This window comes from Larkinella knui (assembly GCF_003858645.1).
In the GTDB taxonomy this organism is placed as follows: domain Bacteria; phylum Bacteroidota; class Bacteroidia; order Cytophagales; family Spirosomataceae; genus Larkinella; species Larkinella knui.
This window is the reverse complement of sequence record NZ_RQJP01000005.1, coordinates 807,403-865,073: the sequence shown is the minus strand read 5'-3', so window position 1 is coordinate 865,073 and position 57,671 is coordinate 807,403. Positions and strand designations below refer to the sequence as shown.

At 52.2% G+C, this 57,671-nt stretch carries 44 protein-coding genes (2 of these 44 only partly in view); 15 read left to right on the top strand and 29 right to left on the bottom strand.

The annotated features are described in order from the left end of the window. The 12 genes from EHT87_RS25875 to EHT87_RS25820 form a co-directional block, all read right to left on the bottom strand. Positions 1 to 1,697 carry the 5' portion of a histidine kinase dimerization/phosphoacceptor domain -containing protein gene (locus tag EHT87_RS25875; protein ID WP_124909659.1) on the bottom strand. The gene continues 1,486 nt to the left of window position 1, outside the view, so 1,697 of the gene's 3,183 nt are visible here — the first part of the coding sequence; it begins with the start codon at positions 1,695 to 1,697; the stop codon falls past the left edge of the window. An 85-nt stretch (positions 1,698 to 1,782) separates the two neighbouring features. After that, a complete protein-coding gene (locus EHT87_RS25870; protein WP_124909658.1) occupies positions 1,783 to 2,265 on the bottom strand; it encodes a YybH family protein in 483 nt (160 codons plus the stop codon). A 125-nt stretch (positions 2,266 to 2,390) separates the two neighbouring features. After that, positions 2,391 to 2,903, bottom strand: a complete 513-nt coding sequence (locus tag EHT87_RS25865; RefSeq protein ID WP_124909657.1) for a YybH family protein — start codon at positions 2,901 to 2,903, stop codon at positions 2,391 to 2,393. 22 nt (positions 2,904 to 2,925) lie between these two features. After that, on the bottom strand, positions 2,926 to 3,330 hold the full coding sequence (locus EHT87_RS25860) for a hypothetical protein (RefSeq protein ID WP_124909656.1): 405 nt from the start codon (positions 3,328 to 3,330) through the stop codon (positions 2,926 to 2,928). A gap of 21 nt (positions 3,331 to 3,351) precedes the next feature. Beyond that, positions 3,352 to 3,888 carry a GNAT family N-acetyltransferase gene (locus EHT87_RS25855; RefSeq protein WP_124909654.1) on the bottom strand — a complete coding sequence of 179 codons (537 nt, stop codon included), beginning with the start codon at positions 3,886 to 3,888 and terminating at the stop codon, positions 3,352 to 3,354. Between the two features lie 44 nt (positions 3,889 to 3,932). Continuing rightward, a complete protein-coding gene (locus EHT87_RS25850; RefSeq protein WP_124909652.1) occupies positions 3,933 to 5,177 on the bottom strand; it encodes an acetyltransferase domain-containing protein in 1,245 nt (414 codons plus the stop codon). A 109-nt stretch (positions 5,178 to 5,286) separates the two neighbouring features. Continuing rightward, positions 5,287 to 5,781 carry a RidA family protein gene (locus EHT87_RS25845; protein ID WP_124909651.1) on the bottom strand — a complete coding sequence of 165 codons (495 nt, stop codon included), beginning with the start codon at positions 5,779 to 5,781 and terminating at the stop codon, positions 5,287 to 5,289. Positions 5,782 to 5,841: 60 nt separating this feature from the next. Further along, entirely contained in the window at positions 5,842 to 6,381 is a 540-nt protein-coding gene (locus EHT87_RS25840; RefSeq protein WP_229321352.1) for a nuclear transport factor 2 family protein, read from the bottom strand. Between the two features lie 38 nt (positions 6,382 to 6,419). Continuing rightward, on the bottom strand, positions 6,420 to 6,914 hold the full coding sequence (locus tag EHT87_RS25835; RefSeq protein WP_124909649.1) for a YybH family protein: 495 nt from the start codon (positions 6,912 to 6,914) through the stop codon (positions 6,420 to 6,422). Positions 6,915 to 6,985: 71 nt separating this feature from the next. Continuing rightward, a complete protein-coding gene (locus EHT87_RS25830; RefSeq protein WP_124909647.1) occupies positions 6,986 to 8,095 on the bottom strand; it encodes a nuclear transport factor 2 family protein in 1,110 nt (369 codons plus the stop codon). A gap of 427 nt (positions 8,096 to 8,522) precedes the next feature. After that, positions 8,523 to 9,260: a LytR/AlgR family response regulator transcription factor gene (locus tag EHT87_RS25825; protein ID WP_124909645.1), complete on the bottom strand. Its 738-nt coding sequence runs from the start codon at positions 9,258 to 9,260 to the stop codon at positions 8,523 to 8,525. Positions 9,261 to 9,766: 506 nt separating this feature from the next. Then, positions 9,767 to 11,101: a GAF domain-containing sensor histidine kinase gene (locus EHT87_RS25820; protein WP_124909643.1), complete on the bottom strand. Its 1,335-nt coding sequence runs from the start codon at positions 11,099 to 11,101 to the stop codon at positions 9,767 to 9,769. Between the two features lie 642 nt (positions 11,102 to 11,743). Between EHT87_RS25820 and EHT87_RS25815 the strand changes: the two genes are divergently transcribed. Continuing rightward, entirely contained in the window at positions 11,744 to 13,498 is a 1,755-nt protein-coding gene (locus tag EHT87_RS25815; protein ID WP_124909641.1) for an FAD/NAD(P)-binding protein, read from the top strand. Positions 13,499 to 13,699: 201 nt separating this feature from the next. On the opposite strand, the gene EHT87_RS25810 is transcribed toward EHT87_RS25815, so the two are convergent. Both EHT87_RS25810 and EHT87_RS25805 read right to left on the bottom strand, forming a co-directional pair. Beyond that, a complete protein-coding gene (locus tag EHT87_RS25810; protein WP_124909639.1) occupies positions 13,700 to 14,470 on the bottom strand; it encodes an ABC transporter permease in 771 nt (256 codons plus the stop codon). After that, positions 14,467 to 15,294, bottom strand: a complete 828-nt coding sequence (locus tag EHT87_RS25805; protein ID WP_221622076.1) for an ABC transporter ATP-binding protein — start codon at positions 15,292 to 15,294, stop codon at positions 14,467 to 14,469. The genes EHT87_RS25810 and EHT87_RS25805 overlap by 4 nt, the downstream gene beginning before the upstream one ends. Positions 15,295 to 15,404: 110 nt before the next feature. Between EHT87_RS25805 and EHT87_RS25800 the strand changes: the two genes are divergently transcribed. Together EHT87_RS25800 and EHT87_RS25795 are read left to right on the top strand one after the other, a co-directional pair. Further along, positions 15,405 to 16,436: a sensor histidine kinase gene (locus tag EHT87_RS25800; protein ID WP_124909637.1), complete on the top strand. Its 1,032-nt coding sequence runs from the start codon at positions 15,405 to 15,407 to the stop codon at positions 16,434 to 16,436. 2 nt (positions 16,437 to 16,438) lie between these two features. Continuing rightward, positions 16,439 to 17,152, top strand: a complete 714-nt coding sequence (locus tag EHT87_RS25795; RefSeq protein ID WP_124909635.1) for a LytR/AlgR family response regulator transcription factor — start codon at positions 16,439 to 16,441, stop codon at positions 17,150 to 17,152. Between the two features lie 334 nt (positions 17,153 to 17,486). Here EHT87_RS25795 and EHT87_RS31440 read toward each other — a convergent pair whose 3' ends face one another. Beyond that, positions 17,487 to 17,630: a hypothetical protein gene (locus EHT87_RS31440; protein ID WP_185716347.1), complete on the bottom strand. Its 144-nt coding sequence runs from the start codon at positions 17,628 to 17,630 to the stop codon at positions 17,487 to 17,489. Positions 17,631 to 17,683: 53 nt separating this feature from the next. Between EHT87_RS31440 and EHT87_RS25790 the strand changes: the two genes are divergently transcribed. Further along, entirely contained in the window at positions 17,684 to 20,125 is a 2,442-nt protein-coding gene (locus tag EHT87_RS25790; protein ID WP_124909633.1) for an ABC transporter permease, read from the top strand. Between the two features lie 119 nt (positions 20,126 to 20,244). Here the strand turns inward: EHT87_RS25790 and EHT87_RS25785 are convergent, their stop codons facing one another. Beyond that, positions 20,245 to 22,668, bottom strand: a complete 2,424-nt coding sequence (locus EHT87_RS25785) for an endonuclease MutS2 (protein WP_124909631.1) — start codon at positions 22,666 to 22,668, stop codon at positions 20,245 to 20,247. A 215-nt stretch (positions 22,669 to 22,883) separates the two neighbouring features. On the opposite strand from EHT87_RS25785, the gene EHT87_RS25780 reads away from it, so the two are divergent. Together EHT87_RS25780 and EHT87_RS25775 are read left to right on the top strand one after the other, a co-directional pair. Beyond that, a complete protein-coding gene (locus EHT87_RS25780) occupies positions 22,884 to 23,972 on the top strand; it encodes a patatin-like phospholipase family protein (RefSeq protein WP_124909629.1) in 1,089 nt (362 codons plus the stop codon). Between the two features lie 57 nt (positions 23,973 to 24,029). After that, complete coding sequence (locus tag EHT87_RS25775; RefSeq protein WP_229321350.1) at positions 24,030 to 24,902, top strand: hydroxymethylglutaryl-CoA lyase; 873 nt, start codon at positions 24,030 to 24,032, stop codon at positions 24,900 to 24,902. Between the two features lie 72 nt (positions 24,903 to 24,974). On the opposite strand, the gene EHT87_RS25770 is transcribed toward EHT87_RS25775, so the two are convergent. Then, a complete protein-coding gene (locus tag EHT87_RS25770; RefSeq protein ID WP_124909627.1) occupies positions 24,975 to 25,499 on the bottom strand; it encodes a DUF7935 family protein in 525 nt (174 codons plus the stop codon). A 176-nt stretch (positions 25,500 to 25,675) separates the two neighbouring features. Here EHT87_RS25770 and EHT87_RS25765 point away from each other — a divergent pair, with 176 nt between their 5' ends. Beyond that, the gene (locus EHT87_RS25765; protein WP_124909625.1) at positions 25,676 to 26,002 is read left to right on the top strand and encodes a HesB/IscA family protein; all 327 of its coding nucleotides are present in this window, start codon (positions 25,676 to 25,678) and stop codon (positions 26,000 to 26,002) included. Positions 26,003 to 26,086: 84 nt separating this feature from the next. Next, complete coding sequence (locus tag EHT87_RS25760; protein ID WP_124909623.1) at positions 26,087 to 29,836, top strand: sensor histidine kinase; 3,750 nt, start codon at positions 26,087 to 26,089, stop codon at positions 29,834 to 29,836. 31 nt (positions 29,837 to 29,867) lie between these two features. On the opposite strand, the gene EHT87_RS25755 is transcribed toward EHT87_RS25760, so the two are convergent. Beyond that, positions 29,868 to 30,452, bottom strand: coding sequence for an HNH endonuclease (locus tag EHT87_RS25755; RefSeq protein WP_124909621.1), 585 nt, complete (start codon positions 30,450 to 30,452; stop codon positions 29,868 to 29,870). Between the two features lie 357 nt (positions 30,453 to 30,809). Here EHT87_RS25755 and EHT87_RS25750 point away from each other — a divergent pair, with 357 nt between their 5' ends. Then, entirely contained in the window at positions 30,810 to 31,172 is a 363-nt protein-coding gene (locus EHT87_RS25750) for a CoA-binding protein (protein WP_124909619.1), read from the top strand. Positions 31,173 to 31,217: 45 nt separating this feature from the next. Here EHT87_RS25750 and EHT87_RS25745 read toward each other — a convergent pair whose 3' ends face one another. The 4 genes from EHT87_RS25745 to EHT87_RS25730 form a co-directional block, all read right to left on the bottom strand. Further along, positions 31,218 to 32,219: a 3-oxoacyl-ACP synthase III family protein gene (locus tag EHT87_RS25745; protein WP_124909618.1), complete on the bottom strand. Its 1,002-nt coding sequence runs from the start codon at positions 32,217 to 32,219 to the stop codon at positions 31,218 to 31,220. After that, on the bottom strand, positions 32,216 to 32,473 hold the full coding sequence (purS, locus tag EHT87_RS25740) for a phosphoribosylformylglycinamidine synthase subunit PurS (protein ID WP_124909616.1): 258 nt from the start codon (positions 32,471 to 32,473) through the stop codon (positions 32,216 to 32,218). The genes EHT87_RS25745 and purS overlap by 4 nt, the downstream gene beginning before the upstream one ends. 72 nt (positions 32,474 to 32,545) lie before the next feature. Then, the gene (pssA, locus tag EHT87_RS25735; protein WP_310587577.1) at positions 32,546 to 33,229 is read right to left on the bottom strand and encodes a CDP-diacylglycerol--serine O-phosphatidyltransferase; all 684 of its coding nucleotides are present in this window, start codon (positions 33,227 to 33,229) and stop codon (positions 32,546 to 32,548) included. A 161-nt stretch (positions 33,230 to 33,390) separates the two neighbouring features. Further along, a complete protein-coding gene (locus tag EHT87_RS25730; RefSeq protein WP_124909613.1) occupies positions 33,391 to 34,380 on the bottom strand; it encodes a 2-hydroxyacid dehydrogenase in 990 nt (329 codons plus the stop codon). A 231-nt stretch (positions 34,381 to 34,611) separates the two neighbouring features. On the opposite strand from EHT87_RS25730, the gene dinB reads away from it, so the two are divergent. Together dinB and EHT87_RS25720 are read left to right on the top strand one after the other, a co-directional pair. Further along, the gene (gene dinB / locus EHT87_RS25725; protein ID WP_124909612.1) at positions 34,612 to 35,691 is read left to right on the top strand and encodes a DNA polymerase IV; all 1,080 of its coding nucleotides are present in this window, start codon (positions 34,612 to 34,614) and stop codon (positions 35,689 to 35,691) included. A gap of 859 nt (positions 35,692 to 36,550) precedes the next feature. After that, the gene (locus EHT87_RS25720) at positions 36,551 to 40,678 is read left to right on the top strand and encodes a caspase family protein (protein WP_124909611.1); all 4,128 of its coding nucleotides are present in this window, start codon (positions 36,551 to 36,553) and stop codon (positions 40,676 to 40,678) included. 12 nt (positions 40,679 to 40,690) lie between these two features. Here the strand turns inward: EHT87_RS25720 and EHT87_RS25715 are convergent, their stop codons facing one another. Then, positions 40,691 to 42,535: an outer membrane protein assembly factor BamB family protein gene (locus EHT87_RS25715; RefSeq protein ID WP_124909610.1), complete on the bottom strand. Its 1,845-nt coding sequence runs from the start codon at positions 42,533 to 42,535 to the stop codon at positions 40,691 to 40,693. A 121-nt stretch (positions 42,536 to 42,656) separates the two neighbouring features. Between EHT87_RS25715 and EHT87_RS25710 the strand changes: the two genes are divergently transcribed. Genes EHT87_RS25710 through EHT87_RS25700 form a run of 3 tightly spaced genes read left to right on the top strand, consistent with a single transcriptional unit; the run spans position 42,657 to position 46,121 of the window. Then, entirely contained in the window at positions 42,657 to 44,099 is a 1,443-nt protein-coding gene (locus EHT87_RS25710; RefSeq protein WP_124909608.1) for a sensor histidine kinase, read from the top strand. 52 nt (positions 44,100 to 44,151) lie between these two features. After that, positions 44,152 to 45,813, top strand: a complete 1,662-nt coding sequence (locus EHT87_RS25705) for an NAD(P)/FAD-dependent oxidoreductase (protein WP_124909606.1) — start codon at positions 44,152 to 44,154, stop codon at positions 45,811 to 45,813. Positions 45,814 to 45,848: 35 nt separating this feature from the next. Then, positions 45,849 to 46,121: a UBP-type zinc finger domain-containing protein gene (locus tag EHT87_RS25700; RefSeq protein WP_124909604.1), complete on the top strand. Its 273-nt coding sequence runs from the start codon at positions 45,849 to 45,851 to the stop codon at positions 46,119 to 46,121. A 125-nt stretch (positions 46,122 to 46,246) separates the two neighbouring features. Here EHT87_RS25700 and EHT87_RS25695 read toward each other — a convergent pair whose 3' ends face one another. The 6 genes from EHT87_RS25695 to EHT87_RS25670 form a co-directional block, all read right to left on the bottom strand. Beyond that, the gene (locus tag EHT87_RS25695; RefSeq protein WP_124909602.1) at positions 46,247 to 48,124 is read right to left on the bottom strand and encodes a cytochrome c oxidase subunit I; all 1,878 of its coding nucleotides are present in this window, start codon (positions 48,122 to 48,124) and stop codon (positions 46,247 to 46,249) included. A gap of 199 nt (positions 48,125 to 48,323) precedes the next feature. Beyond that, the gene (locus tag EHT87_RS25690; protein WP_124909600.1) at positions 48,324 to 49,418 is read right to left on the bottom strand and encodes a GHMP family kinase ATP-binding protein; all 1,095 of its coding nucleotides are present in this window, start codon (positions 49,416 to 49,418) and stop codon (positions 48,324 to 48,326) included. Positions 49,419 to 49,436: 18 nt separating this feature from the next. Beyond that, a complete protein-coding gene (locus tag EHT87_RS25685) occupies positions 49,437 to 50,726 on the bottom strand; it encodes a DUF3472 domain-containing protein (RefSeq protein ID WP_124909598.1) in 1,290 nt (429 codons plus the stop codon). 11 nt (positions 50,727 to 50,737) lie between these two features. Then, positions 50,738 to 52,192 (bottom strand): RagB/SusD family nutrient uptake outer membrane protein, encoded by a 1,455-nt coding sequence (locus tag EHT87_RS25680; protein WP_124909596.1) that lies wholly within the window; start codon positions 52,190 to 52,192, stop codon positions 50,738 to 50,740. 12 nt (positions 52,193 to 52,204) lie between these two features. Then, the gene (locus EHT87_RS25675) at positions 52,205 to 55,135 is read right to left on the bottom strand and encodes a SusC/RagA family TonB-linked outer membrane protein (RefSeq protein ID WP_124909594.1); all 2,931 of its coding nucleotides are present in this window, start codon (positions 55,133 to 55,135) and stop codon (positions 52,205 to 52,207) included. A 122-nt stretch (positions 55,136 to 55,257) separates the two neighbouring features. Next, on the bottom strand, positions 55,258 to 56,634 hold the full coding sequence (locus EHT87_RS25670) for a Gfo/Idh/MocA family protein (protein ID WP_124909592.1): 1,377 nt from the start codon (positions 56,632 to 56,634) through the stop codon (positions 55,258 to 55,260). A 241-nt stretch (positions 56,635 to 56,875) separates the two neighbouring features. Here EHT87_RS25670 and EHT87_RS25665 point away from each other — a divergent pair, with 241 nt between their 5' ends. Continuing rightward, positions 56,876 to 57,671, top strand: the 5' portion of a protein-coding gene (locus EHT87_RS25665; protein ID WP_124909590.1) for a LacI family DNA-binding transcriptional regulator. Its footprint extends 233 nt past the window's final position; only the first 796 of its 1,029 coding nucleotides appear in the window; it begins with the start codon at positions 56,876 to 56,878; its stop codon lies off the right edge, out of view.

The following is a 57,671-nucleotide window of genomic DNA, read 5'->3' as shown; positions in this document are numbered from 1 at the left end:
TAGGTGTAGTTGCTGGCCAGCCCATGCGGGTCGCCTTGCCGGAGCATAAACCGTTGTACGCGACGGGTGTGTTTGTTTACCCGGCAAAGCCCGTTGGCGGCTCCGCACACCCAAACGGTATTCTGAGCATCGACGGCAATTTTTTGCAGCAGATTCGACGGCAGGCTGTTTGGGTTGGCAGGGTCATTTTTCCATTGCTCATAGACGCTCACAAGGCCCGTTTTCACGGACAAACTACCCTTCGGAATACGGAAAAGCCCATAGCCCCAGGTCGAGATCCACAAGTCGCCGTCCTGGTCCAGAACCGTAAAGATGGGGGCCTGGATCGATTTAATCCCCGCTTTATGGAACCGGACAGGGATGGCCCGACCCGTTTTTTTGTCGAAAATAAACAAACCTTCATCTTCCGAAATCAGCAGCAGGTGGTGATCGGACAGGGGGATACTGGAATAAACGTTGGGTAGCTTCAGCACAAACCTTGTGTCGCCCCCGCCTGGATCGTGGCGAATCAGCCCCAGATCGGTACTGATCCAGATCAGGCCGTTCGCGTCAGGAAACAGATCGTTGGCCAGCGGCTTGATCTTGCCCAATTGCGGCATTTTCAGGTTGGGGTAACGTTCCTGGCGGGCATCGAAAAAGAGCGGGTTCTTGTCGCTTATACGCTCCAGCCAGATCAACCCCTGCCGATCTTCGTAAAGCGTCACCAACCCCGCTAGCGGTTCCTGGTTTTCGACGGCCATCGGGATACAGTGCTCTACCACGGTCCGATCGACCGAAATTCGAAAAATGTCGTTCTCGCAACAGAGCCAGAGCCGCCCCGATCGATCTTCCAGAATTACTTTCGGAAACGGAATTGGTTTCCCGTCGGCCGTGTGCCTGTCGAACGAGGTGATTTGCCCGGTTTTTGGATTGAATACCTGAAGCCCGGTTTGGTTGGGAGCCCCCATCCAGAGCAAGCCCCGATGATCTTTACAGAGGCTGTTGGGAGCATTCAGACCAACGATGAAGTTGGGAACAGACACACCCTGTTTGTCTACCGCCGGAAAGCAATGCCATTGTTTACTAATCCGGTTATAGTATTCGAAGCCGACGGTGGTGCTGACATAAATCCGGTCTGATTCGATCACAATGGGCGACAGCGGGTTGCCCTGTAACTGCCCTACTTCGCCGGGTTTGGGCAAAAACCGAACGGTACGGCCTGTTTTTGGGTCGAACTGGTTCATACCCAAATCGCTCCCGATCCAGATCTGACCCGACTCATCGCGTTGCAGAAACCGGAGTTTATCGGACGATAGACTAGCTTTGTTGGTAGGCACATGATGAAAATGGGCGATCTTTCCCGTTTGCGGATTATAGGCATTCAGGCCACCGTCGCGGGTGGTAATCCAGAAGTTGCCCTGCTCATCCTGGATCATATCAATCGCACGTGACGAGGATAAGGAATTCAGATCAACCGGATTGGAGCGGATCGAAACGATCTCGTGGCCGTCGTACCGGTTTAGGCCATTGCCGCTGATGAACCAGAGAAAATCCTCACGGTCGTTAAAGAATTTATTGATAACCAGTTGGTTGCGGTTTCGACCCAGCGTCTCTTTGGGCGGTTCGTTGAAATAAAGCACCGTCGATTGTGCCTGTCCAGCGATTGAGAGCAGGTACAACAGGACGATGAGCCACCTTTGAACGATGTATTTACCCATGTTGGGACAACCCGTATTCAGTAGCGAACAAGATACAAAAAATAGAGCGTTACAGACGATTCGGCTTAATCAGGATGTCGTTCCGTTAAGGAGCAGGTGGTGCATCGGCATTCCACATACCCATTGTAGATACCCACTTCCCGTCTGTATTGCGTTTGAGCAATTCGGTGTACCGGCCTTTATCGACAACGACTTTCCCGTCGGGCGTTTTTATATCCATCTGGAACTGACCCGTTTCCCACCCCAGGTTACCCTCACTGCCCGTAGCAATCGTTTTAACGGAGACATTGGTAGCACCCGCTTCAATGGCTCCTTTCCAGTAGTTGAGGATGTCTGCCCGGCCCGTAACGGCGGACTCATTGGGCGGATACAACGTAGCATCATCTGCATAGCAATTCGCAGCCGCCACGGCGTCTTTAGCATTGAGCGCAGCGGCAAAGTCCCGGTTCATCTGAGACAATTCTTCGGCAGTGGCGGGTTTTTCCGTCGCAGGTACGTTGCAACCGGCTGCAAACAGGAGCATAGCCACAAAAGCGGCCAGGATTCGTAGAGAAGATTTGGTTGTCATGAGTAAAGTCGGTTTAAACGGATTGGGAAACGAGTAGCCGTTGTAGGCTCATTCAGCGTCATAGGCTGGGTGTCGATCGTATAGCACACCGGGCTACCCAATACCTTTAAAAAGCCAGCCTCACCTCACTTGTCCTTCTGATCCTCATTGTTGATATCGCGGATGCAGATGAATTTTCCGTCGCGTTTTTCAAAAATGCCCATGTATTTTCCGGTGCTCACTACGTTGCCAGCCGCGTCTTTAACCGTTGTCTTCCCGACTTCGGTCACTACGTTGCCATCGCCGTACACGTCCATCGTCTCGTAGTAAACCGTAGTCCCGGCCTTGCGCGCTTTCATACTTTTGAGCAACACCTGCCGGATAGCATCCTTTCCCACGGACATGGGTTCGTCGTCGGCCATTTCTATGGCATCGTCTGCGTAGAGTGCCATTATTTTGTCGATGTCCTTAGCGGTTGTGGCGCTGGCCCATTCGGTTTCGATGGCTTGTATTTCCGTTTTGATGGCGGCCATATCGGGTTTAGCCGCTGCCTGTTCAGTCGCAGCTTCCTCTTTTTGGGCGGGCGCATTACAACCGGTAACGCAGACAGACGTCAAGGCAACAACGGCCAGGAGTAGGGTAAATGGATTGGTTTTCATTAGGTTTTTGATGGTTAGACGATTAAGGTACTCTTACTAAGCGACGGTAGAGTTCAACGGCTTTTATTTTCTCGTACACCGCACCCAGTTTTTTATCGGCTTCCTGAAACGATTTGTCGTCGTGGATTTTCTGGTACACGCTGGCATTGGGCCAATTGCCCTCGAAGAAGTAGCGGTATTTGTCGGCTCCTTTCCCGTCTACCTTGTAGAGTGTGTATCCGGCGTTACTGTAGCCCAGGCGTTTAATGACCGTGTTCAGCTCGCCAATTACCGCCGATAGTTTAGCCTCCGTTACACCGGCTGGCATATCAAAAAGGTGGATACTTTTGAGTTGAGTCGTTGACGTTTGCTGAGCCTGTGCAGGTGCCGACAGGCCGAGGCTAACCAGCAGCCAAAGAGCAGATAATGAAATCAGGAGATGTTTCATGAGTTTGATTGGTTTTCGGATTTAGTTAGTGTCTTCAGTTAAAGTCAATTCCATAAACAATAAATAGTCTTTAAATTCTGCGGGGATTTCCATTTCCGGATACGCGTCAATGTCACGAAATCCAAAACTTCTATATAAGGAGTGAGCCGCTTCCATAAACTTCGGACTGTCGAGCCGAACTCTTTTATAACCGACTTTTTTCGCTTCAACTAAAAGTCGGTTAAGAATAGCTCGTCCAGCTCCAATTCGTCTACTCGCTGGATCAACAAACATTCGTTTTATTTCACCGGTATCGGAGTTGATACGTTTCAGGCTTCCAAGTCCACATACTTCATCTTCATAAATAGCCAGAATTAGCTGTCCGTAAGGGGGTTGAAACTTGCCAATCTGTTGAATGTCCTGTTCAACAGCATCTTCGGGATTATGCGGATGGACACCATAGAGTTCCTGCATTTTGTCGTTACCCCAAACTAAATAGTCAAACCATAATTTTTTAACGGCGTCCAGGTCGTCAGGAATGACAACAGTTCTTGTTATTACTTTTTCACTTTCGTTCATTTCCTGAATAGGTTTTGGTTGTTTACTTTCTGTGATAGTCTTGATCACAGATAGCTCAGCCACCACTGCTCTTTGTGCGTTGTCTTGTAGGTATCAAACCAGCGACACAGGGGATACAACGACGCGACAACGGCTATCCAGATGAGGTAAACTACCCCAAGGTTGTAGCCTCCATCGCCGGGCAGCACAAACCGCATCGGTAGGGTTTGCAGCGCTTTATCGGCCTCCGTCATGGTGTGGCCAGCGGCAAAAAAGACGATCATGCGCAGGGTATGCAAGACGTACCAATGGATCGTGTAATAAAAAAAGGCCGTTCGTCCATAGGTGCGCAGCACGGCCGTAACACGATTGTGTACGTTCTCCAGCAACGCCAGTCCCAGCAGTCCCGGCCCCACCGTAATGCACATATACAGCAGCGATGGTGGGTATTTATGTACTTTCAGGAACGAGAACAACGTGGTGAGACCGTCTTTCTGGACGCTCCAGGGGAAAGGGTCGCCGTAGCCATTCAGCAAACGCAGCCCCACAAATAACCCAATGGCTCCGGCTCCGAGATAAACCAGCCACTGTTGACGCTTTGTAGCCGAAACCGCTGGCTCAAACAAACGGCCCAGGCAGTAGCCCAGCATCATTAGCCCCAGCCAGGGAAGAAACGGGTATAGTACCTCAATAACCCGACCAGGAGCGTATTCAAACACACGGTCACGCCCGCCATGAAACAGCGCCCACCAAAAACCCGATGGAAATCCCGGTGCCTGTTCCACCGCATCCAGCAGATTATGACCTAAAACGATTACTAAACCCATGCTCAGTATGGCCCGGAACGGAAGCCACGTCAGCCCGGCCATGAACACCATACTAATGCCCAGCGACCAGAAAACGACCAGCGTAATGGGATTAAACAGGGTAAACGTATCCGCCGGCACAATCAGAAGCACTTCGGCTACCATGAGCCATAGACCCCGTTTCAGCAGGAACAGACTCAGCTCGCTGCGCGATTTTCGTAAGCCCTGCAGGTAGATGGACGTACCGGATAGCAAGGCAAACGTAGGGGCGCAGAAATGGGTAATCCAGCGGGTGACGAACAGGACCGGCGTGGTGGTATCGAGATTGAGCGGGTCGTCGGTCCAGGCCTGGGCGTGAAAGAAATCGCGCGTATGGTCCAGCGCCATAATGATCATAATCAGTCCCCGCAATACGTCGATGGACTCGATGCGGCTTTTGATTAAGGAAGGCGCTGGATTGAGGGAGCCTGCGGTTGCCGATTTATAGGGGAGCGGAAAGGTCATTTCGGTATAGCGGCTAACACTCGTCTAGGTGTTCTGAAAGGTTTTGGATAGCTTCAGGCAGGAATCTGTAAAAAACGATGAGGCTCATCATCGAATCCGCTTAACTGAATTAGCGCACTTTATAGGCTTCTAACTCAATCTCAATCAACTGGCCGGGCAAGGCTAGTTCCTTCACGCCAAACCACGACCCGGTCGGAAACTGCTTCTTGTAGATCGTATTTCGGTAAGCCGACTGGTTCACAAATTCGGGCATGTTCGTGGTCAGAATATTCTCCACCACAACGTCGTCCCAGGTGTAGCCATAGTGCTTCAGAATTTTGTCCAGATCGGCGTAGCAGTTTTTCATTTGTTGGCCCAAATCACCTTTAGCCGTCAGGTTTCCTTTCTCGTCCATACTGACCGCACCCGATATTTTCAGTTCATTGCCAATCCGAACGGCATGGGAATAGCCATACGCTTTTTCGACTTCGGGCCGCAACAGGAAGTACTCCGGCGCATCGGATTGAGTCGCTGGTTTCTCATCTGCTTTTTGGGGAGCGGTATTGCAACCGACGGTAAACAGGATCAGGACGGCAAAAACAGGAATAAATTGGTTGATTTTCATGGGTCTATCTACTAGAGAAAAAGCTGCGAGGTTATTGGTTTTATATGCGCTCAGTCTTTACTACTTGACGGCTACCGGTGCCGCTGCAGACTCGTGGTAAAACGTCGCTTTCCACGCGCCATTGATTTTGGAGAAGAGCATCGTTCCCGCTACGTGTTCGTACTTTATTTTCTGGCCGGTTTTGAGCGTTGCATCCTGTTCCATCGAGAACGTATAAAGCACCAGCGAGTCCGTCAAAACCCGAATCACTTCCTTCGTTGGCACGACGCTCAACGTCTTCATCTGGCTAAACCCGTCTGCGTTCAATTTTTTTAGCGCGTCGTAGTCGCCCAGGGTGCCATCGGGATTGACGGCCTGAAAATCAGGCGTATTTTCAAAGTACGTCATGCACGTTTCAATGTCCAGTTTTTCGACCTGTTGGAAGAATTCTTTGATAAGGCCAGAAATTTCCTGTTCAATCACCTGCTTTTGTTCGGTTGTCACGGCCGACACGTCGGTTGTTTTTGTGTCCGTTTCCTTGGCGGGTGTATTGCAACTGGCGGCAAACAGGAACAGGGCGATAACAACGGCCAGCATCTGGGGTACTTGATTAGTTTTCAATGGAATATTGTTAAAAAGGATTGATTGAATGTATTGACCTACTTAGCAGCAGGCAGGGGTAGATCGGAGTTAGTTATGTCGCGGAAGGGCCTCCATTTACCAGCTTCCTTTTTCCAGAGGACGATGTATTTGTCCTTGATCACCTGCGTACCGGCTTTATCGAACAGGCTTGCCTGGCCTTCCTCCGACACGAAATCGCCGGTTCCCCATACGTCGATAGTAGTAAACTCAGCTTTGGCTATTCCAAAACTGAGGACGTTGTGTATGGCCGTCTGAATATTTTTGCGGCCCACGATGGCTGGTGCGTTCGAGAACATCAGTTTCGCGTCTTCGGCATAAAAATTGGCCATACCCACCGAGTCGCCTTTGGCGATGAATCCCGCGAACTCAATATTGGAGGCTTCGATTTCTTTTTTGAGTGTGGCGTTATCGACCGTCACGGCACTTTCCTTGGCGGGTGAACTACAACCGGCGGCAAAAAGAAGCAAGGAAGCAAAAAGGGGCAGAACGGGGGAAGCGGGTTTGGTTTTCATTGACTTGGTTTGTTTGTTTCGCCCGGTATGCGACACTGCATACCGGGCGAATGTGGTGGGGATAGAGTCGGTTATTTCTTACTCATAATCAGCATGGTAGGCTTACCAATGACACCGTCTTTCCGCATCGTTTCCGCCAAATCCGGGCGGGCAAAAAAAGCCTTCGGTGCGTCGGGCGAGGCCCACTCGCTGATGATACAAACCGTGTTGGGGTCGTCGGCCAGCGTACTGACTTCGGCACTTAGTTCGCCCGCCAGCATTCGTTCGTTATAAAACCGGTCGAAGCCTTTTTTCCAGGCGGCATAGTCGGCCACTTTGTGATAGACCATCGCTTTGGTAATCGGCGAAACCACGATCCGGCTGATTTTCCAGGCTCCGTTTTCTTTAACCGCTGTGTTGGTATAGGCCCCATCGACCGTGACCCGCTTTCCGTTCACCGCCCGTCCGTTCTGGTGAAAGGTGCCGGTAAAGATGGCACTGCCATCAAACTGCGGCCTTACGTCCGTCATCAGAATGGCACTGTTCACGTCAGCGTCGGCGAAATTTTTGGCAAGCAACTCCGCCACCTGACCTATACCGGTTTGCTTCGTACCGTCGCTATGTGTTCGGACTACATCGTTGGTGTGCAGCGTTTTCAGGGTGGCTATGTCCTCGCGGTTGTAGGCATCCTGAAATTGCTTCGTCAAGTTGCGGAGTTCAAGCGCAACCTGGTTCATGGCCCATTTCACCTGCGAAATCTTCCACTGCCCACCGACCTTGCCGATCAGCATTTCGTAGGTGCCCGCCGTGGGGTTGAGTTTCGCGCCGGTTTTTCGCACAAAATCATAACCGCTGACGGTCGTGCCGATTTTCACCTTGCCATCGGGTTGGGCCTCGGTGCTGACCACCGTGAAGTCCATATACGACCCGGCCGTTTCGCCGAAATCGCGTACATAGTCGGCTTCAACATCGGCTTTAGAACCGGGCGTTACACTGCCATCGGGGTTTACCCAGCCCACATTGTCGGCAAAAAGGGTCATCAGCGTGGGCCGGTCGCCTTTGTTGTAGGCGGTCTGGTAGGTTTTAACAAAAGCAACCGCTTCGGGATCGAGGCCCTGAGCGAGGGTGGTGGCTGCGAAGGCCGGCAGGAGCAGCAGAGTCAACAGCCGGGCTATGACGAAAAATGGGTTACTGGTTTTCATGGGTGAGTATGGTTATGTGAGTTGATTGGGTGAATTTCTAAGCCAGCCTTCTACACGGCCTGATGCAGCGTTTCCGTTTTGAACCGCGCGTATAACTTACCCTGATGTTGTGGTTCGTATAAGCGGTAATCGTAGCCACGGTAGATGGCGGCTGGCAGGATACGCAGGAAGCAAAAAAACACCTGAGAAGGGACGGCAGTAAAATGGAGACACATGGTTGAGAACGCTTTGGGGCGGATTAGAAATGGTTGGCCCAATCGACTCGACAACGCGATGGGGCCGACAACGGATCTAAACTACCGCCAACATATTCTCAAGCCAAGTGCTCAAGGACGAACACACCGGTTTACTGTCCGAAAGACGGGAATTACTTACCAGAGGCACAAACAAACTGAAAAAGGATTAATCAAGCTGTTGATAATGAGGATCAAATGGTCTGGATTCGTTTCAGAAATGCCTCGCGCAGGTTGTGGCTGAGGGGAATCGTTTTACCCTTGATCCCGATATGCCCTTCGCCTACTTCATCGACCTGTGCCAGATTCACCAGATAGGATCGATGCACCCGCACAAAATAGTTGACCGGAAGTTTGTATTCCATCTGCTTCAAGGTCGTTGTCAGCAGGTATTCTTTGTCCGCCGTACAGAGGTTGCAGTAGTTGCGGTCGGCTTCCACGTAGAGAATATCAGCGATGAAAATCTTGATGATCTTTTCGCGGTGGCGCACAAAAATCCGGTCACTGAGGACAAAAGGTGCGTCGGGGACAGGGTCGGCAGCGAAGGGAGGCTCGTCAGCCAGGCGGCTGATGGTCAGTTCGATCACCCGTTGTAATTCAATGGCCCGGATTGGCTTGGAAATGTAGGCGTAGGGTCGGGTTTTTTTGGCCCGGGCAAAGGTGGCTTCATCGGTATTGGCGGTGATGTAAATAATCGGGACGGTCCACCTCTGGAGGATCGCATGGGCCGTGTCGATACCGTCGATCGAGCCTTTAAGGCTAATGTCGAGCAGAATCAGGTCAGGTCGGTTGGTTTCCACGTGCCGGATGGCTTCTTCGCCCCGGGGGACAATCCCGCTCACCTCATAACCGAGTTTGCTGAGTTGCAGGGCGATGTCGGCGGCAATAATCATTTCGTCTTCCACAATGAGCAACTTCACGGCGATGTCCATGCTATTTGATTGTCATTTGTCAAAAAACGATTACGTGTTAACAGAAAGGTTCAGCCAGTTTGGCAGAGCCCGGTGAAGCGTATCTTCGGCCAGATGGGCAAAGGGTATTTACCCATTTGGCTCTGCCGGTCGATGCGGTAAATCCGTTACGAAGGTAAGTCCAATTTTTAATATTTGGAAAGACCAAAAGCCAGCCTGGTTTATCCTCACGTTCACAAAAAACTCATAGATGAGACGTAAATGCAGTCGGCAGAAGTGTTGATTGACCGCCATTTTCTAAACTGACATGTTGACCCCAAAAAGCCCTCTTTTCTCGGTATGAAATGATTGGTTCAGAAAGGTATCAATTGCTGATCAAGTCCGCTTCCTATTCCCTGGCATCTGCAGGGTACGCCATCGCGGTCGCAGTGGTGCACCACTGCGATTCCAATTATATGAAAAACGTCAGTATTTCTCACTCATTGGCAACTGTTTCATTCCTTGCGTAGTAAACAACCTAAATCATGTTACACCGGTAGGTAAATACTAAACCGCGCTCCCTGACCCACTTGACTGGTAGCCTCAATAGCACCGCCGTGGTTGATCGCTACTTTTTCACAGATGGCCAGGCCAATCCCCGTCCCGGCAAACTCACTGCGCCCATGGAGCCGCTGGAAGACCTGGAAAATGCGTTCCGCATATTTCTGGTCGAAGCCAATACCATTATCCACTACGTCAATCCGGTGATACGCAATCGCTCCACTTTCTACCCTGACCGGGGTCGGCAGGTTATCGGCAGCTATCCAATGGGCTCTTACCTGAATCACCGGCGGCACGTCTGGCCGGTGAAATTTAAGGGCATTGCTAAGCAGATTCTGAAAAAGCTGGCCGAGTTGGAGTGCATCTCCCAAGACCGCCGGCAAGGGATCGAGATGAATCTGAGCCTTAAGCTCCGCGATGCTAACTTCCAAATCATTAATGACGGTGTTGACCACGGTCGTTAGTGAAACAGCCTGAGGGGCGTCAGCCCGCGTCGATAAGCGCGAGTAACTGAGCAGGTCCCGAATCAGCGTAGACATGCGGGTACCAGCCGCCACCATTCGCTGGAGTATATCCTGGCCCGGCTCATCCAGGACTGATGCATAGTGAGCGTGGAGCAGGGAACTAAAGGATTGTATCTTTCGCAGGGGCTCCTGCAGATCATGGGAAGCTACGTAAGCAAACTGCTGAAGGTTTTCGTTCGATCGCAGAAGCCGTTGATTGGCTTTGGTCAACTCGGTATTCGAAGCAACCAGTTCCCGGGTCCGTTCCTCGACTTGCTGCTCTAACTCGTTAACCAGCGCCCGGTACCTTTCCCGGCTTTGTTGGGCCATTTTGTGGGCTTTTCTCAACGCCAGCAGGTTGACGACCTGTCGGGCCAAGGTTTGTAAAGCGGTCAGCTGGGTCGGACTTAACTGCCTGGGCACTTGATCGATAACACACAAGGAACCGAGAGCAAACCCATCGGCATCCACCAGAGGTATCCCCGCGTAAAAAATGACGTAGGGATCGCCCACCACAAGGGGGTTCCCCGCAAAACGCGGATCTTCCCGCGAATCGGTGACAATCAGGGTCTGATCGGGTTCAAGGATGGCATGCGTGCAAAAGGCAAATTCGCGGGGTGTTTCCCGCACATTTAAGCCATGACAAGACTTGAACCATTGCCGTTTGTCATCGATGAAACTTATAAGCGAAATCGAGGTCTGACAGATTTGGGCGGCCAGACTGGTGATATCATCGTAGTCCGGTTCCGGTAGCGAATCGAGAATATCATACTCGTTCAAGGTCTTCAGACGATCACTTTCGGGGGATGGCGTACGCATGGTAAAGGGAAAAAGGCAATCGGCTGCTGGATAGTAACTGGAAAAGGTCGATTAAAACAGGCGCAGCCATAAGCAGTATCCACTTCCGCATTAAACCCGGGTTGCGGGGGTAATTGTTTGGATATTTTTGGTTTCTTTTCACAAAATGTGCGTTTACTCCGCGCGCCAGCCCGTCCACAAGAAGCATTCACCACCTTTTACTTCGAAGCTCTGATCGTTTCGGCCAGGAATACCGCTCCGCGTGGGGTAGCTGAAATCACGCCTTTTTATTGATCGGTAAAGCAATGAGTATCACCCATTTTTTGAATGGAGATTCTGCCCCCCAATGCGCCCTATCTTTATGAATTGGAAAGGATCGTCTCAGAAAGGATCAATTCCTGATCGAATCGGCGTTCCCTCTCCGGATTAAGCGCAGGTTCAAAAAAGGGATACTTTTTTGGGATCTCCCGTTCAAATTGATCCCGTCAAAAATACCGTTGGCCGGTTTGGCAGTCGTACCAATTTTTAATAGTCTATTCATACGCCAATCCAAAACACTTCAATTCCACCCACAGTTTAGATGCATATCATTTGGTTAGAAACCTTTCAAAAGAAGATAATACCATCCGTTGCCGGGCGGTTTTTTATACTTTTAGGCATTCAATGGACATAGAGAAAGCGATCAAGCGCATTGCCATTCTGGGAGCAGGACCCAGTGGTTTATTCATGTTTAAGCGATTGGTCGAAGCCAATCAGAGCGATTGGGAAATCGATATTTTCGATAAAAATAGTCAACTGGGAGCGGGAATGCCCTATAGCCAGGAGGGCGCAAATGACGAGCATGTTACCAACGTATCCGGGAAGGAAGTTCCTGCCTTAGTCAGCTCGCTGGAAGACTGGGTCCAGACACTTCCCGAAGCCACACTCGACCGATTCAACATTGATCCCCGGGTATTCAATGAATACAAGGTCGTTCCCCGCCTGCTGTTTGGCCAGTATCTGGCGGCCCAGTTCGATTTGTTATTGGAGCAGGCTAACCGGTTGGGGATCACCACCCGGGTGCATTTTTCCAGCGCCATCAAGGACATAACGGATCAGCCGGAACGCCGGAAGGTGCTGGTGACGGTAGACAAAATAGGAGTTGTTGCGTTTGATCAGGTTATCCTGTGCACCGGCCACCACTGGCCTAAAAAGCACGAAGGAACCGTCCGGAATTACTTTGATTCGCCGTATCCGCCTGCCAAACTCGTTCTGCCGTTGAATCATGCCGTGGCCATACGGGGTTCTTCCCTGACGGCCATCGACGCCATTCGGACGCTCTCCCGCAGCAATGGCGCCTTTACGGCTCAGCCCGATGGCACGCTTTCGTTTCAGACCGACCCCGGTTCTCCCCATTTTAAGTTGGTGATCCATTCGCGTGGCGGGTTTCTGCCAGCAATCCGGTTTCACCTGGAAGAATCACTTCTGTCGCAAGATGCGCTGCTTACCAGCGAAGAGATTGCCGCCGAGCGGGCCCGAAATGAAGGGTTTCTGCCGCTGGATTATGTGTTTGAAAAAAACTTCAAGGACGCGTTACGACAAAAGGACCCCGGTTTTTATGAGCAGATTAAAGCCATGAATCTGGAAGACTTTGTGGACAGGATGATGGACCCGCGCGAACGTCTGGAGGCTTTCGAACTGTTTAAAGTTGAATACCGGGAGGCCGAGCAATCCATCAGGCGGCAGGAATCCATTTACTGGAAGGAGATACTGGCCGAGTTGAGCTATACCATGAATTACCCGGCCAAATACTTTTCAGCGGAAGACATGCTGCGACTCCAGAAGGTCCTGATGCCGTTGATTTCGATTGTTATTGCGTTTGTTCCCCAGCGCTCTGCCCAGGAATTGCTGGCGTTGCATCAGGCGGGCCTGCTCCACATCATTTCTGTCGGATCGGACAGTGAAGTGAAGCCCGAAAAAAACGGGGGGGCTACCATTCAGTATACAGACGATGCCAACCAGCCGCAAGCGACGTACTACCAAACCTTTGTCGATTGCATTGGGCAGCCCCATTTATCCTTTGAAGAATTTCCCTTTAAGGGTTTGATCGCCACCGGATCCATAAGCCCCGCCCGCTTACGATTCAGGTCCGCCCAACAGGGGAAAATCGAAAGCACTGAAAGCCGTAATCGGATTGAGCAAGGGCCACGGGGAGACTATTACCTGAACGTACCGGGAATCGCTATTACGGATACTTTCCAGGTTGTCGGCGCGGATCAGGTTGCCAATCCCCGCATTTACATGATGGCAGTTCCCTATATGGGCGGGTACAACCCTGATTATTCGGGACTGGATTTTTGCGAAACAGCCTCCGAGCGTATCGTAAATCATTTGCTTGATCTGCAGGGCGCTCCGGTGTTGGTGGATCGTAAATCGTAAATGCCAATACCTTGCCACCATACGTCAAAAGCGGATTCCGTAACTTCCTACCTAATGCCGCCGTCCATGAGTGGGCAACGACTGCGTCATACAAGTCTTTCGAAAAGGTAAAGTATAGGATTAACGGTGTGGAAGGTTTTTGTTACCAGCTTCTCTTATTTAGCCCATCCGGCCTGACACGAAGTTTTCGTTAGAAATTCGTTACCTGTTGCTTCTTCGGCCAACTATAAAGAGACTGATCGCTGCTCCCAATAAATACACCGTAAAGCTCCACATCAAAATAGAGTAGTTCCAGTCATGCACTTGCAGCGTGTTGTTGAGAAAAACAAAAGGCCACAGATAGGGGGAAAAATGACTCACTGGAAAGCTTCGGGCAATGGCGCTAGCCAGGGTGGCAAAAAGTCCCAAACCGGCGGGGATGATAAAGCCTGGATACCACAAGCTAATGAATAACTGAATTACGATTAGGCCCAGTCCACAAACAAATAGATTGATACAAGCGACAGGCATGAAAGCAGGCATGGTAAAATCCTGAAAACCGTAGGCTGGCTTCAACATGCCCATAAGTGAGCCTGCGCACAGGGCAAAAACAACTAAAGCAACGTGACTTAGCGCGACCAACACACTCAATACCAATAGCTTACTTAGATAAATGCTACTTTTCGGCACTGGCAGGCTATACACATAGCCCCAGGCTCGGTTTTGATGCTCAATGCCCGCATAGAGTGCCGACAGCAAGGAAACATAAAGCGGAAAAATAAAGAGCGACCAGCCTGCCAGAATGTGTTCGCAGAAATTGATCCAGGGATTGACCCCACTTCTATAAAACTTCTCTCCATCGGCATATCCGGCAACAAAGGCCACTATAACGACAAAAACGGGAGCAAATACGGCCAGCCAGACTACTAACGTTCCTTTGATCTTCAGCCGCTCCATGGCCAGGCTTGGGATCAGATAGGTTGCGGCATTCATAATTTTGAATTGGTTAGGGTTAAAAAGATATCTTCCAGGGTCTGTTCTGTGCTTTGGGCGGAAAAGTCACGATGCAGCCGGTTAACGGGTCCCTGAAACAGCATCTGCCCGTGATTGAGGATCCCCACATGCGTGACAAATTTTTCCATTTCGCTCAGTAAATGACTGGAAATGAAGACCGTTTTTCTGTGTACTTGGCTTAACTCAACCAGCAAACGACGTATTTCCCGGATTCCGGCCGGGTCAAGTCCGTTGGTTGGTTCATCCAGAATAAGCAGGTCAGGGTTTCCCAGCAACGCCAAGGCAATCCCCAGCCGCTGCCGCATCCCCAGCGAATAGTGCTCTACCCGCTTTTTAGCCTCCCTCGTAAGTCCCACCAGGTCAAGTACATTTTCGACCTGTTTTCGGTCCACCTGGCGGGCAAGCCGACTGATCTCCAGATTTTCATAGCCTGACAAATGCGGATACAGCATCGGTGCTTCAATTAAAGCACCGATTTTTGCAAGGATTGACAATCGGTTTTCACGGATATCTTCGCCAAAGATTTGAACGCATGGATTTGCCGTTCGAATCAGGCCCAGAAGCAGACGTATCGTGGTTGTTTTGCCCGAACCGTTCGGGCCAAGAAAACCAAAAATACTTCCGACAGGCACTTGTAGATTGAGGTTATCAACAATCAATTGCTGGCCACGGCAGTAGCTTAGCTGATGGGTTTCGATCGCGTAGGTCATCTGTTTCGATTTTGAACCAAACCAAACCCTTTCGACCCGCTGGAAAAAATGAAAACACTGGAATCTGCCCGGCATGCGGTCAGCCGGTGACATTGGCCAGCCAACCGGTTTGATGGCGTAAAACAGGGCTTCTGGCCTTGCCGAAAGCCAATTGAGGGCAGAACCGGAAATCAGATTGCTTCCTTCCGTACCTTTACCCAGGTATGCATAACCGATTCCAGCGACTGTTCACGAAGCCCATCCCCTACTACCTGCCGGCTCTTTTTCATGGCATGGTATGGTCGGCCTATATTCTGTCAGTTGTCTATATAAATAATTATCAAGGCGTTAACTTTCTGGTTGGCCACCCCAGCATTCATATCGTAGCCGAAATAATCGTCTTTTATACGAACTATCAATACTTCATTCCAGTGTTACTGGCACGAATGAGGGTAGCCCGTTTCCTGACCTTTAATGGGCTCCTAATTATGGGATTGGTGGCGCTATCCATTCCGGCTTATCACGGTTTAAGAAACTGGTACCTTGGCGCAGAGCCTGGCGATTTCCCCTTATCCTATGGGGAACAGTTTACCCTACGGTCATTCGAATTGTTGTTGTTTACCGCCCTAGCATGTATGGTGCGGTTCGCCGTCGATTGGTTTACGTTTCAGCAAAAGACGAGGGAACTCGAAAATACGCAGCTCAAAAACGAGCTATCCTTTTTACGATCTCAATTAAATCCCCATTTCCTTTTCAACACGTTAAACGCGCTTTACGGACTGGCCATTAAACAATCGACCGAGACGTCGGCGGGGATCATGCAGCTTTCCCAACTCATGCGCTATGTCCTCTACGAGACGAATGAAGAGCAGGTCAGTTTAGCGAAAGAAGTGGAGATGATCGAACATTTCCTGGCCTTGCAACGGCTGCGATTACCGCTGGACTTCCCCCTTTATTTTGACGTACAGGGCGATGTGGAAACCGTATTGCTCGAACCGTTGCTACTGATGCCTATTGTCGAAAATGTCTTTAAGCATGGGGCGGGGTTTGCGTCTATTTCACTCGCGCTCAACGAGACTACCCTGACGTTAAATACAATTAATGGACTAGGAACCAAGAGCATGCTGCCAACGGGCGGAATTGGGCTGACCAATCTAAAACGAAGGCTTACCCATTTCTATGCAAATCGACACCAATTACATCTTAATCAAACGAATGAGCGTTTTCAAACCACACTTTCACTGACCCTCAAGTGACAATGTCAAAAATCCAATGTCTGGTTGTGGACGATGAAAGGCTAGCCCTCGAAGTGATGGAGGCTTATATCGAGCGTGTACCTTTCCTGCATCTGGCCAAATTATGCTCGACCCCCGTGCAAGCGCTCGAATTTATAGCCAGAAATCCGATTGATGTGCTGTTTCTGGATATTGAAATGCCCGGCTTGAACGGCTTGCAGTTCCTACAGACGTTGAAGGCCCCTCCGCTGGTCGTGCTGACAACAGCTTACTCCCAGTTTGCCGTCGAGGCCTTTGACTTGAATGTAACCGATTATCTTCTCAAACCCATTCCTTTTAACCGATTTCTGGCAGCGGTTCAAAAAGTACAAACCCAGTTGGGCGAAAATCGATTGCGCTCTGGCTTATCGGTGCCTGATCCGAAACCATTGGATAGTCACCTATTTATTAAATCCGGCGTAAAAACAATCCGTGTCGATTTAGGGGAGATCCTTTTTATTGAGGGCAAAAAAGACTACGTGCTGGTGCATACCCGCCAGAACAAGATCGCCACCCAGCTTTCGCTCACTCACTTCATGGAGAAACTGCCCGCCGACCTATTTGCCCGGATACACCGATCGTTTATCGTTGCGCTGACGAAAATTGAAAGTATCGAGCGGAATCGCATTCTGATCGACCAGACTGAAGTCCCCATTGGAGAATTGTACCGGGAAGATTTTTTTAAACGGATTGGCTAACCTTTACGAATTATTTCAAATGCGTAGAAAGTACCCCTATCGTCCCTTCCTTTTCCTGAGACGCTATTTGCCTTTCTAACAGGGCGCAGTTTGTCGGCCTACAAACGGGATTTCAAAAACCATCGTTGATGAAAAGCCCCAGCGGTGGCTGGAGAACGAAGCCCGTTTCCTATGGAAGAAAAGGGACAAAACCCACCGAGATTGACCAGGAGCCAGGCTTCGAAGCGTTATCGCATTTTTCCTTTGCATTTAAAAAAGAGGTTGCCATAACCGCTCTCTCCGACTGAGGCCCCTGGTATATAAGAGCAAACAAACGGGTGTCTTCGTCCCATTTTTAACCCACTTCACCCCATTTTTTCATTTTGTTTGCCTCGGCCCGGTATTCTTGCAGCAGAGTGATCACATTGGAAGCGAATTTCGGGAGCAGCATGTACGCTCCACCGGGGCCGTCGCGCAAAGCCGATCGATGCCTGCCCATTCTTCCGAAATTAGTATAAAGACCAGAAATTGTTAACCTTTATCAACTGGATCATGATCAGTAGTTACCTCAAAACATCGGGACGCAATCTATTGCGCAACAAGCTGTTCTCGGCTATCAACGTGGTTGGCCTTGCCATCAGTATGTCCGTTGGATTGCTGCTGATCGCGTTCGTGCTCGACCTGCATTCATACGACAGGTTTCACCAGAATGGGAAGAGGATTTATCGCATCACGAGCGTACTGACGGAAAACCGTGAAGAAAACGGATCGCGGTCGGGCGGCAGGTTTGCTACCACATCCCTGAAAACCGGAAAGCTGATCCGGCAGAAAATGGCCGGTATCGACGAAGTGGCCATTCTACGCAACGACTTTTCGCAGGACGCGAAGGTTGGCTCCACAATTGTTCCCATCAAGGGCTTCTGGGCAGACCCTTCCCTGTTCAGGGTTTTTACCTTTCCGATGGTGGAAGGCAATCCCGACACGGCGCTGAAAGATCCTTACTCGGTTGTTCTGACGGAATCGGCCGCCGAAAAACTATTTGGCCACCAACCGGCGCTGGGCAAGGCCGTCCGATTCGATACGCTCGATTACCAGGTGACCGGTGTCATGAAAGACGTTCCCTTCTTTTCGCACCTCAATTTTGAAGCCCTGGTATCACTCTCAACGGCCGAACAACTCAACAGGAACAACAAAGACTTCGACAACTGGACCAGCTTGTCGTCGAACTTCGTGTACCTCCTGCTGCCTCCAACCATCGACCCGGCCTCCATCCAGTCGCAGCTCGACGCCATTGCAACAGAAGAAAACCGCGCCGAAGAGACGACAACGATCCAGCTCGAACTTCTTCCTTTGTATAAAATTGTAGTCGGTGAGAGTTTTCGGGCCTCCGAGGGAGGCCCCGGCTCGGTTGGCCCGCACATGCCCCCGGTTGTACTTTGGATACTGGGTGGACTGGCTCTCGTTGTGATCGTGTCGGCGTGTTTCAACTACACCAATCTTTCGATGGCACGGGCCACGCGTCGCTTCAAGGAAATAGGGCTTCGCAAAGCGATCGGTGCCGGAAAGAGCCAGGTGTGGCAACAGTTTCTGGTGGAAGCGATCATGATTTCCCTGGCCGCCCTCGTTCTTTCGTACTTCCTGTTTCTGATCTTGCGGCCGCAGCTGATCTCCCTGGCACCGGAAATGCAGCGCCTGGTGAAGCTTGAGCTCACGCCGTCGATGGTCGTAGCCTTCATCGTCTTTTCGGTTACCGTCGGTACGATGGCCGGTTTCATGCCTGCCCTCTTCTTTTCCAACGTCAGCGCAATTCAGGCGCTCGGGAATATGGCGTCGGTGAAAGTGTTCAAGCACGTAACCCTCCGGCGTGTTTTGGTGGTGGTTCAATATACCCTCACCCTGATCTTTATAACCGCAACCGCCATCGGCTATGTGCAGTATAAAAACATACTGACATTCGATCTGGGATTCAACACGGAAAATGTCCTGAACATCGATATGCAGGGCAATAAACCCGATGCATTTCTTCATGAACTGAGCGAGATGCCCGAGGTAACCGCCCTCTCCCGATCGTTGATAATCACCAGCATTGGAAATGCCTGGGGCGGTTTTATAAAATACAAAGATTCGCGCGACTCGGCCCTGGTCCTGACCAACCACGTCGACGAAAACTACCTGGCTCTGCATCAATACAAACTCATTGCCGGCGGAAATTTTAGGACCCGACCCAACTCCGCCGAAGCGGTTAACGAAGTGATTGTCAACCAGCAGTTTTTAAAACGATTTGCCATTGCGAACAGCGACCCCGGGAAAGCCATTGGGGAGGAGATTACCTTCAGTAATTTCAAAATTCGGGACCGCAGGATGACCATTGTTGGCGTCATGAAAGACTTTCACTATGGCAAGGTCGATAACCTCGTGGGCCCGGTGGCCTTCATGCCCTGGACACCCGGCGACCGGGCCGTCATCAATGCCAAAATACAAAGCACGGACCTGCTGGCAACCAGGGCCAGGATCGAGTCGGTCTGGAAGAAGATCGACCGTGTACATCCTTTTCAGGCTAAATTCTATGACGAAGCCATCGAAGAGGCCTACAGCGAACTGTCCGTCCTGATCAAGATCATTGGCTTTCTTTCGTTCCTGGCCATTTCCATCGCATCGATGGGATTGTTCGGAATGGTGGTTTTCACCATCGAGACCCGGTTGAAAGAGATCGGCATCCGGAAGGTGATGGGCGCCAGCTCCGGCAATCTGGTCTACTTACTGAGCCGCGGTTTTCTCGTACTGCTGTCGATCTCGACACTCATCGCGCTGCCGGTGACTTACCTTTTCTTCGAAAACTTTGTGCTCACCCATTTTCCGTATCATAAGCCCGTGCAGTTCACCGAGTTGTTCGCCGGTTTGCTGGCCGTTTTGCTGATCGCGTTCATGATGATCGGTTCGCAGACGATGAAGGCCGCGAAGCGTAATCCGGTGGAAGTTCTGAAGAGCGACTAGAAAGTACGGGCGTAACGGGGGAACCTGTCACGGTCATTTCCGCTGCTTTTTTTGTTCCTTAGTTAGCCACCCCGCCAGATTGGGAACAAAAGATACTAACCCGAAACGCTCCGTTACCTTTACTTCATCCTCACCACCGTCACACCCGCCCCACCCCGGTCGGCGTGTTCGTCCTGCATGGAAGCCACCTGCGGAAACGTGCGGAGGTGATTCCGGACCAGCGTCCGCAAAATACCGTCGCCTTTGCCGTGCACAATCCGGAGTTCGGGATAACCCAGCATCAGGCCATTGTTGATAAAATTATCCAGTTCCACCATCGCTTCTTCGCCCCGCTGCCCGCGAATGTCAAGGTTGAAACTGAAGTTCATCATCTTCTCATTCAGGTCGATGCCCTGCATTTTCGGGCGGGCGGTTTCGCCAACGGCTTCCCGGTAGACCTTGCGGCTGACTTTCTCCAGGCGATTGAGCTTGACGTTGGATTTCAGATCGCCAATGCGGATTTCGGCATCTTTCCCACGCAACGCCAACACTTCGCCAATCGTCGATTGCCCTTTGATCCGGACAAAACTGCCGGCTGTTATGACGCCATCTTCCGGCAAAAACTCCTCGCTTTCCACCCTGGCCGGATTTTTGGTCACTTCTTCAACCAGGACTTCCGGTTTTAACTCTTTCCTGTCAAACTGCTCGAGTTCCTGGCGCGCCAGGCGGGTCATATCACGCTCGGCCTTGTTTTCCTTGATTTCCCGAATCGTGTTTTCAATCCGCTGATTGGCCTCGGCCACCAGGGCTTTGGCTTTTTGCTTGGCTTCGTTCAGCAATCGTTTCTGCTCATTGTCGAGCCGGGTTTTCAGGGCGTTGGTTTCGGCCAGTTGCTGGGCCAGTTTGCGCTGATTAATACCGACTTCCATGTTTTTTTCGGCAAAAACCCGCTTTTCGATGTCCAGTTCCTTGAGCAGTTTTTCGAGATTTACCTGCTGCGATCCCAGCTTTTCCTTGGCCCGATCGATTACCGCTTTGGGCAACCCGATTTTCGACGCAATTTCGAACGCAAAGGAACTGCCCGGCCGCCCGATTTCGAGTTCATACAGCGGTTCGAGGTGTTCGCCATCAAACCGCATTGCGCCGTTGACCAGCCCCGGCGTTTTGTCGGCGAAGAGTTTCAGGTTGGTGTAGTGCGTGTTGATGACGCCGTAAGCGCCCGATTTGGTCAGTTCTTCCAGAATGGCTTCGGCAATGGCGCCCCCCAGACCGGGCTCGGTTCCGGTACCAAATTCATCGATGAGAAACAGCGTTTTGCGGTTTGCCGTCGTCACGAATGCCTTCATGCTGGTCAGGTGCGAACTGTAGGTGCTCAGGTCGTTTTCCAGTGATTGCTCGTCGCCAATGTCGATGAACAAATTCTGGAAAATCCCCGCCGTCGAACCCTCGATCACGGGAATCAGCAAACCGCTCTGCAGCATGTATTGCAGCAACCCAATCGTTTTGAGAGCCACCGATTTACCACCGGCATTCGGGCCGGAAATAATCAGAATCCGCTGGCTCTGATCGAGCAGCAAATTGAGCGGAACCACTTTTTTGCCCTGTTTCTGAAACGACAGATGCAGCAGCGGATGCCGGGCCTGGAGCCAGTCGACCAGCGGCTGGTTGACCAGTTTCGGCATTCCCGCGTCGATTTGCAGGGCAAATCTGGCTTTCGCCCGAATGAAGTCGATCAGCCCCAGAAAAGTAGTCGCGCGCTGCAATTCAGGAAGGTAAGGACGAAGCAACGCGGTCAGCTCGCGCAGGATGCGGGCCACTTCGCGACGTTCCTCGTATTCCATTTCCCGAATTTCGTTGTTGGTATCGAACACTTCGGCCGGTTCAATAAAAACCGTCTGCCCCGTGGCCGACTCGTCGTGAATGAATCCCTTCAACCGCCGTTTATGTTCCGCCGAAATTGGAATGACCACCCGGCCATTGCGAATCGTGAGCGAAATATCATCCGGCATCCAGCCCTGCTGGCGGGCATTTTTCATGATCGTATCCAGCTTTTTGCGCAAACCGGCCTGCTCGCTGATGATGCGCCGGCGGATGGTGGCGAGTTCCGGGGAGGCATTATCCCGAACGTGGCCGCGGTCGTCGATCACGCGCTCGATGGCATCGGTCAGTTTTTTATCCACCGTAATGGAGTCGGCCAGTTCGGTCAGATACGGGTAACTCTCTTTTTCCTTTCCTGCCAGAAACCGCAGGCACAGCTGGATGGTCCGGAGCGTTAGTTTCAGGTCAAAAAATTCTTCTTCCGTGAGCATCATGCCCTCGATCCGAACCTTGCTGAGCTGGGGACGAATGTCTAGATAGTTTGAGGACGGAAATTCCGGCTCATACTGCACGATGGTTTTGAACTCGGCCACCTGCCGGAGCATCTTATCGATCAGCTGGAAATTGTCGGAAAACCGGATTTTATCAACGTACGACTGCCCCAGCGGACTCATACAAGCCTGCCGCAACAAGTCGCGGATTTTATCGAAACCTAACTTTTGTTCAAATGAATCAGGATATAGCATTGATTTGTTGTCTTCGGCCAGCACTTTAAGTGGATGATGCGGCCATAATTAGTAACACAATTGGGTAAAAACCGGTTCTGTTCAATTTCTTACCGGACGGACCAACCAGAAAGCGTAGAATCCGCCGTAAAAGCCGTAAAACTACGCAGTGAAAATCAATTCCTGATTTTTTACCTTGCCCACTTCTTAAAACCGCCTTTAACTTCCTGTTACTCATGAACAAACCACTCCGAATTCTCTCCATCGACGGGGGCGGAACCCGTGGCCTCATTCCGGCAACGATTCTACAATGCATCGAACTGGATACCGGCAAAAAACCGCTGGACTTATTTGACTTATTTATCGGTACCTCAACCGGCGGTATTATCAGCATCGGGCTTTTTGCCGGACTTCAAACGGGTCAATTGGTCGATCTGTATCTGAATAAAGCCGAGGAAATTTTCGACGACAGCTGGTTCGATGATGTTCGGGATGGATTTGGCAAAAAACTCGGCGCGGATTATTCCAATACCAATCTGAAAAAGATTTTAAAGGATCTGTTTGCCGATAAAACGCTGGGCGATGTTCATAATCAGCACAATACGGATCTGGCATCCAGCGACTTCCGGAAAATGTTGATGATTCCCAGCTTCGATCTGAATCCGACGGTTAAGGTTGGTGACGAAATGAAACCGACTAATTTCCGGGCCACGGTCTTCAATTCATTTTTACAGCGATACAAGGACGACAAACTGGTCGATCTGGCTTTGCGGACGTCAGCCGGTCCGACGTATTTCCCCATTTATGACCGGAAATACATCGATGGTGGCGTGGCGCTCAATCACCCGGCGATGGCGGCTGTGGCTTTTGCCATCAACGACAACGTTTTCGGTACCGACGATGGTGAAACGCCCGATTACTGCTATCCGGACGGTTTGAAAAAAGGGTTGGGTCTAAAATTGAGTGACTTACGGGTGCTGTCCATCAGCTGTGGCACGTCCAATAAGAATTTTGTACCGCCGTCGGATATTAAAACCGGCGACTGGGGTGAAATCCAGTGGGTCAAATACCTTCCCGACCTGCTGACGGAATCCAATGTTCAGGTTTCGGAATACTACGTCAGTCAGGTTCTTTCCAAAAATACGTATAAACGGCTGGCTCCAACCTTCGACGATCCGGACATCAAGGACTTAAAGCCGATTTTTAACAAAATAATTGGCCTGGATGAAGTAAAAAAACCGGTTTTGGAAGGGATGCAGGAGTGCGCCAGGCGGTATTATACGAAACATAAAGACGCCATTTTAGCGTTTGTAAATCAGGAATAACCCGTAAATGCAATCTCGAAATGGGGCAATGTATGGAAACTTGCCCCATCTTGCCGTATGAATTCGTTTAAACTGATCGAATGCCCCCGCGACGCCATGCAGGGACTTCATGATTTTATACCGACGGCGGACAAAATCCGGTATCTCAACCTCCTGTTGCAGGTCGGTTTCGATACGCTTGACTTCGGAAGTTTTGTGTCACCCAAAGCCATTCCGCAGTTGCGCGACACGGAGGAGGTTCTGGCGGGTCTGAATTTGACCGAAACCAACACCAAACTGCTGGCCATTGTTGCCAATCTGCGCGGTGCGGAGCAGGCCGTTTCACATCCTCAAATTCAGTACCTCGGTTTTCCGTTGTCCGTATCCGAAACGTTTCAACGGCGCAACACCAACAAAACCATCGGGCAGGCTTTTGCCGAGGTGGAAGCCATACAGAAGCTGTGTGCAGCCCATCAGAAACAACTGGTGGTTTATTTATCAATGGGTTTTGGCAACCCGTACGGCGATCCCTACAGCGCCGAACTCATTGGACAATTTACGGAACGGCTGATTCAAACCGGTATTGAAATCATTGCGCCGTCCGACACCGTCGGTTCTTCGACACCCGAAAGCATCGAGACGTTGTTCCGGTATCTGATCAAAACGTTTCCGGCCATTGAGTTCGGGGCACACCTGCATTCCCGGCCGGAGCAGGTCACCGAAAAAGTACAGGCGGCTTTGCGGGCGGGCGTTCGGCGCATCGACGGAGCCCTGCAGGGTCTGGGCGGTTGCCCAATGGCTTCCGATGATCTAACCGGAAATATGCCAACGGAGCAGATTATTTATCTCCTTGAAAAAGAAGGTATTCCGGCAAACATCAACCAAGCCCGTCTGGCCGACGCCCTGGCTGTATCCGCAGAAATTTTAGGTTCCCGCACCCACGGACTTTAAACCGGTACAGGTTGATCATACGCTTGGCTTGGGCTTAATGCCAAATTCCACGGCCCAAAGTCCGTGAAGCCGTTAAAGAAAAGTTGCCTGCACTTCATCCTTTACCGCTTTGAGGCCAGCTGCCGTTGGCTGGATGTTTTTCTGAATGACTTTATCAAAAATCTTTTTAGACAAATCGAGGGCCGGTGATTCCGGGGCAACTTCCCCGGCGGCTTCGTTGATCAAGGTAACCACCTCATTCATGGCATTTTGAACCTCTTCCCAAACGGCCTGGCTCATGTAAATCTGCTGGGACACATTGTGATTGTATTCTTCCCGGATTTCCCGCAGCAACAGTTGCTGAAAATCCAGTGCCACCGGCGTTTGTCCGTTCAACCGTAGCAGCAGATTACCGGGAGTGATCCGTTCCAGAAATAACGCCATGCGTTCATAAGCCTGTAGCCGCAGCGGGGTCACCTCACTGGCATACCGGTTTTTCAAATCGACGCGCTGCTTTTCGGCTTCGCGCTCCAGCATCAGCTTTACGGTCACATACATGCCATACAAAACCAGGCCGGCAGGAATCAGTAATTTTACCAAATCAGGAATAATGTCCATACGTATTTTTTAATGGCCGGTAAGTGCTTCCGATTGCTAGTCGTTGGCCAATTAACCGACACGCCTGTTTAGTTCATGGGAAACAAGTGAACCGTACACTGAAAACTACTGATCGATGGCAATATTGTGGGGTAAAGTTTGTAAATTTCAGTCAGCAAACGGAATTTTTACTTAGTATGTTTAGTGAAAGTATTGAAAATCCGGTTCGTTTGACGTCTGAAGCCCGTATTCAGATTCTGGATACGTTTCGGGCCAACAAAATTCCGGACACGTATGGGTTACGGGTTGGCATTCGGGGGGGCGGGTGTGGTTCGTCCTGGTTGCTGGGTTTCGATCAACCCGGATTGACGGATGAAGTGTATGAAATTGACTCCATTCGGGTTATTATCGACAAAAAGCACCTGCTTTATGTTTTTGGAACAGAAGTGGGATATGAAAATACGGAAGACGAACGCGGTTTCACCATTCAGAAACCGGAGCAAACGGTAGTAAAGCAGCGTTAACAAACGCCGGGAGTATGCCAGAAATTTTGGCATGATTTTGGGGTTGTAATAAACAGCGGAAGCCCATTCATCCATTTTTTTGTTGTGAGTATACTCAACAAGCACATATTTCTCATTCTATCGATACTGGCCCTCGGGTTATCAGTATTCTTCTATTCAGTGCTGGAAAGGGGCGCGTTAAGTGCGGCCGACGAACAGTATTTGCAGACTACCCAACAACGGATTAAAAAGGAACTGGCCACCAGTACGGAAGAACTACAGGCCGTCGGCGAGTTAGTCAGGGACGCCAATGCCTATACGTTCACGAATTTAAGCCGGGAAACGAAATATCCTTATTACATCTTCCGGAACAAGCAACTCCTTTTCTGGTCCGATTTCCGTTTTATACCGGATTACAAACTGCTCAAAACCATTGTTTATCCCAGGCTGATTTCGTTTCCGCAGGGGAAATATCTGGTGAACCGCCAGTTTATCAGACGCGGAAACGATTCGCTGGAGGTGTTTTCGCTGGTTAATGTATTCCGTCAGTACCAGAACGAAAATAGTTACCTCCATTCAGGGTATAACCCGGATCTGTTTTCACTGGCTCCGCAGAAAATTACAGCCGAAAAGGGCAGCATCTACCAAAGCATGTATGACCAGACGCCGGTCTTTCTGTTTTCGGTCTATCCCCCGCTGCTGGAAGGGTATCAAAACCAGACTTCGCCGGTCAATACGGTTATTCTGACCCTGCTGTCGGTCTTTTTCATGGGTATCTACCTCATCCGCCGTACCCTCAATTTACGGCGAAGCCGACACTACGGGGCAGGATTTATCATTCTGGCGCTCTATCTGGTTGTCTTGCGGGCAGTCATGCTGTATTTTGGCGTTCCCTTTTTGTTCTTCGAAACCGACCTGTTCAACCCCCGGTATTTTGGCTCCTCGATTGTGGCGCCTTCCCTGGGAGATCAGTTCCTGAATTGCATGGTCATCGTGATCCTGGCGTTGTATTTAGCCAACACGTTTTACCGCACCCGCTCCTACTACTGGCTGCTTCGCCAGTCGGACGGGCTAAAAGCATTGATTTCTACCATTACGGTCGTTCTCAGTTACAGCATTTTTTACGGTTGTTTCCGCGAACTGAATGCGGTTTACGAAAAAGCCGGTTTTACGCTTGACATTACCCTTAGCCTTTCTTTTTCCAGCCTGAAAATGGCTTGTCTTCTGGTTTTTGTCGCCATATCGACGGTTTTCTTTCTGTTTCAGTATGTTTTTTCCAGTCTGTTCATCCGCCTGAATCTACTCTTATGGCGGGGCTTACTGTGGTTTTTGACGGGCACGTTGCTGGCCGTAGCACTTTTCTGGCAAAGCCCGACACCGATGCCCTGGATTCTGGGTATTCAGGGATTTTACTTTATGGTGCTGTACATCAGCCGCTTTCCAAGGGCCCTCTATTCATTTCGCTACAAAACCACCCTTTATCTGTTTTTTACGGCCTTCATTTGTGCGGCCGTGGCAACGTATGTGGTGTATAGCCAGGGTCTTAAAAGAGACTTGTTTACGAAAGCCGAGTTTGGTAAACAGTTGCTGGTTGAAAACGACGCCTTTGGCGAATTTTTGCTTAATAAATCGCAAGCCGCCATTGCCAAGGATTCCAGCATTATCCGCGCCCTGATTAGCGATACGCTCTTGCTCCGCGAGCGAATCCAGCAACGGGTAAAAACCCAGCATCTGGATCGGTATTTTGATCAGTACAATGCTGAAGTGCTGGTTTTCAATACAGCCCAACCTGCCGATTCCCAGCGAGTGGAAGCCAATTACCGGAAGTATGCCGCGCGGTTTCATCAGGATCGTTACCGAACCCAATACCCCGGTATTTATTTTATCAACGAAGCCGGTGATAACTTTACCAAACAATATGTCCAGTTTCTCGACATCAAACAGGGCGACAACCGGATTGGCCATGTTGTCCTGAATCTGAAGTTAAACCGTAGCTCCGGAAGCCCGCATCCTGAACTGCTGGTCAATAAAAGATTTATTCAGGCCCCGGAAACGCAGGTGTATGATTACGCCATCTATAACGCGGGTAAACAAAAACTGTATAGCTACGGAGAATATAATTACGACCGTAAATTACCGGCGGAGCTGCTTGGCAATGCGGCTTTATACGAGCAGGGCGTTTCGTATGCCCACTACAAACATGTCGGATTGCGGGATGAAAGCGGCCGAATCGTGGTCATCTCCTCGAAAGATTACCCCATTCGCAACATCTTTTCCAATTTCTCCTTTCTCTACCTGGTTCTGATTCTGTATATTTTAGTACTGATTCTGATTTACGCCATTCGGTTTGGCCTTTCCCGGTTTTACATCAATTATTCGACAAAAACGCAGCTCTATCTCAATGCCGCTTTTTTTCTGCCGCTGGTTCTCGTCGTAGCCATCACTTTTGGGGTGATCAGTTCCAATTATAACGCGTATCAGGAAAACACCTACCTGACCAACGCCAAGAACATCAGCTTAAACTTTCTGGAAAACTGGAATAAGTATTTACACTCCACAGCCAGTGAAGATTACATTAAAGACGAGCTGAAGAAAATTGCCCAGGATGATGATATCGACATCAGCGTGTTTGATACCAACGGCTACCTGAAATTTTCGACACAGCCGCTCATCTACGAAAGCGGGTATCTGTCGAAACGCATCAATCCGGAAGCTTACATCCATCTCGCTGAAGAGAAAGAAAACCAGGTTTTATTGACCGAGTCGCTGGGAACAAAGCACTACCGGACGGCCTACGCCAGCATCAAATCCTACGACGGGCACATTCTGGGCCTGCTGGGCGTTTCCCATTTCAGCTCCGAACCCGAACTTGAACACCAGATGGTCGATGTCGTTTCGACGGCACTGAGCGTGTTCACCGGTTTATTTATGATTTTCTTACTCGTCTCCTACTGGGCTTCCAATGTGCTGACCAAGCCGTTGAAAATCATTACGCAAAAAATTCGCAAAACCAACCTCGATCGGTTCAATGAGCCTTTGGAATGGAAATCGGACGATGAAATCGGTTTGCTGATCGGCGAATACAACCGGATGCTGGTGAAACTGGAAGAGAAAAAGCAGGCTTTGTCGCAGAGCGAAAAACAGTCGGCCTGGCGGGAAATGGCCAAGCAGGTCGCCCACGAAATCAAGAATCCGCTGACGCCCATGAAACTGACGCTTCAGCACCTGCAACGAACCCTGCAATCCGACAATCCGACGGCCCGGCGGGTGTTGCAACGGACCCTGGAAACGCTCCTCGACCAGATCGACAACCTCAGCGACATCGCCACGTCGTTCTCCGACTTTGCCAAAATGCCGTTACCCAAAAATGAATTATTTGAAATTACCTCGGTCATCAATAAAGCCGCCGATCTCTATGCCGACGATGGTAAAATTACCCTCGTGCGCGACATTTCGCCTTATCCGGTTATGGTAATGGGCGATCGGCAGTTGATTGGCCGTATCCTTACTAACCTGATTATCAATAGCGTACAATCCGTTTCGCCGGATCGAAAACCGGTTATTCAACTCCGGTTGACGGTAACTGACGAACACATCAACATTGAAATCAGCGACAATGGCGCGGGCGTTCCGGAAGCCATTCGCAGCAAAATATTTCTACCAAACTTCAGTACGAAGGAAGGCGGTTCGGGACTGGGACTAGCCATTGCCAAGCGCGGAATTGAACACGCCGGCGGCAGCATCTGGTTTGAAACAGCAACCGGAGAAGGATCTACCTTTTTTATTACGTTACCGCACATACCGCCCATTGGTTCGGGGAGTGGGCTGAAAGGCGAAAGCATAGGGCTCAACTAGGCAAACAAACAAGATGCAGGAAGACCGCCTGTTACTTTTCACTCGGTACTTCATCATCGATCGTGACGTGTTTCCAGTTCTCGCCCGAACGAATCCGATTGAGCTGCGTATGCGTAATGCCAAACTGTTTGGCGATCATCTTCAGGCGGTTTTTCTCATTCTTCAACAACTTCTTGATCATCTTCACCTTCGATTCGGTCAGTTTGTAATTGCGCGTACGGCGCGGCATTTCCCGGTTCAGAATGTTCGGACTCGTCCGGTTGTGCTCGATCATCTCCTCTTTCGTTACCCACTTCAGGTTTTGAAAGTGATTGTTCTTCTTATCGTGATCAAGGTGAATAACGAACGTCTGATCAGGATTTTCGCGGGTCAAAAACAGTTCGGCAATCAACTTGTGAAAATACCGATTGATCGTTTTGCCACCGGTTCGGATGTTGAGCGAACGGTATCCCTGGATGATGGAACCGTTGATGAGTGTACCATCCTTGGTGTCATTTTGAAAACTCTTCAATCGCCCAAAGTTCGACACTTCATAGCGGGGCGGATTTTCAACTCCTTCAAAGTTGATAGGCACCCATTTTTCATTCCAGTAGTTACTGGTACGTTTATCAGTCATGTTTAGGCTTAACTGGTTAATTGGTAGCAACTTTGTTTAACGAATGATTAACAAGATACAAATCCGAGTGTTTTGCAAAACAGGCCACTATCCAGCGTAAAGTCTAAATTAAGGCATTTTTACAAAAACCGCATAAATCAGTAAAGGGAAAATTGTCAGTTTTGTTTAACTTATTTACTTATTTGTTAAACAAAGATAGAATATATTTATACAAATCCAAAAATAATACAGTGAGAAGGCATAGAGATGGGCAATCGGAACTATATGTACGGAATTGGCGGTAGTTAGGATTTTGATAAGAAACTAAACCGCAGAACACATAGTTTTAGGAAAGAGCAGAATGAAAGGAAACAGGCCATGAAAAATAAAACACTGGTAGTTGGCGCTTCAGAAAATCCGGAACGCTATGCCAACAAAGCAGCCAATCGGCTGGTGCAACAAGGGCATGCGATTGAATTACTCGGTTTGCGTTCGGGAACGATTCGGGACAATCCGATTCGGACCGGCCAGCCCGACTTGAGCGACATCGATACGGTTACCTTGTATGTTTCACCAAAGAACCAAACCGGTCTGTACGAATACATCAAGAAGCTGAAACCCCGGCGGGTAATTTTCAACCCCGGCACCGAAAATCCGGCCTTCGAGAAAGAACTGGAACAACAGGGAATCGAACCGGTAGAAGCCTGCACGCTGGTGATGCTGGCAATTGGGCAGTATTAAGAAGAGTGAAGAGTGAACGGTTCATTCAAAACTCTTCACTCCTGATTACCATTTTATCAATGCGGAGGCCCAGGTAAATCCACTCCCGAAAGCGGCCAGACAAATTACGTCACCGGGATGAATGCGGCCCTGTTCCCAGGCTTCCGTCAGGGCAATGGGAATGGATGCGGCCGTGGTATTACCAAACCGCTGAATGTTGTTGATCACTTTCTCCGGCGGCAATTTCAGCTGTTGACGCACGTAATCCGAAATGCGGATATTGGCCTGGTGCGGCACCAGCAACGCAAGGTCTTCCGGGCCGTAGCCGTTCGCTTTCAGGGCTTCATTGATCACTTCGGCAAACCGCACGGTGGCGTGTTTGAAAACCGCATTCCCATTCATGACGACATCGAAACCGCCTTCGTCGACCATTTCTTTGGTGGCCGAGCGCGACGGTCGGCTGCTGCCCGGATCCCGAACGTACAGATCTTCCGCATACCGGCCGTCGGCGTGTAAATGGGTCGAGAGGATACGGTGCTCGGAATCAGGGGTGGCCTGCAAAACAGCCGCTCCCGCGCCATCGCCAAAAATTACCGCTACGCCCCGGCCTTGCGTGGTTTTGTTGATCCAGGTCGACTGAATCTCCGAACCCACCACCAGAACGGTTTTGTACATACCGGTTTTGATAAACTGGTCGGCAATGGACACGGCATACACAAAACCCGAACACTGATTGCGAATGTCGATGACGCCGATTCCCTCCAGGCCCAGTTCACGCTGCATCAGAAATCCCGAACCGGGGAAGAAGTAATCGGGGGTGATGGTTGCGAAGACAATCAGTTCAATATCCTGCGGTTGCAATCCGGCGCGTTCGATCGCCATCCGCGAAGCAGCCGCAGCCATACTGGCATTCGTGTCTTTTCCGTAGGTAAAATACCGCCGTTGCTCAATACCGGTGCGCTCCCGAATCCATTCGTCCGACGTGTCCATGTAGTGCGTCAGATCCTGATTCGTGACGACATTTTCGGGCACATAAAACCCCAGTCCGGTGATGGTGGAATACGTCATTCCTGCACGCCTTCAATTGAAAATGTATATTCTTCCATAATCAGGTTGGCGAGCAGCTGGCGGCAGGCGGTATCGACGACGTCTTTTGCCTTTTCCTCCGTTTCAGCCTCCACTTCCAGCCGGATGTGTTTACCGATCCGAACATCCCCCACAGAATCGATGTGGAGATTGTGTAATCCCAATTTTACGGCTTTTCCCTGCGGATCGAGAATTTCCTTCTGGGGCATTATGTCAATTTCGGCGATGTATTTCATGATAAAAGAAAAAATAAAGCAATCGAAGGGAAAGATTCACGTCAGGTCTGCTATCCTCCCGCTCTTTTGCATTTACGGCTTGTTTTTAGCGAATAATGAGATCAAAATGTATAAAAAGATAATCAATGGTACGGCTGCGAATTGCAAAAATAGCAAGAGAAATACCGATAGTATCAGAAAAATAAATTTTATCCGGTTTTCCCGCCAGCCGAATGATTTGAATTTAAAGGCCAGCAACGGTAACTCAGCCACGAGCATGAATGAAAAAACAACCAGAAAATAGAGCGTGATGGGGTTGTGCCACAGAAAAGCAAACTGCGGCTGGTAATGGCTCATGAGCGGAAACGCGGCAATCAGGATGGTATTGGCCGGAACGGGTAAACCAATGAACTGGTCAGACTGGCGGGTGTCGATGTTGAAGTTGGCGAGCCGCAAAGCCGATAAAACCGCAATTAAATAGGCCAGGTAAGACCAGTTTTCGAATCCCAGCGCCCATAAGGCCTGAAAAATCATCGTGGCCGGCAACACGCCGAACGTCACGACGTCGGCCAGCGAATCCAGTTCTTTGCCAAACGGCCCCGATACATGGACGAGTCGGGCCACAAACCCATCGCCAAAGTCGAGAACGCCCGCGAGCAGAATCAGCCACGCGGCCGTGTCGGCGTGTCCGCGCAGTGTCATCACCAAACCGATGCACCCACACAGCAGATTGCCGCAGGTCATGGCATTGGGCAGATGGCGGAGTAGCTTATTGATTGATCGTAAAACTAAGTGAAACCCTTTCGTCGGGTGCGTGGTGCCGACTGAAACCGGGCCACCCAAACCGTCAACGATGGTGTAAAGCTACACGAGAGAGTTGTCAACTCAAATTTTGACCGAAAGAAAAAGCATCGAACAACGCAGCTTTCGGTGGCAGGTCACATCGATACTTTGCTGATTCCTTCCGACCGGCTGTTTTGATAAAAGGAAATCTGAAGAATCAGGCTGTGAGCGATTTGTTGCAGAGCTTCCTGCGTCAGAAAACCCTGGTGGGCCGTCAGCAAAACCCGGGGGTGGCTGCGCAGCCGGTTTAACGTTTCGTCGGTAACGGACTTGTTGGAAAAATCCCGGTGAAACCATTTTTTCTCATCGGCATACACATCAGCCGCGTAACCGCCTAACGCCTTTCTGTCCAGCGCATTCAGGATAGCGGTAGTGTCGACCAGACCGCCCCGGCTGGAATTGAGCACGATGGCCGTCGGTTTTATCTGCGCAATGGCATCGGCATTCAGCAACTGGTTCGTCTGGGCGGTCAACGGACAATGGAGCGAAACAACGTCCGATTCGGCCAGCAACCTCGGCAGAGGAACATACTCGACCCCCGCGTTCAGGAGTGCCTGGGCCGGTTTTATATCATACGCGAGCAACCGGCAGCCAAACCCGAGCATGATTCGGCTAAAGGCCTGACCAATATGGCCCGTGCCAATCACGCCAACGGTTTTTCCGTGTAAATCCTGGCCCGTCAGCCCATGAATGGAAAAGTTTCCCTGCAGAACCCGCTGGTGAGCCAGCGGCAGATTCCGAACGAACCCCATGAGCAGCGCAACGGCATGTTCAGCCACCGAATAGGGTGAATAAGCCGGCACATGCAATATTGTAATACCCAGTGTTTCAGCGGCTTCCAGATCAACGTTGTCCAGACCCACGCAACGCATGGCCACCAGACCAATACCCAATCTTTTTAACGCCTGCAAAACCGGCTCGCTGAGGTCATCCTCCACGAAAGCACAAACAGCCTCATGACCCGAAGCCAGTTGGCTGGTTTGTTCCGTTAAAAGATCTTCGATAAACGTGATGGTGTGGTGGCCCTGATACCGGATGAACCAGTCCCGTTCGTAGGCCGCCGTACTAAAAAAAGCAATTTTCATTCTTTATTTGTTTTACACAAAATTAACGTTTCATCATTCGACAACGGATGACATCCGTCATACTGCCGGATGATTGTCGGGGGATGGCCAGGGTGGGTTTCGTCCCCTAAATTACGAATTGCGGTGTTAAACGGGTTAAAATTCACGCCAAATCCGGCCTGGTTTTAGTGTTCATTTGACAGGAAACCGTTACATTAACTACTCGTATAAAGACGATCGTTTTCAAGTTCTGTGGACCAGTTAGCAAACCGAAAAATCATCCACATCGACATGGATGCGTTTTACGCATCGGTTGAGCAACGGGACAATGCCGAGTTGCGCCATAAACCCGTGGCGGTGGGTGGGTCGAGCCAGCGGGGCGTTGTGGCTGCGGCCAGTTATGAAGCCCGGCAATTCGGTGTGCGCTCGGCAATGGCCTCGTCGGTTGCCATCCGCAAATGTCCTGATCTGATTTTTGTCAAACCGCGCTTTGATGTCTACAAAGCCGTTTCCAGCGAAATACGCGCTATTTTTGCCGAATATACCCCCCTGATCGAGCCACTGTCGCTGGATGAAGCCTATCTGGATGTGACCGATAATTTGAAAAATATCGCTTCAGCTACACAGATTGCGGAGGAAATCCGGGCCAAAATCCAGCAGCAAACGCACTTGACAGCCTCCGCCGGCATTTCTTACAATAAATTTCTGGCCAAGCTGGCGTCCGATTTTCGCAAACCCAATGGCCAATACGTCATCAAACCGTCGCAGGGACTAGCCTTTGTGGAAACCCTGACCGTCGGGCAATTTCACGGAATTGGCCGGGTGACAGCCGCCCGGCTCAACCAGCTCGGTATTTTCACCGGCTGGGATCTGCGGCAGCAGTCGGAAGCGTTTCTGAAACAGCATTTTGGCAAAGCAGGCAGTTATTATTACACCATCGCCCGCGCCATCGATAACCGCCCCGTGACTCCGGATCGGCTCCGCAAGTCGATTGGATCGGAAACGACGTTCGACCAGGATTTAATTACCGAAACCGATCTTCTGGCGGGTTTGCAACCGCTGCTCGATTCGGTCTGGCGTTTGTGTGAACGCATCCGGGTGGTAGGCCGTACGGTGACGCTGAAAGTAAAATTCGCCGATTTCGAGCAGATCACCCGCAGCCGGACCACGCTCGGTCCACTCTCCCAGAAGGCGTTTCTGGATCGAATCGGTATCGAGTTATTGTCGTCACTTTTTCCCCTTTCCAAAGGGGTCCGGTTGCTGGGAATTTCGGTTTCCAATCTGGAAGCTTCCGATTATCCTTCAGGCCAGCAGCTGGTACTTCCTTTTTAATTTTATCTTTAAAACCGCTTCAGATACCGATAAATGAACGTCTGCCCTCTTATAAAATACCGGTTACTAAAAATAAGTAACCAAATGGTCACAGGGGTGCAATAGGGCCGCTTTCCTGATTATATTGGTAGTACGTTAGTAGCCACCGAACGCACCATGATCACCCGGCCGAAGCCCAATCGTTACTTTTTAATTCATAATGGACCGGTACTTAGTACTGAATCATTCCTGCAAGATCTACCGCCCGCCACCCGGCCGTTACCGATTAAACTAACGAAACAATGGCTCACGGCTTTTGGCTTCCGCCCCGACCCATTGGCCCACTTCTGGACTCTCGAAGATTGTCGGTTGATTCCCGGTGTAAATTGCTGGTTGTGTGTTCATACCCGCCGGTATTTGCAATACGTGCATGAATTGCAGGATTTATTTGAAGATCATTACGACTATACCGAGCTGCGTTTGAAAACCGGATTGGCCAGCCTGCATGTACCGACTGTGCGGGCGTCTACCGTACGGCCGGTATAAACGCCCCTCCTTTTGTCGCCGTAATGATGATTTAAAACCCATCATTCCTACAAATACCATCCCCGTTTAAAACTTTACTACCCGGTCAAAACCAGTTTAACTTTACGTCCTATATCCTTTTCCAAAAAGGTGTTTCTGAAAGTATTGCCGTTTAATAAATACATCTATCGCGATCTGAAAACATTCTTCTAATTTAAAATTCTGCTTAAAAGAATTCCCAATTACCGTACCCACTACCCCATTCATTCCGTACCAATGCGAAGCCAATCGTTCTACTTACGGTGGCATTCAAAAGCGATCCGGATACGTTAATCACCATCTCAAAAAGATCAGCATGAACACAACTCCTAAACCCAAACTTTACGCCCTGGTGGTGGGCATCAACGAGTACCGGGCCGATTTGCTTTTGCAGGGGCAGGTTACGTTTCCGGCTCTGGGCGGATGCGTGGCGGATGCACTGAAGGTGAGACGATACCTGAAAAACGATACCGCTTTCGATCCCCACATTCTGCTTTTGCAAGACAGCGAAGCCAACAAAGCCAGCGTCGTTCACGCCTTTCAGGAACACCTGGGCCAGGCAAAAGAAGGTGACGTGGCACTGTTCTATTTCTCCGGCCACGGTACGCAGGAATGGGCCGACACCACGGTGTGGAAACACGAAACCGATGGTCGGCTGGAGTGCATTGCCTGTCATTATGACGAGCAAACGGTGGACGAATTTCTGCTGTCTGATAAGGAGTTACGCTATTTAATTCACGGATTAGCCGCTAAAAAACCGCACATCGTTACCATTTTCGACTGCTGCCATTCGGGCGACAACACCCGCAACGGGACAATGGTCCAGACGGTTTTCAAGCAGGATGCGCCCAAAGAAAAACGGATTCCGTTCGCGTTTAAAAAGCGCCCCTGGAATCACTTTGTTTTCGGACAGCAAATGAGTGCCGACGAGGTTCGGCAACAGGGCGATGCCGTTGCCTTACCGGAAGGAACGCACATTCAGTTGTCGGCCTGCGAATCCGACGAGTCGGCTATGGAAGTGGGGGGCGAAGGGGTGTTTACCAAAACGCTGCTGACCGTTTTGCGGGCTTCGGCGGGTGACCTGAGCTACTACACCCTGCGGAGTCGCGTCCGACAATACCTGCGCAATGTGTTTGAACAGAAACCCCGCATCTACGTGGCCAACAGCGACGATGCGCTGCTCCATACCACCTTCCTCAACCGGCCGGGGCAACGCGGTCAGTCGGCCATCGGCGAAGTGACTTTCAACCAGAAAACCGGCTGGCAACTGAGTTTGGGGGCTATCCACGGCATCACGACGGAAACCAAAACCATTACGGTGTTTGATCCCGACGATGCTACAACGAAATTTCAGGCGAAGGTGAGCGCCATTCGGGTCGACTCCACCCAGCTGTTGTTCGATTCATCCGCCAATCTGAACCAGAATGCCGTTTTTCAGGCCGAAATCGACGGTTTGATGACCCTCCCCCTGCCCATTACCGTGATCAGCAAGGGCGCTTTACCGGAAGCGCAGGCCGAACTGCTGACCAGAATTTCTGAGACCGGCGGGGGCCAGATCGTTATGGAAGACGATGAAACCCGGGCGAAGTACGTGGTTCACGATCAGGATGGCCGCTATTACATTACCTACCCCAACGATCCGCACCGCCCTTTGACGAGCGTGATTGAAACCGCTTCTTCTACGGCCATTTCCGAGTTGGTGGGTCAATTGCGGCATATCGCGCGGTGGGAATTCATGAACAGCTTGACCAATGCGGGAACCAACCGCCTGCCCGGCAAACCGCTCACGGTGGAATTCGCCCGGCTTGACACCAGTGGCAACCCCATTCCAATCACGCCGGAAGATGAAACTATTCCCATCGACTACGAACAACAGGCCAACGGACGCTGGAAAAGCAACATTCAGGTAAAAATCACCAATCCCGCCAGCAACCAGCGTCCGCTTTATTGTGCCGCTTTATACCTCTCGTCGACCTTCGAATCGTTCACCGGTTTTCTGAATCCGAAAGCGTATTTGCTTGAACCGGGCAATTCGGTTTTGCTGGGAATAAACGGCAGGGATTTTCTGCCCGCCAGCATGCCCGATGCCCTGCGAGCCTACAACTGGCCGTCACGGCTGGAGCATATCAAATTGATTGTCAGCACCGACGAGTTCGATCCGCAGGCACTCACGCTGGCCACGTTGCCGGACCCGCCGATGCCGGGCGATGAACGGCAGGAACTACAACGGGGCGGTTTTGAAACCGACGAAGCGTCTGCGCGTCAGATTCAGTTGACGGGCTGGACAACGCAGTCGTACACGCTGAAGCTGGTCAATCCGGAGCCCAATGTGATTCCGGATACCGAGCTTAACGCCATGCTGCACGACCCGGCGCTGACGCCCTTTGCCCTGGGAATTTATTTCGACGCCAATTTGGGAACCAACTGGGAAACGGATTACAAACTGAAACCGGAAATCACCGTTCGCGATTCGGCCCACCTCGACGAACGCGGCCTGATCAGTGACTTTGGGCTCAAGGTAGCCAACGAATTAGCCAATCGACTCCGAAACCGCCATTACCAGCAGGTTATCAAGCACTTCCCCAACCGCGTCCGGCTGGTTTCGGAGGGCGATTCGTGGTTTCAACACCCGCTGGTGACCGATACCATCGATCATCTGTCGCGGGCGTTTGCCGTGTATTGTGTGGCCGCAGCGGGCGATACGCTCCGGAATTATCAGAAAACCGGGGAATACCTGGACGCCATCGACGAGCAACATCCGGCCTTTTTTCTCATCAGCGGGGGCGGAAACGACATTCTGGGTGAACAGTTTCGCACGTTTCTGAAGGATAATCCGGACCTGAGTGAACCACCGGGCCAGAATCCGCGTCGGTTCCTGAACGACAGGGTATTTGCCGAACTGGATACGCTGCGGGATCTTTATAAAGCCATGTTTGGGCACCTGAAGGTGCATAAGCCCAAATTAAAGATTCTGGTGCACGGCTATGACTACGTGATTCCGCTGAGTGTGACCAACAAAGGCTGGCTGGGGCGCTACATGATCGAGAAAGGAATCGGTAGCCAGAAAGACCGGTTTACCATCATTCAATTTATTCTGGATGAGTTTAATACGCGGATTAAAGCGGTGGCCGAAGCGTTTGAAAATGTCTCCTACATCGACCTGCGCAAAACCGTACGGCCCGACCAGTGGTACGACGAAATTCACCCGAACGGCGACGGTTTTCAGCAGGTGGCGATGAAATTCATGGAGCGCATCAATGAACTAATTGCCAAACAGCCGGAACTGGTGAGACCGTTGAGCCGGGACACATTTAAAATGGCAAAACCGCCCGAAAGGCCCCGCGGGGAGGAAAGGGGACGCGGCATTACGATCAATACGGACCATGTCGAATATGAAACCGATCCGTCCAAACCGAGCCACTGGGCCAACCCGGTCCCGAGTATGGCCTCTCCGGCGGCACCACCCGTTTCGCCCGTCCGCGAAGGTCAGCTCGAATACGACATTCCAGGGTCTATGAACGTCAATGAACAGACGACCTGCACCGTGCGGATTGCGGGCAAGGACGTGGAAGCGGCTTTGTTAAAAATCAGCGAAGACAGTGTGCATCAAGACATTGTGATTGGCAACGAAATGAGTGTTCGTCTGGTCGACAGTTCGGGTGGGGAATATTTTAAAATTACGACCACCAGCACCGAGCGGCAGGAAATCTGGGACGGCGACAAAACGCAATGGAAGTTTTTTGTGCGTCCGCTCAAAGCCGGGCGCCATCCGCTGCTGCTTCAGGTGACCGTTCACCTGGGAAACCGTTCCCGCGATCTGGACGTCCTGGAAAAAGAAGTGCTCATCAGCAGTGACGACCCGAACGAACCCGCAACGCCGAACGCAAAAGTCTGGAAACGCATTTTATTTCTTTCGGCCAACCCCGTTACGCACGAACCGCTGCGGCTGGGTGCCGAAGCCCGCGAGATTCAGGAAGAACTGCGGGGCAGCGAAGGCATCCTGTTTTCGACGAGCCTGGCCGTAACGCCCCGGACACTGACGCGTTCTATTTTGCAGGAAAAACCGACTATCGTGCATTTCAGCGGCCACGGCACCGACGAAGGGCTGTGTCTCGAAACAGAAAGCGGCCAGCTGAAAACGGTCAGTGCGGAAGCCTTGGGGCGGCTTTTTGCGGTTTTCGATGAGTCGGTGCAGTGCGTCTTGCTGAATGCGTGCTATTCCGAAACACAGGCCAAAGCCATCGGCGAACACATTCCGTACGTGATCGGAATGCAACGCTCGATTGGCGATGAAGCCGCCATTGCCTTTTCAGCCACGTTTTATCAGGCACTCGGCTCCGGCCTGTCCATTGTTGATGCGTACGAGTTGGCCGTTGCGGGCATGGGACTGGAAGACAACAGCCAGGCGACGATCCCGGTGTTGCTGGAAAAGAAAAAAGGGTAAGCGCCAAAACCGTCAATTTGCCCTCAGCAACGCTACTTTCCCGTCCATCGTCGTCACCAGAACCTGCCGGTTTTTGAGCGGCCAGACGCGGTTGAGCATGGCGTTCGACAGTTTGTGCGACCAGAGTAACCGCCGGTTCCGGCGGTCGATCGTGTACAAAGCGCCTTCGTCGGTGGGCACATAAAGCAGGCCGTCGCGCTCGGTGAGCGGTCCCGGACTAATCTCATAGCCGTAGTAGCAATTGACAAACCACGCGCCCCGGCCGTCGGCCGAATTCGTCGGAATGGCCCAGACCGAATCCTGCATACACTTGACGTAAATCAACGAGCGGTCTGCCGACACGCCCATCGACTCGAAGCCTTTGTGCTGGTTGGTTTTCCAGATTTCGCGACCGGTTTCGGCGTCGATGGCCGTAACCGTGCGGTCGGGCGTCTGGATAAACAGGCGGTTTTTGACCAAAACCGGCACGCAGGCCGCGGGCGAGAAGTTGCGCAGTTTTCCGTTGGTCCAGCGCCAGACGGAGTCGCCGGTTTTTTTGTTCAACGCGTACAACGACGATCCCCAGGAACCGAAATAGACGCGATTTTTGTCAACGACCGGGACCGATTCAACAAAACCTTTCACCCCACTGAACGTCCATTTCACGGCCCCGTCCGCCAGCGAGAGCGCCCGGAATTTCCCTTCGGAACTGCCGATAAAAATCGTATTTCGGTCAATGACCGGCGACGCCACGATGGGTTTGCCGGTTTCCTGCTTCCAGAGCAGAGAGCCGCTGCGTTTGTCGAGGCAATAAATCGTTCCGTCCGTCGACGCAACTACGACCCGGTTTTTGCGAACCGCCGGGGTTGAGTAGACTTTGCCCCCGGTGGCAAACCGCCAGCGAACTTCGCCGGTCGCGGTGGCCAGCGCCACCAGTTGCCCGTTCGTGTTGGGATACAGGCACAAGCCGTCACTTTCGACAATGCCCGCGCCGATGTCGCTGCTGTCCTGTTGAGCCCAGACCGGTTTCACGCTGGCGTACTGCGCGTTCATTTTGTAGTCGGGGCGGGGAAATTTGGTGGCGGTTTGCTGGCTGAACTCATGATTTTTGAGAACGATGGTTCGCCAGACGGCTTTTGTTCCGACGCCGGGCGTCCGTTCGGCAAACGTCATGGTGTCGTTTTGCATCGTCACGATGTTGTAGCCGCCGACTTCGTCTTTCGCCCGGAGGTTGGAGCGGCCCATCGTCCCCGGAATGCCTTCAAAATCCAGTTCACGGTTGGCGTGTCCGTGTCCGCAAAAAGCCGCCTGAACGTTGGTTTTCTTGAGTTCGTCGATCAGCAAATACCAGTTTTCCAGCGAATCATCGAGCGGATAATGGTTCATGAAAATAACCGGCTGGTCGGAGCCTTTCAACTTTTCAACTTCGGACCGGAGCCACAAAACATCTTCGCGGGCCACCAGCCCCGGCGCCATCCGCATGTTGGGACCGCTGCCGCAGCCGATGAACCGGTAGTGGCCAACCGTGAACGAAAACCGTTCCGCGCCGAACACCTTCCGAAAACTGTTGCAGCCATTTTCCGACCATTTGGTGTCGTGATTGCCGGGAAAGATGTACCATTTTTTGTTCAGACCGTCGAGAATGCGTTTGGCGATCTGAAATTCCTCGTCCGAGCCAAAATCGGTGACGTCGCCGGTAAAAACCGCAAAATCGAGGTCGGTTTGCGCATTGATGTCGTTGACCGTACGCTGAAGATCTTCGACGGCGGTGGCGGGTGCGCCCACGTGGGTATCGGTTACAAACGCAAAACGAATGGATTGAGCCAGCATTGGTTCAACCCCGAACAGGCTAAAAAGGAGGAGCAGCAGAGACTTCATACCGCAAAATACGAACGACAGGAATAGAAACCATACGTGCGATGAAACCGGTATCCGCGCCGATCGGTTATGGAAAATAGCCAGCTATTTCCTATCTTTTGATTTCCAAACTGCTTTACGTATGGATTGCCTCACGACGTTAAAAAACAATCCAAGATTCAAGGGTGTGCCGGACGAGCAACTCCGTTGGCTGGTCGATCATGCCGATTGCCGCGAATACCCGGCGGATACGCTGATATATCATCCCGGCGACCCGACCGACCATTTTATCATTCTGCTACAGGGCCGAATCCGGTATTACCTCATCCAGCAGGGGCAGCAACAGGAACTGCGCCTGGCCGAAGAGGGCGGACTGGAGGGCGTTTTGCCGTTTTCGCGGATGGTGGAATCGGTGGCCTACTGGCAAACCATTGGCCCCACGGCGGTACTGGCCCTGCACCGCGACCATTTCCGCGAAATGATTCAGACGCAGTATGAACTGACCGAAACGCTGGTTCACGTTATGACGACGCGGGTTCGGGAAACGACGCGGCAACTGCAGCAAAACGACAAAATCATGGCACTGGGACGCATGTCGGCGGGCTTGGCCCACGAACTGAACAACCCGGTTTCGGCCATTGTCCGGAGTTCCGATTCGCTGAAATCGCATTTGCACAACACCCCGCAACGGTTTAAGGACGTGATGGCGCTGCGGGTCACCGACGAGATGGTCGACCGGGTCAGCAACCTGTTGTTCAGCAAAACGAAGAACCCAACGGAAAACAAGCGGCTGTCGCTGATGGAACGCAGCAGCCTGGAAGATGATCTGCTCGACTGGTTCGATGACAACGGGGTGACCGACGGCGCCGAACTGACGGAATCGCTGGTGGATTTTGGCTTTACGACCGACGATCTGGATACGCTGCTGGTAGATGTTGCGCCGGATAACCGGGCGACGGTCTTGAACTGGCTGGTCAATAACCTGGTGACGGAACGGCTCGTAACCGACATCGAAGAAGCCTCCAAACGCATTGCGGTTCTGGTCAATGCCATCAAATCCTATACGCACATGGACCGGGGAACGGGCCGCGAATGCATCCACATCCGCGAAGGCATCGACAGCACGCTCGTTCTGTTGAAGCACAAACTGAAAGAGAAAAATATTCAGGTCGACGTCAGCATACCGGACGATTTACCGCAACTGGATGCCTATCCCAGCGAACTGAACCAGATCTGGACGAATCTGATCGACAACGCCGTCGATGCTATGAAGGACGGCGGGCACCTGCAAATTACCGCCGAAGTCGACCGGGAGTTTGAATTGATCCGCATCATCGATGACGGTTCGGGGATTCCGGCCACCAGTGTCGACCATATTTTTGATCCGTTTTTTACCACCAAACCCATCGGCAAAGGAACCGGCCTCGGGCTGGATATTGTGCAGGGCATTGTCCGACACCACAATGGCCGTATTTACGTCAATTCGGAACCGGGACGAACGGAATTCAAAGTTTGCCTGCCCATTCAACCCGGAAAGGAAGAAAAAATCGAAGTAGCGGAAGCGGTAGAAGACCCCAACGACTAATTTTCGGCCCGGCTTCTTTTTGCTTTCTAACCCAACCCATTATTCTTGAAAAATGAAACCTCCCATTATCATTGCCGTCGACGACGATCAGGCGGTATTGCAGGCCATCCAGCGGGATTTACGCCAGCAATACCGGAAAAAATATAAGATTATGGCGACCACCTCCGCCAACGAAGTGCTGGAGACGCTGGTGGAGCTGAAGAAGAAAAACGAAGAAGTGGCCCTGTTTTTGTCGGATCAGCGGATGCCGGAAATGCTGGGCGTCGATTTTCTGTTCAAGGCCCGCAAAATTTATCCGGATGCCAAAACCGTGTTGCTGACGGCCTACTCCGACATTGAAGCTGCCATTCGGGCCATCAACGACGTTCAGCTCGACTATTACCTGAACAAACCGTGGGACCCGCCGACGGAAAAACTGTACCCGATTCTGGACGAATTATTGAACGACTGGCAGTCCAATTACCGCCCTCAGTTTGAAGGGCTCAAGCTGATCGGCTACCAGTTTTCGCCCCGCACCCACGAACTGAAAGACTTTATGGCGGGCAACCTGTTTCCGTATCAATGGCTTGATATTGAGACAAATCCGGAAGCGAAAAAGCTGGCTGACCTGCACGAGATCGACCAGAGCGAACTCCCCGCCTTGTTGCTGGAAGACGGCACGGTTTTGAAGCACCCGTCGATGTCGGAGGTTGGCGAAAAGCTGGGGCTCAGTTCCAAAGCCACCCAATCGCTCTACGATCTGGCGATCATCGGGGCGGGTCCGGCCGGACTGGCGGCCGCCGTTTACGCGGGTTCGGAAGGGCTGCGAACGATTCTGATCGACAAACGCGCTCCGGGCGGGCAGGCCGGAACCAGCTCACGGATTGAGAATTACCTCGGTTTTCCCTCGGGTTTGAGTGGTTCCGAGCTGACGCGCCGGGCCATCACGCAGGCCACCCGTTTTGGCGTCGAATTTCTGGCTCCGCACGAAGTGGTGGCCATCAAGCCGCGGGGGCAGTACAAGCACATCGAACTCAGCGACGGAAACGAGGTGGTGGCGCGGAGTATTGTGCTCAGCACGGGTGTTTCGTACCACAAGCTCGAATGTCCGGGTCTGGATGAGTTGACGGGTGCCGGGGTGTATTACGGCGCAGCGACCACGGAAGCCTACGCCTTCAAGGGAAAACCGGTTTATGTGGTGGGCGGTGGTAATTCGGCCGGGCAGGGTGCCATGTACCTCTCCCGAACGGCTTCCGACGTACACATCATTATCCGGCGAACCGACCTGTCGGCCACGATGTCGCAATACCTGATCGACCAGATTGAAAAAACGCCGAATATTCACGTCCACCCCTGCACGGCAGTGGCCGAAGGGCTGGGCGATTCGCACCTCGAATGCCTGATTCTGGAGGATATTCCAACGGGTGAACGCACGAAAGTGCCCGCCAGCGCCCTGTTCATCTTTATCGGTACCAAACCGTATACCGACTGGATCGAAATGAACATCATCAAGGACCCGAAAGGATTCATTGAAACGGGCCGCGATCTTGCAAAATACGACGATTATAAAGAGTTTTGGAAACTGGACCGCGATCCCTTCCTGCTCGAAACGTGCAGTGTGGGCATTTTTGCCGCTGGTGATGTACGGGCCGGAGCCATGAACCGCGTCGCTTCGGCGGTGGGTGAAGGAGCGATGGCGGTCAGTTTTGTTCATAAATATCTAGCCGAAACGTAGGCCAATAGCCGCGCAGCTACCTGAGAGACAATCCAATGAGACTAAAAGCCTGTTCCCATCTGAGTGCCGTTGAATCCGTTACGTTGCCTGATTTACCGGCGGTTTGTGTGGAATGTGTCAAAACCGGTGATTCGTGGGTGCATCTGCGCACCTGCCAGACCTGTGGTCAGACGCATTGCTGCGATTCGTCGCCGAACCAGCACGCAACCAAGCACTTCTACGCCAGTGAGCACCCGGTTATCGCATCGGCGGAACCCGGCGAAGCCTGGCTCTGGTGCTTTGTCGACGAGCAGATTATTCCGTATTGACAATCGTCTTCGTGGCGCGGGTTTTTAAGCGATGTGCAAGCCAATCGGACCAGGGGAGTTACGCGGCTTTTCGACCGCGCCCTGGCGGAGAACGACGGTAGCCCGGTCGATAGCGGTGCATCCGGTCATACCGGGTGTTTGAACTGGTCGTTAAAATTCTGGGCTTCAATTATTTTTTCCTGGCTTATCTGGGCATTTTCATTCGGCAGATTCGATTCCGGCGTTTGAGAATAAGGCACATTCTGGGGAATGAAATCCTGCATGGCGCCCGGTTTGCTGTAGTCATAGGGCCAGCGGTACACCGGTGGAATTTCACCCGGCCAGTTGCCGTGTCCCGGATGAATAGGCGTGGTCCATTCGAGCGTATTGGCTTGCCAGGGATTCAATGGAGCCTTTTCACCCCAAAACAGGCTATGAAAAAAGTTGTACAGAAAAATCAGCTGGGCCCCCGCCGTTAGGAAAGCGGCCACCGAAATAAACACGTTCAGATCATTGTATTGGCGGAATACCTCGAAACTGGTAAAGGCATAATACCGCCTGGGAAAACCCGCTATGCCCAGGTAATGCATCGGGAAGAAAACCAGGTAAATACCGGTAAAGGTCATCCAGAAGTGAATATGCCCCAGCGTGTTATTCATCATACGCCCGAACATCTTGGGAAACCAATGGTATATGCCCGTCAACAAACCAAAAGCGGAGGCCGCTCCCATTACCAAATGGAAATGAGCCACGACGAAGTACGTATCGTGCAGTTGAATATCAAGTGAGCTGTTGCCCAGAACGATGCCGGTTACGCCCCCCGATATAAAGAAGGATACCATCCCGATGGCAAAGAGCATGGCCGGGGTAAAAATGATGTTGCCCGCCCACAAGGTCGTAATGTAGTTGAACGCCTTTACCGCCGAGGGCACGGCGATAATGAGCGTCAGAAACATAAAAATGGACCCCAGAAATGGGTTCATGCCCGAAACAAACATGTGGTGTGCCCAGACGATGAATGACAGAAAGGCGATACCGAGCATGGAAACGATCATGGCCCGGTACCCAAAAATGGGCTTACGGGCATTGACCGAAATGACTTCGGAGGTAATACCCAGGGCGGGCAGAATCACAATGTACACTTCCGGATGGCCCAGAAACCAGAACAGGTGCTGAAACAAAACCGGGCTGCCGCCCATGCGCTCCAACGGTTCACCACCGATGTAGATGTCGCTCAGGTAGAAACTGGTGCCAAAATGCCGGTCAAAAATCAGCAGCAGAACCGCCGAGAGCAGAACCGGGAACGAGATCAATCCCAGCACTGCCGTCAGCAGAAACGCCCAGATGGTCAGCGGTAATTTGCTGAACGACATGCCCCGGGTGCGCAGATTGATCACCGTGGTGATGTAATTGATACCGCCCAGCAACTGCGAGATGATAAAAAATGCCATGCTGATCAGCCACAGGGTCATTCCGGTTCCGGAGCCCGAAACGGCCTGAGGCAGGGCGCTTAAAGGCGGATAGACCGTCCAGCCGCCCATCGGTGGCCCCGTTTCTACGAACAAGGCACTCATCATGATGACGCTGGCCAGAAAAAAGAACCAGTAGGACAGCATGTTCAGAAACCCCGAGGCCATATCGCGGGCACCGACTTGCAGGGGAATCAGAAAGTTGGAAAACGTGCCACTCAAGCCCGCTGTCAGGACAAAGAAAACCATGATGGTACCGTGCATGGTGACCAGTGCCAGGTAAAATTCGGGGTGGATTTTGCCCCCGCTATCGATCCAGTCGCCCAGAATGGGTCGGAGCCAGTCGAGTTTTGCGCTTTGAAAAGCCAGTTGAATCCGAAACAGCAGGGAGAGCACGATGCCGAGGATTGCCCAGAAAATACCGCTGAACAGATACTGTTTGGCAATGACTTTATGATCCTCCGAAAAGATATACCTGCGCCAGAATGGCAACGGTTCATGGTGGTCGAATTCAGTCTCTTCTACGGAGGTGACCTGATGCCTGGCGGTTTCCATAACCCGAACGTTGAAAGTAGTCGTGAATGCTACTTAAAACGTTCGGATTCAGGAGCTGTCCGAAAAAATACAGCTTAACAAGGGAACGGACCCGCTGGTTTCTTTCGGTTTCCGGCCTGTTTTTTTAACGCAGTGTATGACTGATGACGCCGTCAGGAATCGGATGGAAAAGGCTATTCTTCGGGCCGGCGGTTGGCATCTAAAGGGGTATGGCCCGTTGGCGGGTCGAAACGCCCTGATCGACCCGAATGATATAGGCTTTGCCACCGGCCCGCTCCAGAGCTTCGGCCACCGCTTCCGGATTTTCGGGGGCATACACGAACATGCACCCCCCGCCCCCGGAACCGTTGATTTTGCCGCCGTAGGCCCCGGCCTTGATCGCTTCGTCGATCATCCGGTCAATTTTAGGCGTCGACACCCGCTTGGCCTCCCGCAAACTGGTCTGGTGCGTAGTCAGCAAAGCCCCAAACCGCTGGTGATCGACAACACCCCGTCGGAACATCGCCAGGGCTTCCCGCAACACGTCCCGGTCGGAGAGGTTTCCTTTTAGCAAAGCGGTTTCGTCCGGTGTGAGCAAATGCCGGTAGTCGTCAGCGGCTTCCAACGGGCAGGTCGGCAGAGAAAAGGACGGATCAGTTTGCCGGATTTTCTCGATGGCCCGCAACATCCCGAATTTGACGTGCTTCAACACACCGATGGTGTCTTTGGGCTGCAACGAATCGCCCAGCACGAAAGCACCCAGTTGCGGCTGAAACGATTCGAGGTGAATTTTGGGCATCGATTCGAGGTAAATAACGCCCCCGACGGCCGTCGCATAATGATCCATCATTCCGCCAGGCTCGCCAAATTCCAGCACTTCAGCCCGGTATGCCAGCTCGGCCAGCTGCCGGGGCGACAACGCCTGCGGATGGTCGGCGAACTGGCTGAGAATCGCTAACCACGTGACCAGGAGCGCCGACGAGCTGGAAGTCCCGGCGTTGATGGGAATTTTTCCGCGAATTTCGCCCTGAATGCCGCCCGAAAACCGGAAGCCTTCCCGACTCAGGATATTGACCGCCGAGCGGAAATAATCCCGGTCATGCTGGTAGGGCAAGGGGAGATCCGACAGCGAAAACTGTTCGGAGGAATCAATATCCGGCAAAAAAAGCCGGACCTCCGGTTGCGGGCTGGGTTCAGCCGTGATCTGGACCCGGCGTGAAATAGCTGCGGCAATAACGGGCAAGCCCAGGTAATCCTGGTGTTCTCCAAACAAACAAATCCGGCCGGGTGTGGAGATAGAAAGGGGAAATAACATCGCTGATTCAATCACTAGTTACGGGAATCGGGAAAAATCAATGGCTGGCGCTTTTCGGAGCGGTTGCCGGGTATACGTCGTATTGAGCGGAACGGATTCGTCAAAAAAACCGCAATTTTTCAGGAAGAACTGGTTCGTGGGCCCAACACCGCCCGCGTAATCCTGCCGAAAAGCCGCCCGGGCTGTCGCATCGCCGGTGAAGCGGGCGCTGACAATTTCCTGCCAGACGCCGTCTTTGCTGCAAATCCATTGGTTCCCAAAGGCTGCCTGCCGCTGGATGTTACCCGTATTCGGCACGAAATTTTCCAGAAAAGAGTGCAGCGATTTTAAATACGTCGTGGTTTTGGGCCGCTTGAAGCGGGCAATCAGTTGCCAGTCACCCCCGTCACCCTCCGAAAAATAGGCCGTGTATGTCGTATAGTTGTTTTCATCCGGTCGACCCCGAAGCAGAAACCGGCAGGTGCGGCCCGCTTTCCAGGGGTAGCGCAGGTAGCTTTGGCCGCCGGAGCCTTCGTTGCCAAAATCGTTGGTGGTGACGCCGGTTCCTTTGCCCGCCAGAATGATTTTCTGATCCTGCGGAATCTCTTTCGGGTTGTCGGTTTTGAACGGACTCCAGACCGAAAACAGAATCCGTCGCTCGGTCGGGGAATTCACCTGCATCCCGAAATACCCTTCGGCAAACCCGTTGGCCATAAAATACGAACCGACGACGTCACTGCCTTCGGGAACCGTAATTTCGTTGTAAAACCACTCGGTATCCGTGTTTTCGGGCGTAGCATACTTCAAATGAACGGAGGGTCCGCGCCGTCCCCAGTAGAAATAATTGTCTTTGTTGGAACGAACGAAAACGGTTTTCTCGTCCACCACATCGCCACTGATGCCGAGCTCGCGCAGGTTTCCAAACGCCGGACCGGTTTTGGTCAGGCCCTGAACATCGATCTTTACATAACCCGGTTTTTGAACGGTCCACTCGCCCAGGTAATAGTCTTTTTCCGCGCTGCCGCTGGCCGAAAATTCGACCGGTTTTCCCAGCAAGCTCACCCTGATTTTACTGTCGCCCTCCGGAACGCTCATCGCGGCCGAAAGTTTCAGCGTTCCGGCGCGGGCAAACCGGACGTAGACGGAAACCCGGCTTTCGGGCTGGTTCCAGCCGGTTAGTCCATCGCTGGTGATTTTGGCGGATTGGTCGGCGGGGTTCGACACCCAGGCATTGCCGCCAATGGGAACCGACAAGCGATTCGCGTCGTGCGAATGACTTGTCGGCGGAAACAGCCCGGTAAAAAAAAGGATTAAGGGTAGGAAATTCATCAGGCAAGCTACTACAATGGATTCTGTTTCAGGTTGGAATTGAGAATAATTTCGGCTTCCGGTATCAGATTGACCACTTGTTTATCGTCGGCCGTTACGGTTTGCTGGCCGGTTGCGGTATTGTGATAACCGGGATAATTCCGAACCAGACTCCGGTTGTTGCGGTACAGATCGTAGGGGCGGTGGCCTTCAAAAGCCAGTTCCAGCCGCCTTTCCTGCAAAACCACATCCAATACGGCGGGCAGACCTTTCAGATCGGTTGCGGTATAGAGCTCGGTTCCGCTCAGGCCCGCCCGCTGCCGAATCAGGTTGACATCGGCGATGGCTTTGTCCGGCGCACCGGTTTTGGCGTAGGCTTCGGCCCGGTTCAGGTACACTTCCGAGAGCCGCAACAGCACCGGCGAACTGAGCGTGGCAATACCGCCCTGGTTGGAAAACTTCGTGACGTAAACTTTATCGATTCCGTTCCGTTTTTCCTGTGCTCCCTGCGCCGTTAGTTTGCGCACCAGGAACGACCGCCGTTTGTCGTTGGGATACTTGTTGACCAGATCCTGATAATCCTGCGATGCATAGACCTCACCATAGCCGACCCCGCCCGGCGAGGTATACAGCATCGACCCCAGCGAACCCCAGGCGCGGTCGTCTTTCAGGGTGTGTTTGATGGCCAGAATCACTTCCTTGTTCTGCTCGTTTTCCACCGTATAAAAATCCGGAACCTGCATCGGCGTAGCCAGCGTAAACCGGTTTTCGGAGATGACCAGATCGGCGTATTTGATGGTGTTGGCGTTGTCATTCATGTACAGATACACCCGCGAAAGCAGCGCATTGGCCGCTGCGGCACTGGCGTAACTGCTGGTACGCGTCACGGTCATCAGCTTGGCGGCTTTCTGCAACTCACTGACGACAAAAGCATAAACATCCTTTACTGTAGCCCGGCTGGCGTTGTCGTCGGCTTTCGTGTCGGTTTTAATGATAACGCCCGGATTCGTTTCCGGACTCTGGCCGTAGGGACGTCCGAAAAGCCGCACCAGATCGAAATGAACCATGGCGCGCAGGAACAGATTTTCGCCCAGAATCTGATCCATTTCTTTCGAGGTTCCTTCCTGAACCGCGCCAATCACTTTGTTGCAGCCAACAATAATCTGATACGCTTTGCGGTAAATCTGGAGCGCATTGGCCTGATCGGACGTGTGCCGATACGTATAGGTCAGAAAAAGCGCATCGGTCGTGGTGCCGCTGAGCGTCAGGTTATCGCCCGGATATTCGTTCATAATGAACAGATTACGGGTATAGTCGGCCTCTTTCAGGAAGGTATAATTCCCGTCGGTAGCGGCCCGCAGGCCCTGGGCGTTTTGCAGTAGTGCCGCTTCGGACAAACCGTTGTAGGGCGTTGTATCGATCTCGCAGGAAGCGGTGGCCACCACCACACAACCCAGCAACAGAAAACGTGAAAAAGAGGATTTCATGGATGTCGATGATTAAAAATTAAACTGGAGACCAAACACCAGCTTCCGGCTGAACGGGTATTTCGTACCAACTTCGCCGGTTTCGGTCACATCCGGATCGATGCCGGAAAACTTCGTGATCGTGACCACATTATCCGCCGATACCGTTAGCCGGACCCCGTCCAGCCGGGCTTTGCTCACCAGTGCCGCCGGCAAATCGTACGACAGGGTGATGTTGCGCAGCCGGAGGTAATTGCCGTTTTCCAGGAAGCGTGACGACGGGCGCTGGGCGTTGTTGTTGCCGCCGATGACGTATTTCGGGTGCGTAGTGATATCGCCGGGTTTTTCCCACCGGCTCCAGCCATCCTGCAGGGCCATCAGGTTGTAGCGGTCATAGGCACCGTCGTTGTCGAACAGATTCCGGTCGCCGTTGTAGAGAATGGATCCGGTGCTGTACGTAAAGAACGCATTCAGTTCCAGCCCTTTCCAGCTCAGCACCTGGCGAAAACCGCCGAAAAGTTTGGGGTTGGCGTTGCTGCCGATAAACTGGATCGTAGCGTCGTTGTAGTTGTTGGTTGTAGTGCTGCTCCCATCGGTGCCTACTTTTTCCCAGAGTGGCCCGCCCGTTTGCGGATCAACGCCCATCCACCGGCGCAGGTACCAGCTGTTGAGCGGCTGGTCGAGGGCGTAGGGACGCTGGCCGTTGGCCACCAGCACACGGTCCCCGTAAAGCGCCGTCACCCGGTTTCGGTTCATTCCGGCATTGACTTCCATGCGCCATTTCAAAGCGGTTTTTTGCAGAATGTCCGCCGACAAAACCACTTCAAGTCCTTTGTTCCGAACCGCTCCGACGTTTTCCGTGATGAACGAATACCCACTCGTCGCCTGGAGCGGGCGATTGAACAAAAGGTTATTCGTCAGCCGGTTATACAGATCAACCGTTAACGAAAGCCGGTTCCACAAGGTCGCATCGATCCCGAAGTTGGCGTTTTTGGACACTTCCCACGACAGGTTCGGGTTTTCGATGCGCGTCGGATACGCCGACGGAATGCCCGCGTATTGGCCCGTCAGGTTATACAAGCCCTGGGCGGCATAGTCGTTGATGCCGTCCGCGTTTCCGGTGGTCCCGTAGCTGGTCCGGAATTTGAGATTCGTCAGCAGCGGATTGCTGCGCAGAAAGGCCTCATTCGAGGCATTCCAGGTGAGTCCCACGGCGTAAAAATTGCCGTATTTCCGGTTGCGGCCGAACTTGGACGAGCCATCCCGACGAAACGACGTTGTCACGAGGTATTTGTCCTGATAGCCGTAATTGGCCTGAAACAGGTACGACGAAAAGGCGTTGTCTGTTTTGGTGCCGCTGATGGTTTCGGCCTGGGAAGTCGCATCCAGAATGTTCAAACCGGAGAAAATCCCTTTGCCCGTTGCCCCCAGCGATTCGTAATAATAGGTCTGGTATTCGTAACCGGCCAAACCGTCCAGGCTATGCCCGCCGTTGAAACTATGCCGGAAGCGCAACAGATTGGATGTCAGCAGCGTATAATCGCGGGTGGTGGTATTGGCCAGTCGTCCCTGTACATCCAGGGCGCTCGGGCCGCGCATGTCCTGACTGCTCTGGCTGCCATAATAACTGGTTTGGGCGCGGTTGGTAGTGGTCAGCGTCAGCCAGGGCAGCAGATCGTATTCCGCTTTGAAAAGCAGGTCGCCCGACAGGGTGTTTTCTTTGAACGTGTTGAACTGGCGGTTGTAGATGAAGTTGGCGTTATCGCGTCCGTACCACTTTTTTGCGCCCGTTACGGGGTTATACGGCTGGCCGTTGTAATACGGGTCGTCGTAGGGCAGGTAGGTATAGGCCGCATACAGCCCGCCGTTGCTGTTGTCGTAGCCCCGGGTGTAGAGTCCGGCGCCGTTGACGTTGATCCGGAATTTGTCGCTGATGGTGTGGCTGAAATTCAGCCGTCCGCCAAACCGGTCGAGCCCGGTTCCCTGCAAAATCCCCTCTTCTTTGTAGTAATTCCCGCTCATGAAAAAGCGCGTTTTGTCACTACCCCCGGACGCACTCAATTCGGCCAGGGTGTTGGTGGCGGTTCGGAATGCCTGATCGAACCAGTTGGTGTTGGCGCTGGCTTCCGGTGTGGGCAGGTAGTCGTTGAGGTTGGCCGTGGGCCGGTCGCGCTGGAACACTCTTTTCTGTAAATCATAGAGTTGCGGCCCATCCAGAAGCCGGAAATTTCCCAGACTTAAAGTACCAACGCCCTTGTTGAGCCGGGCCGTCAGCCGGGTTTTGCCAGACGCTCCCCGGCGGGTTGTGATCACGATCACGCCGTTGGAAGCCCGCGCACCGTAGAGGGCCGTCGCCGAAGCGTCTTTCAACACGGTCATGGATTCGATGTCACTCGGGTTGGGAATACCGCCAATGACCCCATCGACCACGTAAAGCGGATTGGAACTGGCAGTGAGCGTACCAACGCCCCGAATCAGGACTTTGGGCGCACTGCGCGGATCGCCGGAACTGTTTCCGACAAAAACGCCCGCAGCCTTGCCCTGCAACAGCTGGCCGACGTTGTTGGCCGTCACATCTTTCAGGTCTTTGGCGGTTACAACCTGGGCTGAACCGGTCAGGTTGCGCTGGTTCGTGGTCGTGTAGCCCATAACAACCACCTCATCCAGCATCGTATCGGCTTTTTTAAGGGCAATTTCCACGGACGTCCGGTTGCCGACCGTTACCGTCGTTCCCTGGTAACCAATCGAGCTGATTTCCAGCACATCGGTTGGAGTGGCGCGAACCGAGAACGTGCCTTTATCATCGGTGGTGGTGCCCTGCGTGGTGCCGCGAACCACAATGGTGGTGCCCGGTAACGGTTGCCCGGCATCGTCGCGGACCGTGCCCCGCAGCGTGGCCTGCCCATAACCGGAAATGGTTACGAATAGCCAGAATAACAGGAGGTAAGTGGAAAACTGTTTCATACTTTTTTTAGGTTGATTGAAAAAGTGGAGCAGGTACCGTGACAGAAACCGATGGCGTGGAGCGGAGAAGAAGACCATTGGCCGCGTCGAGACCGTACGGTTTCGACGCGGCCGGGGTAGTTTTAATACAGTTCGTTCAGGCCGAAGACGGGCTTATTCGTCTTCCATTTGCCCCGCGTGAAATCCGGTATTTCGACCGGTTTGCTACCTTGGGCGATGGATTGTTCCGATAGCGGACTGATGGCGCTCCAGGCGGCTGCGTCATACACATCGATCGGTGGGGCCACCTGCGCCTTGATGGATTCGATGAAGGCCCGCATGACGAAGAAATCGATCCCGCCATGACCACCCCCCTGGGCGGTGGTGCCGTGTTGTTTCCAGAGCGGGTGATCGTATTTTTCCTGATACGACTCGAACGGCTCCCACTGGTGCGGTTTTGGGCTCACGCCTTCCAGGTAAATCGTTTTGCCATCGTCCATCCAGATGCCCTGGGTTCCCTGCGCCCGAAAACCGAGCGAATACGGCCGGGGCGAGTTGGTATCGTGCATGATGACGATGTTTTCGCCGTTGGCGCACTGAACCATCGTGGTGACCACATCGCCGAGTTTGAAGTTTACTTTGGCGTTGGGATGATCCGGCCCGCCCTTGTCGACGATGTATTTGTGCAGTCCGCGCGATTGGGTGGCCATGGACGTCAGGTGCAGAAAGCGGTTTCCCCGGTTGATGTTCAGCCAGTGAGCCACCGGCCCCAAACCGTGCGTTGGGTACAGATCGCCGTTCCGATCCACCGAATGTTGCGTACGCCAGCGCGCTTCGGAGTAGCCTTTGGCCCCAAATTCGGCCCCTACCCCACCAACCGACTTGCCGTCGTTGAATTTAATATTCCGCAGGTCGTGCTGGTAGCCGCAGTGAGCATACGTCATTTCGCCAAACATGCCCTGACGGATCATGTTCAGGACGGCCAGGACATCGCGCCGGTAACAGACGTTTTCCAGAATCATGCAGTGCGACCCGGTTTTTTCGAAGGTGTTGACCAGATCCCAGGATTCCTTGAGCGTGACCGTGGCCGATACTTCCACCCCGGCGTATTTTCCGGCTTTCATGGTGGCGACCGCCATCGGAACGTGCCATTCCCAGGGCGTTGCGATCACCACACCGTCGATGTCGTCGCGTTTGAGCATGTTCACAAAATCCTCACCGCCTTTGGTGTAGGCCACCGGCTTCTTCTTGCCACTTTTCTCAATCATGGCGTTGGTGCGGCTGATGGCATCCGGGTCCGGGTCGCAAATGGCGGTAATGACCACATCATCGCGGAACAGGGCCTGGCGAACGTGACTGCGGCCCCGCGATCCGACGCCGATAAAAGCCAGCCGAACCTGGGACAAAACCGATGGTTGTGCCGCAGCAGCCACCGGTTCGAACAACGAAGGAATAAACGGTGCGGCAGCGGTGCTGAGGGCCGCAGTACGCAGAAAATTACGGCGTGAGGAGATAGGCATAAGGGGCGTTAGCTGAGTTGGCGTGTGCTTTAGGGTGACGGTTTGGGGTTTAATTCCGTGTCGAAATTGGAAAAAAGACATCAACCGATCAATCAAACCCGCAGCCTCACCGCCTTCATTCTGACGGATTTAGGCTGTGCAAACGTTTGTTCTGAGGTGTGCAAACGTTTGTACAAAACCGAATAAAATTTTGCAATTCCTGCCAAATGGAGTAAATTGTAAGGCAGAATACGACACATGGATGAAGGATGTTATCACAATTAAACAGATCGCCCGGCAACTGAATGTGTCGCCATCCACCGTATCCCGGGCTTTACAAAACCACCCGCGCATCAGCGCCCACACCCGTGACGCCGTTCACGCGCTGGCCGATCAGCTTAAATACCTGCCCAGCACAACGGCCCGCAATCTTCAGCGGGGCCGAACCGGCGTCATTGGCATGGTCTTGCCGGAAATTCGGGAGAATTTTTTCTCGGAAGTCATCAACGGCGTGGAGGAACTGGCGTTTGAACACCACGTTACCGTTGCGCTTTATCAATCCCACGACCGGTTCGACCGGGAGAAGCAGATTCTGAAAGTGCTGGCGTCCAACCGGGTCGACGGCGTTTTGCTGTCGGTAGCCAAAGAAACGCAGCAAAATCACCACATTCAGGAAGTACTTGACCGCCAGATTCCGCTGGTCCTTTTCGACCGTATTCCGGCGAACCTTGCTGCGCATCAGGTGGAGTGTAACATCGAAAAGGGAGCCTATGAAGCCACCAAATGGCTGGCCCGGCGGGGTCATCAGCGGATTGCTCTCCTGAACGGTCCGTATACGCTGGTGGCCAGTGAGGAGCGGTATCGGGGGTATATTACGGCCCTGGTGGAAGAAGGTTTACCCGTTGAAAATGCCCTCATCAAACGAATCGACCTGACGGCGCAGGATACCGTCCTGAAAATGCAGCAACTCCTGACGTCGAACACCCGGCCGGATGCGGTGCTGGCTTTCAACGATTACGTGGCCCTGGATGCCATGCAGGTATGCCGAAATCACGGAT

Excerpts from the sequence above, each read along its gene's own strand:
- EHT87_RS25870 (WP_124909658.1), bottom strand. The coding sequence starts at position 2,265 with ATGACAACCAAATCTTCTCTACGAATCCTGGCCGCTTTTGTGGCTATG.
- EHT87_RS25865 (WP_124909657.1), bottom strand. The coding sequence starts at position 2,903 with ATGAAAACCAATCCATTTACCCTACTCCTGGCCGTTGTTGCCTTGACG.
- EHT87_RS25860 (WP_124909656.1), bottom strand. The coding sequence starts at position 3,330 with ATGAAACATCTCCTGATTTCATTATCTGCTCTTTGGCTGCTGGTTAGC.
- EHT87_RS25855 (WP_124909654.1), bottom strand. The coding sequence starts at position 3,888 with ATGAACGAAAGTGAAAAAGTAATAACAAGAACTGTTGTCATTCCTGAC.
- EHT87_RS25850 (WP_124909652.1), bottom strand. The coding sequence starts at position 5,177 with ATGACCTTTCCGCTCCCCTATAAATCGGCAACCGCAGGCTCCCTCAAT.
- EHT87_RS25845 (WP_124909651.1), bottom strand. The coding sequence starts at position 5,781 with ATGAAAATCAACCAATTTATTCCTGTTTTTGCCGTCCTGATCCTGTTT.
- EHT87_RS25835 (WP_124909649.1), bottom strand. The coding sequence starts at position 6,914 with ATGAAAACCAAACCCGCTTCCCCCGTTCTGCCCCTTTTTGCTTCCTTG.
- EHT87_RS25830 (WP_124909647.1), bottom strand. The coding sequence starts at position 8,095 with ATGAAAACCAGTAACCCATTTTTCGTCATAGCCCGGCTGTTGACTCTG.
- EHT87_RS25825 (WP_124909645.1), bottom strand. The coding sequence starts at position 9,260 with ATGGACATCGCCGTGAAGTTGCTCATTGTGGAAGACGAAATGATTATT.
- EHT87_RS25820 (WP_124909643.1), bottom strand. The coding sequence starts at position 11,101 with ATGCGTACGCCATCCCCCGAAAGTGATCGTCTGAAGACCTTGAACGAG.
- EHT87_RS25815 (WP_124909641.1), top strand. The coding sequence starts at position 11,744 with ATGGACATAGAGAAAGCGATCAAGCGCATTGCCATTCTGGGAGCAGGA.
- EHT87_RS25810 (WP_124909639.1), bottom strand. The coding sequence starts at position 14,470 with ATGAATGCCGCAACCTATCTGATCCCAAGCCTGGCCATGGAGCGGCTG.
- EHT87_RS25805 (WP_221622076.1), bottom strand. The coding sequence starts at position 15,294 with ATGTCACCGGCTGACCGCATGCCGGGCAGATTCCAGTGTTTTCATTTT.
- EHT87_RS25800 (WP_124909637.1), top strand. The coding sequence starts at position 15,405 with ATGCATAACCGATTCCAGCGACTGTTCACGAAGCCCATCCCCTACTAC.
- EHT87_RS25795 (WP_124909635.1), top strand. The coding sequence starts at position 16,439 with ATGTCAAAAATCCAATGTCTGGTTGTGGACGATGAAAGGCTAGCCCTC.
- EHT87_RS31440 (WP_185716347.1), bottom strand. The coding sequence starts at position 17,630 with ATGGGCAGGCATCGATCGGCTTTGCGCGACGGCCCCGGTGGAGCGTAC.
- EHT87_RS25790 (WP_124909633.1), top strand. The coding sequence starts at position 17,684 with ATGATCAGTAGTTACCTCAAAACATCGGGACGCAATCTATTGCGCAAC.
- EHT87_RS25785 (WP_124909631.1), bottom strand. The coding sequence starts at position 22,668 with ATGCTATATCCTGATTCATTTGAACAAAAGTTAGGTTTCGATAAAATC.
- EHT87_RS25780 (WP_124909629.1), top strand. The coding sequence starts at position 22,884 with ATGAACAAACCACTCCGAATTCTCTCCATCGACGGGGGCGGAACCCGT.
- EHT87_RS25775 (WP_229321350.1), top strand. The coding sequence starts at position 24,030 with ATGAATTCGTTTAAACTGATCGAATGCCCCCGCGACGCCATGCAGGGA.
- EHT87_RS25770 (WP_124909627.1), bottom strand. The coding sequence starts at position 25,499 with ATGGACATTATTCCTGATTTGGTAAAATTACTGATTCCTGCCGGCCTG.
- EHT87_RS25765 (WP_124909625.1), top strand. The coding sequence starts at position 25,676 with ATGTTTAGTGAAAGTATTGAAAATCCGGTTCGTTTGACGTCTGAAGCC.
- EHT87_RS25755 (WP_124909621.1), bottom strand. The coding sequence starts at position 30,452 with ATGACTGATAAACGTACCAGTAACTACTGGAATGAAAAATGGGTGCCT.
- EHT87_RS25750 (WP_124909619.1), top strand. The coding sequence starts at position 30,810 with ATGAAAAATAAAACACTGGTAGTTGGCGCTTCAGAAAATCCGGAACGC.
- EHT87_RS25745 (WP_124909618.1), bottom strand. The coding sequence starts at position 32,219 with ATGACGTATTCCACCATCACCGGACTGGGGTTTTATGTGCCCGAAAAT.
- purS (WP_124909616.1), bottom strand. The coding sequence starts at position 32,473 with ATGAAATACATCGCCGAAATTGACATAATGCCCCAGAAGGAAATTCTC.
- EHT87_RS25730 (WP_124909613.1), bottom strand. The coding sequence starts at position 34,380 with ATGAAAATTGCTTTTTTTAGTACGGCGGCCTACGAACGGGACTGGTTC.
- EHT87_RS25720 (WP_124909611.1), top strand. The coding sequence starts at position 36,551 with ATGAACACAACTCCTAAACCCAAACTTTACGCCCTGGTGGTGGGCATC.
- EHT87_RS25715 (WP_124909610.1), bottom strand. The coding sequence starts at position 42,535 with ATGAAGTCTCTGCTGCTCCTCCTTTTTAGCCTGTTCGGGGTTGAACCA.
- EHT87_RS25710 (WP_124909608.1), top strand. The coding sequence starts at position 42,657 with ATGGATTGCCTCACGACGTTAAAAAACAATCCAAGATTCAAGGGTGTG.
- EHT87_RS25705 (WP_124909606.1), top strand. The coding sequence starts at position 44,152 with ATGAAACCTCCCATTATCATTGCCGTCGACGACGATCAGGCGGTATTG.
- EHT87_RS25700 (WP_124909604.1), top strand. The coding sequence starts at position 45,849 with ATGAGACTAAAAGCCTGTTCCCATCTGAGTGCCGTTGAATCCGTTACG.
- EHT87_RS25695 (WP_124909602.1), bottom strand. The coding sequence starts at position 48,124 with ATGGAAACCGCCAGGCATCAGGTCACCTCCGTAGAAGAGACTGAATTC.
- EHT87_RS25690 (WP_124909600.1), bottom strand. The coding sequence starts at position 49,418 with ATGTTATTTCCCCTTTCTATCTCCACACCCGGCCGGATTTGTTTGTTT.
- EHT87_RS25685 (WP_124909598.1), bottom strand. The coding sequence starts at position 50,726 with ATGAATTTCCTACCCTTAATCCTTTTTTTTACCGGGCTGTTTCCGCCG.
- EHT87_RS25680 (WP_124909596.1), bottom strand. The coding sequence starts at position 52,192 with ATGAAATCCTCTTTTTCACGTTTTCTGTTGCTGGGTTGTGTGGTGGTG.
- EHT87_RS25675 (WP_124909594.1), bottom strand. The coding sequence starts at position 55,135 with ATGAAACAGTTTTCCACTTACCTCCTGTTATTCTGGCTATTCGTAACC.
- EHT87_RS25670 (WP_124909592.1), bottom strand. The coding sequence starts at position 56,634 with ATGCCTATCTCCTCACGCCGTAATTTTCTGCGTACTGCGGCCCTCAGC.